Source organism: Paenibacillus sp. Y930 (assembly GCF_056786375.1).
Window position 1 is genome coordinate 1 of the sequence record NZ_JBXCIX010000009.1, and the last position, 56,901, is coordinate 56,901.

Genomic DNA, 56,901 nt, shown 5'->3' on the forward strand with positions numbered 1-56,901 from the left:
TTCACGGGGTGAAATTGTTAATGGCAGTTCTTACTCGTTGTTCAGTTTTCAAAGATCAATGTGAAAATATCAAAGCGTTTCTCATTTACATATGTAAGTTTGATTCGCATTTTGTTTTCTTCGTGTGTCTCGCAATCTCTCGCGGCGACAAGAAATAATATATCATAGGGGCTGACTATAATGCAACCCCTTTTTAAAACTTTTTTCATTTTTCTTTTTTTTTTTTTTAGAAACCCTTATATATCAAGGGATTTCGGCTACCTTTGTGAACGGACATTAAGTACGTATTTCGATAATTGCTTAGGCGATGCTATTCTGGCATACATTCTAAAGATAATTTTATATCTGTTTGTAATTGATTTTCTTACTTCACCGTCTAATCTGGAGTCTCCAAGATCAAATAACATCTCATCTAACTCCTTACGCAATACATAATCGAATTCTTTACACTCTCTCTCGTTAAATAACATTCCAAGCATTCTGTTAGCTCCTTCTTCATTCTATACCGAAAAAACATACAAAAAAGACGATGATAATCATCGTCTTACAGTTATGCTCATATTTAACTTTTTTTATTACCTCTATGCCACCATCATTTTACAAAGTTAATAACCACAGCGTTAATGTACTTTCAATAATCGCAGCTATAAATAGAACAATCGTTATATAGACTGCCATTACACCACTACGCTTCAACGTTTCTTTATAAGTAGCTCCAATACTATCTAATTTACTATGATCCGTTATTAGCGCACCCATTGTACTAAATAATAATCGACCAAGTCTTAATCCATACGCACCCGCTACGATCAATGCTGGTATTTCCAATATTCCATGTGGCAATAACCCTTTGAATATAAGATCCCACACACTAACATCCATAGTCCCGTCCAATGAAAGCTGAATAACAAATCCAAGAATCATCCCATTAACAACTAAGAAGAAGATCGGAAACAGTCCAAAGAATGCTCCTAGAAAGATAACCAATATGGATTTAATCGCATTATTGAAGAAAATTACCGTCATAAACGTTAATGTCGGATTACTACTTCCATTCATCTGATCCGCTAATTCACCTATAGCATCCATTTGCATCATAAGAAATTCTCGAAAAGCATCATTGGTCGCACCAATATACATACTTACCCCAAATAATATTGAAGCGACGATGATATGCGGAACTGTGATGCGCAAATCCTGCCATACTTGTTTCAATCGAAACATTTTTCCACCTCTTTATTAAAAACTCAGAATATCTTTCTGGTACGAGCATAGATTGTACTAATTAGGTATTAGCCAAGCCTACTTCCATTAGGTAAGACAGCCACGGCCGAATAGAGAGGAGAATTATCAATTATGAATTCATTTTTTGTATTTACAGCCAGCAAAATAAAAAAGTACTTTTTTCTAACGATCGCACTTGTATTTGCTGTAGGTGTCATCTACTCCGAACGTGATAACATTACCGTTTTTGCTCCACAGCAGCCCATTGCCATTTACAATGTACCCACTGACAAAAATGTTGTTGCTCTTACATTCGATATTAGCTGGGGGGACAAGCGACTTGAGCCTATATTGGAAGTTCTAAAAGAAAAAGATGTGAAGTCTGCTACATTCTTTGTCTCTTCCGTATGGGGCCAATCACATCCAGAGCTCGTCAAGAAAATTCAAGATGCTGGATATGAAATAGGAAGTCATGGTCATAAGCATGATAATTACTCTACACTAACGGACGACGAAATACGTAGCCAAATTACAACGGCTCATAGCATTATAGCAGATGTAACGGGCAAAGCACCTAATTTGATCCGCTTACCTAATGGTGATTTCGATAAACGTGTATTAAAAATTGCTAGCGAATTACAATATCAAGTCATCCAATGGGATACAGATTCTATGGACTGGCTAAGCCTTGGTACCGATAAAATTGCTGATCGTGTCATCAGTAGAGCGCATCCTGGTGATATTATTTTACTTCATGCTAGCGATTCAGCTACGCAAACTCATCTCGCACTGCCCATTATTGTCGATGAACTTCGCAATAAAGGCTTTGATTTCGTATCGGTGACTGATCTCATTACACAAACAGAATCGCAAGGTGATGCTGTTACAAGCTCATCAGTTTCATCAAGCAAACTTTTAAGCGCGCAATAGATCAACTTGCGATTCATATTAAATGATTATGATACTGCTGAGCCTGGTGGAATAACTACAGGTTCGGCAGTTTCTTTTTTCGTTAATGTCGTCATTAAGTAATTTTGATAGAAATTACATACAAACAACGGCAGCACCATAAAGATAACAGTCGTTACATTCGTTTCACCTTGCAAAGCTGGATAAGCTTCAATCGATGTTACAACATACATAAGAAACAATGTAGGAATAAATGCTGCTCGCTTCGTCTGCTTCACTTTGAAATACGCTACCACCAGTGCCATAATCATCAACACTAAAGGCATTACCCAGAAGAACCAATCATTCGTTCTATCTTGATACAATACATAACCAAGCAGAAAAGCGCCAAATAGTGTGGTGTATCCTTGTAATGCGTTCCATAAATATTTCTGACGGAACATACTTAGCGCAATAAAGTTTAGCGTTAAATAAGCGAAAAAGCCCATTTGACTAAAAGCACCAATCATAATTCCCGCAAGAAACATCATCAATAAGTTAAAACCCGTTCCTTTGAGACCAATGATACCGATATCTTGATCTGTAAAAAGCATAATTGCCCCTTGAATCATGCAAACAACCGCTCCAATAGCCATTGTGCTCCAAAATAAGAAAAACCATTTTTTCAGTGTCACTACCGATATTCCTCCTGAACGTTAGTCAATATAACCTTTTCACTGTATTTTACCACGTATCCAGAAAAATGCTAACTAACTGCATGATAAAAGCGTGAACTTTGTACATGCTATAGTTATAAGACACTGTGCAAGGGAGTTATTACTATGAGATACTTTATAAAATTACTATCGATATGTACCGTATGCTCGTTTCTGACAACAAGTTGTAGTTCTGGCGGTGGCGAATCCCAACAAATGAATTATAAAGATATGAAATCAATGGTCATCGATATTTTGAAAACAGAAGACGCGCAAAAGGCTTTACAAGAATCCGCCTCAGCCCAATCGGGATATACTGCGCAAAGCTCAACAATGCTTAATGTGCAGGATCAAGAAAAAATCAAAACAGCAGTCAAAGATGTCATTAGCTCTCCCGATTACGATAAAGTTATTAAATCATTAATGACTGACACCCGCTTCGCAGGTGAATTCGCTAAAGCTGTTAATGAAATGAACAAGGATCTACATGAGCAATTAGTGAAGGACCCGCAATATCAGGAAGGACTTATTGCCGCATTTGAAAGCGAAGAGATGCAAAAGGTAATTTTGAAAGTACTTAAGGGTAGTGAATACCGCAAGGAATTAATGAGCCTTATGCAAGATTCCCTGCAAAATCCGATCTTCCGCCTTGAACTATTAGAGCTCATGAAAAAAGCGGTTGCTGAGGAATTATCTGCTGAACCAAAATCAGGAGGAGACTCTTCTGGTGGAGATTCTTCAAGCACCTCCAACTCTTCATCAGGTGATTCGAGCAAGAAGGAATCCAGTTCCTAGTCTGATTAGATCAATCGTAGCAATCAACTATATATACGGTTAAAAATTATTCAAACAAAAAATCGCTACCTTCTACAATGGGCGTCATGCCGAACCATTGCTACAGTAGCGATTTTTTTGTTTATTCAATAGAATATAGATCAATTATAAATGCACGTTCAAAAAACGGACTTTCGAAGCCGAGAAGAAAAAAATATTACTTTGCCTCACAATGTGTAACCACTTTTCCGGCAAGTTCATCATATAACTGTCCAATCATCGTCTCTGCCGCATAGACACTTGGAGAGAAGTTAGGATCGAGCGGATGATTATCAGGCACTCCAAGCGGGATTTGCGCAAGCAAATCGCAATGTAGCGTTTCTGCTAGCTTACCGCCTCCACCTCTACCGAATACATACTCCTTCTCGCCTGTTAACGCTGATTCAAAGTAAGACATATTCTCAACAACGCCAATAATTTCATGCTCCGTCTTAATCGCCATTGCACCCGCTCTAGCTGCAACAAATGATGCCGTAGCATGTGGTGTTGTAACGATGATTTCCTTACTATGCGGTATCATCTGATGAACATCTAATGCGATATCTCCTGTACCTGGTGGAAGATCTAGCAGCACGTAATCAAGCTCGCCCCACTCAATTTCCGAGAAGAAGTTACGTAGCATTTTCCCAAGCATAGGCCCTCTCCATACGATCGGACTATTATCTTCAACAAAAAATCCCATTGATATTACTTTCACGCCGAAACGTTCAACCGGAATGACCCGCTCATTAATCACTTCTGGACGTTCTTCTATTCCCATCATATCTGGAACGCTAAAGCCATATATATCAGCATCGATGATGCCTACTCTTTTCCCTTGTCTAGCTAATGCCGTTGCTAAATTTACCGTTACAGTAGACTTTCCAACTCCACCTTTACCTGAAGCAATCGCAATAAATTGAACATTAGGCTGCTCTGTTAATAATGTACTCCCCATATTAGCAGCATGACCTTGAACAGGCTGTCTTGCCCCATTGCCCGCTTCTACCGTTTTTTCAGGCGCTGATCCCGCTGGTGCAGCTCCCTCACGAAAACGACAGTATACTGCTGTAGCACCGCTTGTTTGTAGTATATCGAATAAAGCAGCTTCAATCGCAGGCTGCTGTTCTTTCACAGCTCCGATTACCGTAACGGAAACTTGATTGTTTTTGACCATAACATCTCTAAAGCTTATAGAATGTGCACCGTATTGTGTAGCGAGTACATTTTCAATGATTTCAATCGCTTGCTCTCGTAATAATGTCATGACTATTCCCACCTTTATAGTTATACGCTAACAGATTACTCTCTATAGCATAGGCGGTTTACAACAAGAAGTGAAGTACTCCGTGCAAACTTTTCTACATTCATTCAATCTTTTTTGCCTTCTGTCTCATACTGCAATATCCCTTTATAAATGGATGCCGCTACCGTGCGTTGGTACTCGGCATCTACCAGCAAGTTAGATTCTCGCGGATTAGAAAGGAAACCCACCTCAACTAATGCCGAAGGTAATTCCTTCATCGCCTTCAAAATATAGATCGTTTCTACAGTAGCAGCGGATCGCTCCGTATTTTCAAGATTATACTTCAATTGTTGTTGAATACTGATCGCTAGTTGCTCACTTTCTTTCGTCCCTGTCTTATGATAGAACGTTTGCGCCCCATACCACTTCGCTGATGGAATACTGTTCATATGTATACTAATTAGCATCTCAGGCTTAGCATCCTGCAGCATCGCTACCCGCTTCATCAAATCTTCCGTTTTACGCCGACTATACGATCTTGTCTCATCCTGCGCTAGATCATAATCCCCCTCTCTAGTCATAACAACGATAGCTCCTGCTTCTTGTAAATAATCACGCAAATATAATGCAATTGATAAATTCAAATCTTTTTCAATCGCTCCTTGCTTACTCACTGCCCCGCCATCCGCTCCACCATGACCAGCATCAATAGCAATCGTCATACCTGATAAGGGCATATTCCATGTCGTCCAAGTACTACTTTCAGGAATTACTCTCGTTAGAAAAAAGATTAAAGCTACAACTAACAACGCCCCCATACCTAAGCGAAGCTTCCCTTTAGGCGTAAGCCACACAATTAGCCTTCGACGAAATATAGACATAGAAAAACCACCTCATAGCGATATTCATAGTATTGTACAAGCTACTGCTAAGTATGTACTTCTATGTATATGGGACGAGGTGGTCATTTATTCTTGTATAGGTAGTTCAAATAATGGACTTTGATAACGATGTGTTGCTAACGTAGATTATTCGACGTCGAATATGAAGCGAACTTGGAAAGTACGGTTCGCGTGTACGTAACCATGTACACTTGCGCTTCCGCCTTTCTCAAGTAGCGCTCCATCTTCTCTGCTTTCGAAAGTCCATTTTTTGAACCTTTATTATAAGCTTCGATCGTTGACCGCTTGTGTACTCGTACCGTACACGTTGCTGGGTTTTGCTTCGTAATAGAAGCGAACTTATGTTGTTACACTCATGCCTTCGATCAAAATTTTAGCAACTTCTGGTCTAGAAAATTCTGGTGGTGGGCATACGCCATCACGTAGCATTGCTCTTACTTTAGTTCCTGATAACGCCAAATGAACTGAACTGTCATGCGGACATGTCTTAGTCGTCGCCATATTGCCGCAACTCTTACAGAAGAAGCTATGTTCAAAGTATAGCGGCGTAATGTCTAGATCCTCTGCTGGAACAGAACGTAGTAACTCTTGCGCTTCATATGTACCGTAGTAATCGCCTACACCTGCATGATCACGACCAACGATAAAATGTGTACAACCATAGTTTTTACGGACAATCGCATGGAAAATCGCTTCACGAGGCCCTGCATAACGCATCGCTGCTGGGAACACGCCTAAGAATACACGATTTTCTGGATAATAATTTTCAAGCAGTGCTACATAACTCTTCATACGTACATTGGCAGGAACATCATCAGACTTTGTCTCACCGACAAGTGGATTCAAAAATAACCCGTCAACAATTTCCATTGCTGTTTTTTGAATATATTCATGCGCACGGTGAACTGGATTTCTCGTTTGGAATCCTACAACGGTTTTCCAGCCCTTATCAGCAAATATTTTTCTTGTGTCTGCTGGGTCATAATAATACTCGTCGAACTTCTCAGGTACTGGGCGATTCAATACCGTAATGTCACCGCCGACATACGTGCTACTACGTTCATACAGCTTTTGCACACCTGGATGCTCCAGATCGGCTGTCTTGAACACTTGCACCGCTTCTTGCTGTTGATCAGCTGTATAGATGCTAGCCACATCGATAATACCGTAGATCACAGCATCTTCGCCTACAAGTGCGGCTTGCTGACCAACAGAAATAGCAGCTGCCTCCTGCTCATTGATCGATAATGTAATTGGAATACTCCATAGCGTACCATTAGCCAAACGCATCGTAGTAACAACCGATTGATAATCCGCTTCATTCATAAAGCCTTTTAGTGGAGAGAAAGCACCTACTCCGATAAGATCCATATCTGAAATTGCCCAAGTGCTAACAGATATTCTCGGTAATTGAGCAGCAGCAGCAAGTAATTGCTCACGTTCTTCTCCTTCAATTACCCGATTAACAAGCTCTCCACCATGTGGTTTAATTTGCTTCATTATTATTTCCTCCTAAAACTTTTTGTAACTTCCTGAACTGCTTCTTAGTAACAAAAAGTGGCATCGAAAGCATTAGCTTAACTTTTCATTTGTTTATTTATGAAGACCACACTCAGTTTTTTCTTGGCCAGACCATCTACCTGCTCTAGGATCTTCACCAGGCAATACTTGACGAGTGCAATACTCGCAACCAATGCTCGGATAATAATTATCATGCAGTGGATTATAAATTACATTGTTATTACGAATGTATTCCCATACATCTTCATTCGTCCAATCAGCGATCGGATTAAATTTTACTAAACCGAATTTAGTATCATATTCAATTTTCTTTGCATTTGCACGAGTAGGAGCTTGATCACGACGAATTCCAGTAATCCAAGCCTCATACTGTGTTAAAATGCGCGTCAATGGCTCAACTTTACGAATATTGCAGCATCCCGTTGCATCCGTCTTCCAAAGCTCAGCTCCATGTTGTTCCGCTTGCTCCTCAGGAGTTATCTTCGGACTTACTTTAACAAATGGAATACCAGGATAACGTTCCGTCAAACGGTCTTTCGTCTCATAAGTTTCTTTGAAGTGAAAGTCTGTGTCCAAGTAGAAAATATCTGTCTTTGGACTTACCCTTTGTAGCATGTCAACTAGGACAACATCTTCCGCGCCAAAACTACATGCAAATGTAATATTCGGAAACGTTTCTACAGCGTATTTAATGATTTCCTCTGGAGTAGCACTTTCCAATTCAACAGCCTTCAATGCAATTAATTGTTCCTTCTCAATTAAATTCATAGTATTCCCCTCGCTTATGTTGTATTAAATTACAGCACGATATATAAAGTATAACTTTTTCTATAATTGACTTCAATAACTATTGATAACAAATTTTAACTTTGCGCAATAAAATACTTTTATCAGTAATGAAATGAGCCACCGAGCGCTGTTATAATGATATAAGTTGATAATAGAGAGGACTATTGGAACATGTTGAAATATACCATTTGTTTTATAAGAAGAGGCAACGAACTTTTATTATTGAATCGTGTGAAAGCCCCCAACATGGGCTTATGGAACGGTGTAGGAGGGAAAATAGAGCCCTCTGAGCAGCCTATAGATGGCATTATAAGAGAGATCTATGAAGAGACTGGATTACGCACTGAACAGGTGCAAGTAGCAGGAATTGTAAAGTGGATTAGCGCTGAAGGTGAATCTGGAATGTATTTATACTATTGCGAACTACCCATTGACACAGTATATGCAACACCAATCGAAAAAGATGAAGGGATATTAGCCTGGAAATCCATTGATTGGGTACTCGACCAGCGCAATTATGGCGTAGTCGATAATATGAAGCACTTCTTACCACATCTACTGGCGGGAAATTTCGAATGCGAGCACAGATTCACCTATGATCAGAATGACATTGTTCAATATGAATGTCGTGAATTAACGCCGCAAAAATAGTAGATTACAAAAAAGACATCAAGTTATTACACCTGATGTCTTTAAGTCCGTCATTCAATACCATTCTCGATAAAGCAATCTTCCGCTATGCCTACTTCTAGATCGATAAATAAGTATAGGCCACTGAATATTGTTAAAAATAAAAGCTCCCAACCACGAATGGCTGAGAGCTTCTTTTCCTTGATATACAAGGGATATTAACGTTTTGAGAACTGAGGCGCACGACGAGCTCCACGAAGACCGTATTTTTTACGTTCTTTCATACGAGGGTCACGTGTTAAGAAGCCTGCACGTTTCAAAGATGGACGTAGTTCAGCATCTACTTTAAGTAGAGCACGAGAGATACCATGACGGATTGCTCCCGCTTGACCAGACATACCACCACCATGAGTTAATACTAGTACATCGTATTTTTCCAATGTATCAGTTAAGTTCAATGGTTGTTTAACGATCAGCTTAAGAGTTTCCAAGCCGAAATATTCGTTGATGTCGCGTTTGTTAATAATGATTCGTCCTTCACCCGGCACAAGACGTACGCGTGCAACAGAGTGCTTACGACGACCAGTTCCATAGTATTGCACTTGAGCCATGAAACATGTCCTCCTCTTTATTACCCGCGAAGTTCGTAAACTTCAGGGTTTTGTGCTTGATGTGGATGTTCCGCACCTGCGTATACTTTAAGTTTTAATTTCATTTTGTTACCAAGACGGTTCTTAGGTAACATACCGTGTACTGCTAGTTCCATCATACGTTCTGGTTTTTTAGAAAGCATTTCACCAGCTGATGTTACTTTAAGTCCACCAGTGTATCCAGAGTGACGGTAGTATTTCTTGTCAGCCAATTTATTACCAGTTAAAACGATTTTGTCAGCATTAATAATGATAACGAAATCTCCAGTGTCAAGATGTGGCGTGAACTGAGGCTTATGTTTACCGCGAATTAGCGCTGCTGCTTCGCTGGCTAGACGTCCAAGAGTTTTTCCCTCAGCGTCAATTAGAAGCCATTTACGTTCAACTTCATTAGCCTTAGCCATATAAGTGGTACGCATCGATGTTCCTCCTTGATTCAAATACATTCTTCTTTTTTATAACAACGGAATCGTGTGATTCTTCATTCACTATTGAAAATTCAGTCGTACTTCTCAGTCGGGGCTGTGGGATAGCCACTAAGAAAGCACAAGATATATTATACTACAAGCCCATTGAATAATCAAGTGTTTTTCCTTTGGCAATCGCAATAATATCGCAATTTCCTCACTACATTAGACAGAAAGTATTTCCAGTAAAAGTTAGACTCTAGGTAAATACTATCGTGTAATAGTCATTTAATTAAAGCCAACCTATCTGGAAAGTAAGCGTCTAGTCGACTGATTGTAAGAGATTTTTCAAGAACGAAGAATAATGCGGTCCTTTTGTCAGTGGGGCTGGGTGAACACTAGTTAATATAATCTAGCATATTAGAAGTTACACATAACTAGTTAACGTTATTGTACACGTAACGAGCTAATCTGTATAGCTTACATCTTTGAGCACAAGTCCAATGGATAAAGCCGTTGGTCCTGCGAGACTTCGCTCACAGCCATCTAATATAGCTAGCATATCTTCTGGTTTACGTTTGCCATGGCCGATTTTCAGGAGAGTTCCTACAATAATTCGAACCATATTATACGTAAATCCATTTCCAGTTAGTTCTATATCAATAAATGGTCCATCTACCAATAGCTTTGCTTCATAAATGATACGAACATGATGTGGCTTAACCGATCTTGTTGACGTAAATGAAGTAAAGTCATGTGTACCAACAATATAGGATAATGCTTGTCTCATCCAGTCACTATGAAGTGGCAGAGGGACATGCAATCGATATTGTCGTCCGAATAAGTCGGGAAACTTTCCATTGTCGATGCTATATCGATATGTTTTACGCTTCGCACAATGCCTAGCATGAAAATCAAGCGGCATTTCTTTAGCTTCTAGTATAATAATATCATCTGGAAGCTTCGTGTTCATCGCAATCGCAAATCGATCAATTGGAATTTGCGATTCCGTAAGGAAATGAAAAACTTGTCCGCGAGCATGTACGCCTGCATCAGTTCGACCAGAAGCATGAATATCGATATCTTCCCTCGTTAGAATATTCAGTACTCGCTCAATCTCGCCTTGCACTGTTCTACCTTTGGGTTGATTCTGAAATCCATTAAAAGCTGTTCCATCATAACTAACCTTCATACAAATATTTCGCATCTTATGTCTCATCTACTTCCTGAATCTGCTTACCATTCTTGATCTAACTTAAAATGAAGGTTCAAAAAGCGGGCTTTCAGAACCGAGCAGGTGAAACGCTACTTGAGAAAGGCGGAAGCGCAAGTGTACGTACTTGGTACATGCGAACCGTACTTTCCAAGTTCGTTTCAGATGCGATGCCGAATATACAACAACGCATAAACATCGTTATCAAAGTCCGCTTTTTGAACTACCTCAACCTCGCAAAAAAAGGTGGCCTCGTAAGGTCCACCCTCTTATCTACTAGCCACGGTCAACTAATTCTAAGTAAACCATAGGTGCAGCGTCACCACGACGAGGTCCTAATTTAAGAATACGTGTGTATCCACCGTTACGCTCTGTATAACGAGGTGCTATTTCAGAGAAAAGCTTTTGAATAGCATCCTTCTCACCGTCAACAGTTTCACGACGAACATAAGCAGCTACTTGACGACGCGCATGAAGGTCGCCCTTCTTCGCTTTCGTAATTAGTTTTTCAGCGATTGAACGAACTTCTTTCGCTTTAGCCTCAGTTGTTTGGATACGCTCATATAGGAACAAGTCAGTTACAAGATCACGGAAAAGAGCTTTACGTGCACTTGCATCACGACCTAATTTTTGATATGCCATTTTGATTTCCCCTCCCTTGCTGTTTTCTTCACTCTAATGGCTAAGGTTCAACTATTCATCCATGCGCAAGCCAAGACCAAGTTCTTCAAGCTTCTCTTGAACTTCTTCTAAAGATTTACGACCAAGGTTACGTACCTTCATCATATCTTCTTCCGATTTCGTAATAAGCTCTTGAACGGTATTGATACCTGCACGTTTCAAACAGTTGTAAGAACGAACAGAAAGATCAAGCTCTTCGATAGTCATCTCAAGCACTTTCTCTTTCTTATCTTCTTCTTTCTCAACCATGATTTCCGCATCTTTAGCTTCATCCGTTAATCCAACGAACAAGTCCAAATGCTCTGTCAATATTTTAGCTCCAAGGCTTACAGCCTCTTCTGGACGAATACTACCGTCTGTCCAAACTTCAAGCGTTAGCTTGTCATAGTTTGTAACTTGACCTACGCGAGTATTCTCTACGCTATAATTAACACGAGTAATGGGCGTGTAGATTGAATCTACAGGAATGACGCCTATCGGTTGATCATCGCTCTTGTTCCGATCCGCTTGCACATAACCACGTCCGCGGTTAGCGAAAATTCTCATATGCAAACGAGCACCGGATGCCAAAGTCGCAATGTGAAGATCAGGGCTCAAAATCTCGACATCGCTATCAGCACGAATATCACCAGCTGTTACGATACCTTCACCGTCAGCATCAATTTCTAATACCTTTTCTTCATCCGAGTGGATTTTTAGCGAGAGTCCTTTCAAATTCAGGATGATTTCAGTTACATCTTCAATCACTCCTGGAACTGTAGAAAACTCATGCAGAACACCGTCGATTTGAACAGATGTTACTGCCGCGCCAGGCAAAGAAGATAATAAAATTCGACGAAGCGAATTTCCCAGCGTAGTGCCGTATCCGCGTTCTAGCGGCTCAACAACGAACTTACCATAAGTACCTCCGTCGCTTACTTCTACGGTTTCGATTTTCGGCTTTTCGATCTCAATCACTAATAGTACCCTCCTTCAAACGTCGCTCCGTTACCTAAGTCGTTATTATGTCAAACCTCGTAGTATGCCAAACCTTCACAACCATTATTCACAGATTGTTTCCATTTGATACCACCAAGTCTACAAATTATACGCGACGACGTTTTGGTGGACGGCATCCGTTATGCGGAACTGGTGTAACGTCCTTGATCAAGTTAACTTCCAAGCCAGCAGCTTGAAGCGAGCGAATAGCCGCTTCACGTCCTGCGCCAGGACCTTTAACACTAACCTCAACCGTTCTCATACCATGCTCCATTGCAGCTTTAGCAGCAGATTCAGCAGCCATTTGAGCTGCGAAAGGTGTACTCTTACGAGAACCTTTGAAACCCATACCGCCAGCACTTGCCCAAGAGATCGCATTACCATGTGGATCTGTGATCGTCACAATAGTATTGTTAAATGTGGAACGGATATGTGCAACGCCAGTATCGATATTTTTCCGATCGCGACGCTTAGTACGAACGACTTTTTTTGCTTTAGCCATTATCGTTTATCCTCCCTTCTTATTTCTTCTTGTTAGCTACAGTACGACGAGGACCTTTACGTGTACGAGCATTTGTTTTAGTACGTTGACCGCGAACTGGAAGACCACGACGGTGACGAAGACCACGGTAGCAACCAATTTCAGTTAGACGTTTAATGTTAAGAGAAATTTCACGACGTAAGTCGCCTTCTACTTTAACTACTTTGTCGATTTCATCACGAATACGACCAAGCTCATCTTCTGTCAAATCGCGAACACGAGTGTCCGGACTAACACCAGTAGATGCTAGAACTTTTTTAGAAGTCGTGTTGCCGATACCAAAAATGTACGTTAAAGAGATTACAACGCGTTTATCACGCGGAATATCTACACCAGCTATACGTGCCATTGATTAGTTTCCTCCTCCTTTTATCCTTGTTTTTGTTTGTGTCTCGGATTTTCACAAATGACCATTACATTGCCCTTACGACGAATGACTTTGCATTTCTCGCAAATCGGCTTTACAGAAGGTCTTACCTTCATTGTGATTACCTCCCGAATCTTTCGTCTCATAGACTATTGCTAATCTATTTACGATAGGTGATGCGCCCTCTTGATAAATCATAAGGCGATAACTGAATAACAACTTTGTCTCCAGTTAGAATGCGAATAAAGTGCATTCTTAATTTTCCAGATACATGAGCAAGAATTTGATGCCCATTCTCAAGCTCAACTTTAAACATAGCATTAGGCAATGGTTCGATTACCGTACCCTCAACTTCAATTACATCTTCTTTAGCCATATTAACTCTCCTTTCCATGTGCATACTTCTCTATAAAATAACGTAACTTTGCATTAGTAACTTTACCTGATTCCTGCAAGCTGATTGCGACCTCCTGACAAATGACGGGTAGCAGCTCGAGATGCAGAACGTTTTTTTTCTTTGGTTGATCGAATTTGCGTTTTCTGCCATCAGCAATTTTGACAAAGCGCTCATCAAGCACTTCAATTACGATCGCATATCGCTCTTCATCTTTACCTCTGAGTACTTTGATTAACTGTCCGATTTGTACTGGCTTCATTGTCGTTACCTCTAATTCTGCCCAGGCAATTTGGTCAATATCTCAAATCCGTCCTCCGTTACAGCTACTGTATGCTCAAAATGAGCACACCAGGAACCGTCCCGAGTTACAACTGTCCACTTGTCTTCGAGTGTCCGAACGTATCGTTCACCCATAATAACCATAGGTTCAATAGCTAGCACCATACCCGGCTTTAGCCGCGGACCACGATCAGGAATACCGTAGTTTGGTATTTTTGGATCTTCATGAAGTTCCTTACCAACACCGTGTCCTACATATTCTCTAACGACGGAATATCCCGCTGCTTCGATTACCCTCTGGATGGCGTGTGATATCGTATAAAGTCTAATATCAGGCTCGATTAGTGAGATTCCCGCATAAAGCGATTGTTCACCTATCGTCAGTAATTGTTGTACTTCAGATGTAACTGTTCCGACCGGGTAGGTCCAAGCAGAATCACCATGATACCCTTCATACTGAGCGCCAATATCAAGACTAATTATATCACCCTCGTTCAACTTACGTGAACCTGGGAAACCATGCACTAGTTCGTCATTTACTGAAGCACATACGCTGGATGGGAAACCATTATAACCTTTAAATGATGGAATTGCACCTTGACTTCGAATGTACGTCTCCGCAATTGCATCGAGTTCACCCGTCGTAATTCCTGGCTCAATCGCTTGAACCATGAATTGATGAGTCATGGCAACAATCCTCCCTGCTTCTCTCATTAATTGCAGTTCCGAGTCGGATTTGCAAATGATCATTACAAGGAACCTCTTAAAGTTGAAATGATCTCAGCTGTAACAAGATTGATATCTTGTTCACCGTCAACCTCGCGCAGCGTACCTTGTTCAGCATAGAAGTTCAACAAAGGAGCTGTTTTGGATGTATACTCATCCAGACGAGTTCCCACTTTTTCTTCTGTATCATCAGAACGTTGATACAGCTCTCCAGCGTCTTTATCGCATACGCCATCGACTTTTGGAGGGTTGAACATTACGTGATAAGTAGCTCCACAAGATTTGCAGATGCGACGTCCAGTTAGACGAGCTAATAGTAAGTTGCGATCTACACTCAAGTTAACAACATGATCAATTGTACGGCTAAGCTCTTGCAACATGCCGTCAAGTGCTTCAGCTTGTTGCAATGTACGAGGAAAGCCATCAAGCAAGAAGCCGTTTTGACAGTCAGCTTGCGCCAGTCTTTCTTTCACAATGCCGTTAGTAATCTCGTCAGGAACGAGTAACCCTTGATCGATAAATTCTTTCGCTTTCAGACCAATTGGCGTGCTTTGTTTCATCGCTAGACGAAAAGCATCCCCAGTGGAAATATGCGGAATATTAAATTCCTCAACGATTCTCTCCGCTTGCGTTCCTTTGCCGGCTCCCGGAGGACCCATAAATAGAATATTCATCATTAAGTTCCTCGCTTTTAAGCACAATAGGTCCGTTAGGGCACCGCCTAGCTTAATTGCCGGTGCGGCAACCCGTTGTCGAACCTGTTGTTATTTATTGATAAACCCCTTGTAGTGGCGTTTGATCAATTGGCTTTCAATTTGCTTCATCGTATCAAGTGCAACACCGACAACGATTAGCAGTGAAGTACCACCAAGCTGTACGGAAGTCGGCAATCCTGCAAGTGATCCGAAAAGCACTGGGAAGATTGAGATAACCGCTAAGAAAGTTGCTCCTGCCAAAGTAATTCTAGTTAGAACACGAGTCAAGTAAGATGATGTTGGTTTACCAGGACGAATACCTGGGATGTAGCCACCATTTTTCTTCATTTGATCCGCCATTTGAACTGGATTAATTTGTACAAATGTGTAGAAGAATGTGAAACCGACGATTAGAAGAACATATAATACCATCCCAAGTGGTTGGTCATAGTTCAAGTTCTCGATAGTCCAGTTAGCCCAAGCTTTTCCTGCCCAGAAGTTCGCAATTGTAACTGGGAACATAAGCAAAGAAATTGCAAAGATTACTGGAATAACGCCAGCGCCGTTCACTTTCATAGGAATATGAGTGGATTGACCACCATACATCTTACGACCTACTACGCGTTTCGCATATTGAACAGGAATTTTACGAATACCTTGCTGAATAAAGATAACTCCAACAATCATAAGTATTACTACTAATGCTATTAGAACTACATTAATATAATTCATGAAACCTGCATTAGATGCAAGTTGATCTTCATAAATTGTACGAATATGACCTGGTAAACCAGCTACAATCGCAGCAAAGATAATAATAGAGATACCGTTACCGATACCCTTCTCTGTAATTTGCTCACCTAGCCACATTAAGAAAGCAGTACCTGCAGTCAAAATAATAGCTATAACTAAGTAATCTACAAAGTTTGCATTTTCAATGATCGTGATCCCATACATACGATTGAAACCAATCGCTGTAGCTAGACCCTGTACTAGACCTAAAATAACTGTACCGTAACGAGTGATTTGAGCAAGTTTTTTCTTGCCATCTTCACCTTGTTTTGACCACTCTGCAAATTTTGGAATAACATCCATAGATAACAACTGTACGATAATCGAAGCTGTAATATATGGTGTAATACCAATTGCAAAGATAGAGAAGTTGAACAAGGCTCCACCTGAGAACGTATTAAGAAGGCCGAACAAGTTATCACCTGAAGAACCTGCTGCTTTTAACGTCTCAGTATCCACGCCTGGTACTGGAATAAAGGCACCAATACGATAAATCAATAGTACAAATAGTGTGAACAGAATTCTTCTACGAAGATCCTGAACCTTCCATATATTGGACACGGTCGTAAACATTTAGATCACCTCGGTTTTACCGCCGGCAGCCTGGATTTTCTCCACCGCAGATTGAGAGAACTTGTTAGCTTTCACTGTAAGCCCTACGTTCAATTCACCATTACCCAAGACTTTAATTCCTGCTAGCGTATTTTTAATAACGCCTTTTTCAAGAAGAACTTCTGGAGTGATTTCTGTACCTGCGTCAAAGCTGTTCAAGTCTTGAATGTTCACAATCGCATATTCTTTACGGAACGGGTTGTTAAATCCACGTTTCGGTAAACGGCGATAAAGTGGGTTTTGACCACCCTCGAAACCAGGACGAACACCGCCGCCGGAACGAGCGTTTTGACCTTTATGGCCTTTACCTGCTGTTTTACCAGTGCCTGAACCGATCCCACGCCCTTTACGCTTAGGCGTAAACGTGGAACCAGCAGCTGGTGCTAATTCATGTAATTTCATCGTTCGTGCACCTCCTTATATATTTCGTAACATTATCTCTACCTAGCTATTAGTTAAAATTAAACTTCTTCAACTTTAACCAAATGACTAACATGATGTACCATGCCGCGAATAGCTGGGCTGTCGTTAAGAACGACCGATTGACGAATTTTGCGAAGGCCGAGTGTTTGAACTGTTGCACGTTGTTTCTCGTTGCGGCCAATCAAACTGCGAACGAGGGTGATTTGCAATTTTGCCATCGATTTTCCCCCCTTAACCTAGTAGCTCTTCAACAGTTTTACCACGAAGTTTAGCAACGTCTTCAGCACGTTTTAGACGAGAAAGACCTTCTAACGTCGCGTTCACCATATTCATGGAGTTTGAAGAACCAAGTGATTTAGTTAAAATATTACCAACGCCTGCTAGTTCAAGTACTGCACGTACTGGACCACCAGCGATAACTCCTGTACCTTCAGATGCCGGTTTCAAAAGAACTTTACCAGCTCCGAAACGACCTTCAATTAGGTGAGGAATTGTTGTTCCTACAAGTGGTACAAGGATCAGGTTTTTCTTAGCATCTTCAATACCTTTGCGAATTGCATCAGGTACTTCGCCTGCTTTACCGATCCCTGCGCCAACGTAGCCTTTTCCGTCGCCTACTACTACAAGCGCACTAAAGCTGAAACGGCGTCCGCCCTTTACAACTTTGGAAACGCGGTTAATTTGAACTACTTTTTCAGATAGTTCTAACGTATTAGGATCTACACGCAAGTCGTTTACCTCCTTATTGATTGATTAGAATTTCAAGCCTGCTTCACGAGCTGCTGCAGCTAGTGCTTGAACTCTTCCGTGATATAAGTAACCGCCACGGTCAAATACTACTTCTTGAACACCTTTATCTAGAGCACGTTTTGCAATCAAATCGCCAACTTTAGTTGCAGATTCAACATTACCACCGTTACCGATAGCAGCTGTTAACTCTTTATCTTTTGTAGAAGCGGACGCGATTGTCACACCTGCTACATCATCGATTAGTTGAGCATAAATGTGTTTAGAAGAACGGAACACAGACAAACGAGGACGAGCTGCTGTTCCATTGATTTTTTTACGAACGCGGAAACGTCTTTTCAGACGAGCCTTGTTTTTATCAGTTTTTGTAATCATGCATGTACCCTCCTTTCCTTTGCCTTAAGACGCAAGTATAAGCGAGCTATAAAGCTGCTTATTTCTTCTTACCGGCTTTACCTTCTTTACGGATGATACGCTCACCTTCGTACTTAATACCTTTACCTTTATATGGCTCAGGAAGACGTACAGCACGAATTTGCGCAGCGATTTGACCTACACGCTCTTTATCAATTCCGTTAACAGTAATTTTTGTAGTACCTACAACTTCGAAATCAATACCTGCTTCAGGAGTGATTTCAACCGGATGAGAGTAACCTACGTTTAGCGTGATTTTTTCACCGTTTTTCAATACACGGTAGCCGACACCAACAAGTTCAAGATTTTTCTTAAAACCTTCAGTAACGCCGCTAACCATGTTAGCAACAACAGAACGAGTAGTTCCGTGTAGCGAACGATGAAGTTTGTTATCGGAAGGACGCTCAATCACGATTTCTGTTTCAGAAACGTTCACGATCATATCGCTATGAAGTGTACGAGAAAGAGTTCCTTTAGGTCCTTTAACTGTAATAAAAGAGTTATCAAAAGTAACAGCAACACCTGCTGGTACTGGAATGGATTTACGACCAATACGGGACATTGTAACACCTCCTGCCTTCGTTACTTATATTACCATACGTAGCAGACTACTTCGCCGCCAGCTTTCGCTTGACGAGCTTCTTTGTCTGTCATTACACCTTTAGACGTTGAAATAATTGCAATTCCAAGTCCACCAAGTACGCGTGGGATTTCAGTAGATTTTGTGTAAACACGTAGACCTGGCTTAGAAATACGTTTAAGACCAGTAATTACGCGCTCTTGGCTTTGACCGTATTTCAAGAAAATACGAATCATACCTTGTTTATTATCCTCGATGTATTCTGCATCGCGGATAAATCCTTCACGCTTCAGTATTTCAGCGATATCTTTCTTCACTTTTGAAGCGGGCATTTCTACAGTTTCGTGACGAACCACGTTCGCATTACGAATGCGTGTCAACATATCTGCAATCGGATCAGACATAACCATTAGTGTGAACCTCCTTCCCGAACTAGGCTGATTACCAGCTTGCTTTTTTAACGCCAGGAATCTGGCCCATATGTGCTAACTCGCGGAAACAAATCCGGCAAATTTTGAATTTTTGTAAAACTGAGTGCGGACGACCACAACGTTCACAACGTGTATAAGCACGTACTTTGAACTTGGGAGCGCGTTGTTGTTTCACTTTCATCGAAGTTTTTGCCACTGGGTATTACACCTCCTAGTAGTGGATTACTTCGCGAATGGCATACCCATTTGGGCTAGCAATTCACGAGATTCTTCGTCTGTATTAGCTGTTGTAACGATGACGACATCCATACCACGTGTTTTATCAACTTTATCATACTCAATCTCCGGGAAGATAAGTTGTTCTTTCAAACCTAGTGTGTAGTTACCACGACCGTCGAAAGCTTTAGTTGATACACCTTGGAAGTCACGTACACGCGGCAACGAGATGTTGAACAATTTATCAAGGAAATGGTACATACGCTCACCACGTAGTGTAACTTTAACCCCGATTGGCATGTCTTCACGAAGTTTAAATCCAGCGATGGATTTCTTAGCTCGTGTTACAACCGGTTTTTGACCGGAAATGATTTGTAGCTCTTCAAGAGCAACATCAAGAATTTTGGAGTTGGAAACTGCTTCGCCAACACCGATATTAATTACGACCTTCTCAACTTTCGGTACTTGCATTACTGAAGTATAGTTGAACTTCTGCATTAATGCAGGAGTGATTTCATTAAGAAAGCGACTTTTCAGTCTTGCTGTCATTAGTCATGGACCTCCTTTCCTACATAACGATTAGTCAATCACTGCTCCGGATTTTTTAGCAATCCGAACCTTTTTACCGTTATCAAGCACTTTATATCCGATACGCGTCACTTGTCCGCTCTTAGGATCTACATGCATAACATTGGAAACGTGAATTGCTGCTTCTTGCTCAATAATTCCACCTTGTGGATTAGACTGTGATGGACGAGCATGTTTTTTAACAATACTGACACCTTCAACAAGAACACGGTTTTGACGAGGATAAGCTGCAATTACGCGACCTTTTTTACCTTTGTCTTTTCCAGAAATAACGATGACAATGTCATCCTTTTTCACATGTAGCTTATTGTTGTGTGATTCTAATAACTTTTTCACTTTTGGCATTTATTACACCTCCTGCGCTTTTCGCTTTCAGGGTTATATAAACTAAAGCATTAAATTAGATAACTTCTGGAGCTAGAGAAACGATCTTCATGAAATCTTTATCACGAAGTTCGCGAGCAACTGGTCCAAAGATACGAGTACCACGTGGGCTCTTGTCATCTTTAACTACCACTGCAGCATTTTCATCAAATGCGATGTATGAACCATCTTTACGACGCACAGAACGCTTCGTACGAACGACAACAGCTCTAACTACATCACCTTTTTTGACAACGCCGCCTGGTGTTGCTTGTTTAACAGAACAGACGATTAAATCGCCAATTGCAGCAACGCGGCGTCCAGTACCACCAAGTACACGAATACACATAACTTCTTTTGCACCAGAGTTGTCAGCAACTCTAAGTCGCGTAAACGGTTGAATCATTTCAACGTCCTCCTTTCAAGAAAAGTGCTTTTCTTACACACGTTCATTAAAGAATGACAGCTGCTTCAACAATTTCGACCAGTCTGAAGCGCTTGTCTTTAGATAGTGGACGAGTCTCCATGATTCTTACAACATCGCCGATTTTAGCAGTGTTGGTATCATCATGTGCTTTAAATTTGTTCGTAGATTTAATACGTTTATGGTACAAGTTGTGTGTCTTGTATGTTTCAACAGCAACAACAATTGTTTTGTCCATTTTGTCACTTACCACTTTGCCGATTTTAATTTTACGGGCATTGCGATCGCTCATAGTTGGCCTCCTTCCTGACAGTGATTATGATGCCACTGTGCAAGTTAATTAGCTGCTTATTCCAAGTTCTCTTTGACGAAGAACTGTTTTTGCGCGAGCAATTTCTTTACGCACGTCACGAATACGAGTCGGGTTATCCAGTTGACCTGTTGCCAATTGGAAACGAAGGTTGAACAGCTCTTCTTTGAAACCAGCGACTTGCTGCTCAATTTCAGTAGATGTTAGGTTGCGAAATTCACTAGCCTTCATTTGCTTCACCACCCACTTCTTCTCGTTTCACGAACTTAGTTTTAACTGGCAACTTGTGAGCTGCAAGACGCATAGCTTCACGAGCCACTTCTTCTGGAACACCAGCAAGCTCAAACATAATTTTGCCTGGCTTAACTACTGCTACCCATTTCTCAACGTTACCTTTACCACTACCCATACGAACCTCAAGAGGCTTTTGCGTAATAGGCTTATCCGGGAAAATTTTGATCCAGACTTTACCACCACGTTTGATGTAGCGAGTCATAGCGATACGAGCTGCTTCAATCTGGCGGTTAGTGATCCATGATGGTTCAACTGCTTGAAGACCGTATTCACCAAAAGCTATTGTAGTACCGCCTTTAGCACGACCCTTCATGTGACCACGTTGTTGTTTACGATGTTTGACGCGTTTAGGTACCAACATGATTAGTTGCCTCCTTCCTGTGGAGCTTTCTTCTTAGTCGGAAGGACTTCACCACGATAGATCCATACTTTAACACCTAGACGACCATAAGTCGTAGCTGCTTCAGCTGTACCATAATCGATATCAGCACGAAGAGTATGAAGTGGAACAGTGCCTTCGCTATATCCTTCTGAACGAGCAATCTCAGCGCCGCCTAGACGACCAGAAACTGCAGTTTTAATTCCTTTTGCACCCGAACGCATAGAACGTTGGATAGCTTGTTTTAGAGCACGACGGAATGATACACGACGCTCTAATTGTTGAGCAATACTTTCAGCAACAAGGATAGCGTCTAGATCAGCATACTTGATTTCTGAAATATTGATATGAACCTTTTTACCTTTTGCGATTTTACCTAGTTGAACACGAAGATTGTCTACTTCTGTTCCGCCTTTACCGATAACCATACCTGGTTTAGCGGTGTGAATCGTTACGTTTACGCGATTAGCGGCACGTTCGATTTCAAAACGAGAAACAGCTGCATCTTTCAGCTTGCCTTTAAGGTATTCGCGAATTTTAACGTCTTCTAGTAGAAGATCGCCGAAGTCTTTTTCTGCGTACCATCTGGATTCCCAATCACGGATGATCCCGACACGCATACCATTAGGATTTACCTTTTGACCCACTCGTTATCCCTCCTTATTTTTCAGATACGACCAAAGTGATGTGGCTGGTTCTCTTATTAATTCTACTTGCACGACCCATTGCACGTGGGCGGAAACGTTTCATCGTTGGTCCTTGGTTCGCAAATACTTGCGATACAACCAAATTGTTAACATCAAGCTGATTATTATGCTCAGCGTTAGCAATTGCAGAGTTCAGCAACTTCTCCAAAATTGGTGAAGCAGCTTTAGGCGTGTGACGCAGAATTGCGATTGCTTCGCCAACTTGCTTGCCACGGATTAAATCCGCAACCAATTGAGCTTTACGAGGAGCAATACGTATATTACGTGCGTGTGCTATAGCTTCTGCCATGTAGGAACCTCCTCTCATTCATTAGAAAGTGATCAAGGGCAAATTAACGTCTGCCCGTTTTTTTGTCATCAGACGCATGACCTTTGTACATACGTGTTGGTGCGAATTCGCCTAGTTTGTGACCAACCATGTCTTCTGTCACATAAACCGGCACATGTTTACGACCATCATATACCCCGAAAGTATGTCCGATGAATTGTGGGAAAATTGTAGAGCGACGAGACCAAGTTTTAACAATAGTCTTTTTCTCTGCTTCATTCAAAACTTCAACTTTTTTAAAAAGGTGACCATCAACAAATGGACCTTTTTTCAAACTGCGACCCATATGAGTTCCTCCCTTCACGTAAGAGCTTCAGCATAACCGTAATTATGCGACTTGTATCAAGCAATTATTACTTCGTGCGACCACGAACGATATATTGGCTTGATGCTTTATTCTTCTTGCGTGTTTTGTAACCAAGTGTCGGTTTACCCCAAGGAGATAATGGAGATTTACGACCGATAGGAGAACGACCTTCACCACCACCGTGAGGGTGATCATTAGGGTTCATTACCGATCCACGAACTGAAGGACGATTACCTAACCAACGAGAACGACCAGCTTTACCAATTTTGATAAGCTCGTGATCACCGTTACCTACAGCACCGATAGTAGCACGGCAAGTGTTAAGAATGTGACGAACTTCGCCAGAGTTAAGACGAACTGTTACATAGTTACCTTCTTTACCAAGCAATTGAGCTTCTGTACCAGCAGCACGAACTAGTTGTCCGCCTTTACCAGGTCTTAACTCAATATTGTGGATAACTGTACCCACTGGAATGTTTGCAAGTGGTAATGAGTTACCGATTTTAATATCAGAACCAAGACCAGATTGAACTTGATCACCAACTTTAAGACCTTTAGGTGCGATGATGTAAGCTTTCGCTCCATCAACATAATGGATCAATGCAATGTTTGAAGTACGGTTTGGATCGTACTCGATCGTTGCAACTTTACCAATAATACCATCTTTAACACGTTTGAAGTCAATAATACGGTATTTACGTTTGTGTCCACCACCATGGTGACGGATTGTAATTTTACCTTGATTGTTACGACCAGCTTTTTTGAAAAGCGGCGCAAGCAATGATTTCTCCGGAGTACTTGTCGTAATTTCTTCGAATGTAGAAACGGACATGTTACGACGAGCAGGAGAGGTCGGTTTGTACTTTTTAATTGGCACTTGTGTTCCCTCCTTTTCTATACAGACGTTTCAAAGAACTCAAGTTCTTTGCTATCTTGGCTTAATTGAACAATAGCTTTTTTCCAATTTGGTCTGTAACCACTGTATTTACCATAACGTTTCGGTTTACCCGCAACGCGCATAGTGTTAACACTAGTAACTTTTACATTGAAAATTTGTTCAATAGCAAGTTTAATTTCGGTTTTGTTAGCGCGTAAGTCAACTTCAAAAACATAACGTTTTACAGCCATGTAATCGCTAGTACGTTCGGTAATAACCGGGCGCTTAATGATATCGCGAGGATTCTTCATTATGCAAACACCTCCTGTACTTTCTCTACCGCTTCTTTAGTGATGATCAATTTGTCATAGACAAGAACATCACGAACATTGATGCCATCAGCAGCGACGAATTTAACTCCAGGGATGTTACGAGCAGATAATGCTACGTTATCCTCGTAGTTAGCAGTAACAACCAAAGCTTTACGTTCTACTTTAAGGTTGTTAAGAATGTTTGCGAACTCTTTCGTTTTTGGAGCTGCAAATGCAAGCTGATCCAATACGATAATATTCTCTGCAATTACTTTAGAAGAAAGAGCAGATTTGATCGCAAGACGACGAACTTTTTTAGGAAGTTTGAAGCCATATGAGCGAGGTGTAGGACCGAATACAGTACCACCACCAACCCACTGTGGAGAGCGGATACTACCTTGACGAGCACGTCCTGTACCCTTTTGCTTCCAAGGTTTACGTCCGCCACCGCGTACTTCAGAGCGTCCTTTAGTTTTGTGCGTTCCTTGACGTTCTGCAGCTTGTTGCAGAACAACAGCACTATGCATAACATGAGTATGAGGTTGGATACCGAACACGCTATCAGCAAGTTCTATTTCGCCAACTTGTGCACCACTCACGTTGAATACTGTTACTTTAGGCATTTCTTGTTCCTCCTTTCTTCAACAACGATTAGTGTTTAACCGTTTGTTTAATATTTACAAATCCATTTTTAGGACCTGGGATAGAACCTTTGATAAGAAGTACGTTACGCTCAGCGTCTACACGAATAACTTCTAATCTTTGAATAGTAACTGTTTCTGTACCCATATGTCCTGGTAGGCGTTTACCTTTCGGCACGCGGTTCGCTTGGATAGAACCCATTGAACCTGGACCACGGTGATAACGAGAACCATGTGACATTGGACCAGTACTTTGACCCCAACGTTTGATTACACCCGCGAATCCTTTACCTTTAGAAATACCTGTTACGTCAACAAATTCGCCTTGTGCGAATAAGTCAGCTGACACGGTTTGGCCAACTTCATACTCTCCAAGATTAATTCCACGAATTTCGCGAACGTAGCGCTTAGGAGTTGTATTAGCTTTTTTAGCGTGACCAGCTTCTGGTTTAGTGGATCTGCTTTCTTTCTTATCAGCAAAACCAAGTTGAACAGCTTCATAGCCATCGTTTTCCAAGTCTTTCTTCTGTAAGACTACGCAAGGACCAGCTTCAATTACTGTTACTGGAATTACGTTACCTTCAGGAGTAAATACTTGAGTCATACCAAGTTTTTTACCTAAGATACCTTTCATGTTGACACCTCATTCCTCTCTATACTTACATTAATTCAACTTACAGTTTGATTTCGATATCTACACCGGATGGTAGATCCAGACGCATCAATGCATCAACAGTCTGCGGCGTAGGATTCACGATATCGATCAAGCGCTTATGAGTGCGTTGTTCGAATTGCTCGCGAGAATCCTTGTACTTATGCACAGCACGTAGAACAGTGATGATTTGCTTTTCCGTTGGTAACGGAATCGGACCGGATACACCTGCACCGGAACGTTTTGCAGTTTCAACAATTTTCTCTGCGGACTGGTCAAGAATTCTATGATCGTATGCTTTCAAACGAATACGAATCTTTTGCTTTGCCATTTTAAGTCCCTCCTTCTATCGCCCAATTTTATTATCGGACATACTCCGTAAGAAAACCCTACACATACCCCATGGCAAAGGGGCCTGGTGTGTCGGCAACCTCTCACATCAACGCAACGTCAGACCAACAGTCAATATTATACACGAGTAGGCATATGATTGCAACTAATTTTATACATAGTAAAACTTTTCTTTTTGTCGACGTTATATTCCCGTTTTCATCACTTTTTACATTATATATTTATTTTCACCAAATGTCATGTTCCAAATAAAAACAACGGCATTTTTTCGCCGTTGTTTCACGTAGTTCTTCTATATATAATTTTCACACTATATTCGATGCCGATTAAGCTACCTACAGCACTTCGTTATCAAAGCCTGTTTTTTGAACTTCCATGTTACCCTAATATTACTCGATCATCAGCCATAGCTTTACCACTAATCTGCTCAAACTCTTTAAGCAAGCTAGCAACCGTTAACTCCTTCTTACGCTCTGGATCAACCTGTAAAATAATTCGCCCTTTATCCATCATAATAAGACGATTTCCAAGTTTAATTGCTTGCTCCATATTGTGCGTGACCATAATCGTAGTTAGATTAAGATCTTTTACGATTTTTTCGGTTAAGTTCGTAATGAGTTCAGCACGAGCTGGATCAAGTGCAGCGGTATGTTCATCAAGTAGCAATATTTGTGGACGAGTAAAGGTTGCCATTAATAAGCTTAGCGCTTGACGCTCCCCACCAGATAACATGCCAACTTTAGCACCCATACGATTCTCAAGACCAATACCAAGCTTAGAAAGTTCATCCTTGAATATAACCTTCGTCTTACTCGTCACGCCGAAGGAAAAACCTCTCCGTTGACCGCGCTTGTAAGCTAAGGCTAAGTTTTCTTCGATAGACATATGCGGTGCAGTGCCTGCCATAGGGTCTTGGAAGACTCGTCCGATCCACCTACTTCGACTATGCTCAGGTAAATTACTTACATCTGTTCCGTCAATTTCAATCGTTCCGACATCAGGTTTCAACACTCCAGATACTACATTCATTAAAGTAGACTTCCCTGCTCCATTACTTCCTATAATAGTTATAAAGTCTCCAGTGTTTAAATGTAAGTCAGCATTTAATAATGCTATCTTTTCATCTATTGTACCTGGGTTAAACAACTTGGATACTTCATTAATGTGTAACATCTAGCGCACCCTCCCCTTTCGAGGCTGAATTCACTTGTTGGATGACTTCTTCTGCTCGCTTACGTGATATTTTCTTTTCTTGTATTGCGTTTTTAATAGTAGGAATAATTAGTGCGAAAATAATAATAAGTGCTGTAATCAGCTTCATATCTTGCGCATCCATTCCTGGGATTCTTAAAGCTAATGCATAAATAATCCGATATATAATAGCTCCAAGTACAACAGCAATCGTTGCACGGAATATTGTTTTCCTACCAAATATAGCTTCACCAATAATGACAGATGCTAAACCAATAACAATCATACCTACACCCATATTGATGTTTGTTTGATTCGTTGAAAATGCGATTAATCCCCCCGAAGTTGCAACTAATGCATTGGACAATGAGACGCCAAGAATTGTCGTCATATGTGTATTAGCCCCGAAGCTTTTGATCATTCGTTGATTATCACCTGTTGCACGTAAGCTTAGACCAATATTTGTTTTGAAAAACAGATCTAAAAGTAATTTCATACTTACAGCCACAATTAATCCAATTAACCATACTGGAGCCAAATCAAATAAGCTCGCAGCATCACGTAAAGAAAGACTAGGCTTGCCCATTATACGTAGGTTGATCGTATAGAGGGCAATCATCATAATAATACCTGATAGCAGTCCATTGATTTTCCCTTTCGTATGTAGCAGCCCTGTCATTAAACCCGCAAGCGCTCCGCCACAAAAAGCGAATATTAAAGAAACAATAGGTGGGTATCCATTAATCGTCATAATAGTAGCTATTGCTGCTCCTGTCGTAAAACTACCGTCCACTGTAAGATCCGGAAAATCTAATACACGATAAGTAATAAATACACCTAATGCCATTAACGCATACAGCAAACCACTTTCTAAAGCTCCTACTAATGAATAAAGCATTATACTCCTCCTTGCTTTCTAACGTACCGAGGGGATCAGTCTCCTGACCCCCTGCTTTATCGTAAAACTTATCAAGCTTTTTATATTATATTATATTATATTATTCAATAATGTTATTAGCTGGATCATTCACATAAGCTTTCATTGCATCTGTCACTTCAATACCCATCTCAGCTGCAACTTTTGTATTAATAATGAAATCAAGATTTTGCGGTTTAGTCACAGTCATCTCACCTGGTTTTTTACCATTTTTCAAAATATCTACAATCATCTGTCCAACTTGATAACCATGATCATAATATTTGAAACCAACCGTTGCAAATGCACCTGCTTCAACTGTATCACGATCAGAAGAGAAGAATGGAATATCATTTTTGTAAGCAATATCGATAATCGTACCAACTGCTTCTACTACTGTGTTATCAAGCGTGATATAGATCGCATCAACTTTGCCTATTAAAGATTGAGTTGCTATTTGAATATCAGAAGCATTAACGATTGGCGCTTCAACTAATTCAATATTATGTGTAGCTAGACGAGCTTCAGCCGTTGCAGCCATAACTACAGAGTTAGGCTCACTTTTATTAATAACAATACCTACTTTTTTTACACCAGGAAATTCTTTAGCAATAAAATCCATAAGTGACTCAACAGCTTCAGGATTAGAATCTGAAGCACCTGTAACGTTGCCACCTGGCGATTCTAATGTAGGAACAAGCTTGTCACCGATCGGATCAGTAACTGCTGCAAACACTACTGGAGTTTCGGTAATTTCATCAATTAAAGCTAATGCGCTTGGTGTAGCAATCGCTACGGCAACATCCGGTTTGCCTTCTTTAATTTTTTGCGAAATCGGTTGCAGATTACTAAAGTCCGCTTGAGCATTTTGGAAATCAATAACTAAGTTATCACCCTCTTTAATCTCCGCATCAGCTAGCGCATCAATAATACCATCATATACTGCATTTAAAGAAGGATGTTCAACAAACTGCGATATCCCTACTTTGTATGAACCTGAATCTTTTCCACCAGAACAAGCTGCTAATGCCAAAACCATAAGCGATAAAGCAATACCTGACCATAATTTCTTCTTCAATGAAATGACCCCTCTCAAATTGCAAAAATTTTATGAATGCTTGTATATTCTTTTCACCATATTAAATGCATGAAGGTAATACGTCAATACTTCTAAGCTATAAAGGGGTGTCGTAGCAAAATTTAAAAGATAATGCACCTTATAAACACAAAAAAAAGCCCCCATTTGCATGGGAGCTTTTTTATAAGCAGCTTATGCTGCAGAAATATTAAGCTTGGATAGATGCAACCGCACCAGCACCAACTGTACGACCACCTTCACGGATTGAGAAGCGAGTACCTTCTTCAACCGCAATTGGAGAGATCAATTCAACAGTTACTTCGATGTTGTCACCAGGCATAACCATTTCAGAACCTTCTGGAAGGTTAACAATACCAGTTACGTCAGTTGTACGGAAGTAGAACTGTGGACGGTAACCAGTGAAGAATGGCTTATGACGGCCACCCTCTTCTTTAGTTAGAACGTAGATTTGAGCTGTGAAGTTAGTATGTTGCTTAACAGAACCTGGTTTAGCAAGTACTTGACCGCGCTCGATATCTTTACGATCTACACCACGAAGTAGTGCACCAACGTTGTCTCCTGCTTGAGCATAGTCAAGCAATTTACGGAACATCTCAACGCCTGTTACTACAGACTTGCGAACTTCTTCTTGAAGACCAACGATTTCGATCTCGTCACCAATTTTGATTTCTCCACGCTCAACACGGCCAGTAGCAACAGTACCACGACCAGTGATTGTGAATACATCCTCAACAGGCATAAGGAAAGGCTTGTCAGTAGCACGTTCTGGAGTTGGGATATAAGTATCGACTTGATCGAACAATTCGATAATTTTATCAGCCCATGGACCAGTTGGATCTTGTAAAGCTTCACGAGCAGAACCACGGATGATTGGAGTATCATCACCAGGGAAGTCGTATTCGCTAAGAAGGTCACGAACTTCCATTTCTACTAGTTCAAGAAGCTCTTCATCTTCAACCATATCACATTTGTTCAAGAATACTACGATGTAAGGAACACCTACTTGACGAGAAAGAAGGATGTGCTCACGAGTTTGTGGCATTGGACCGTCAGCAGCAGAAACTACAAGAATACCGCCGTCCATTTGTGCAGCACCAGTGATCATGTTTTTAACATAGTCCGCGTGACCTGGGCAGTCAACGTGTGCATAGTGACGAGCAGGAGTTTCATACTCTACGTGAGAAGTAGAGATTGTGATACCGCGCTCGCGCTCTTCTGGAGCTTTGTCGATTTGATCATAGTCCATTGCTGCTCCACCATAACGAGTAGATAGAACTTTAGTGATTGCCGCTGTTAATGTTGTTTTACCATGATCGACGTGACCAATTGTACCGATATTAACGTGCGGTTTATTACGTTCAAATTTTGCCTTTGCCATTGAACTTAATCCTCCTCAATATATCTTTATATTTTTATGTGTAAGCCGATATTAGATTATTTTATATCTAATTTCGGCTAAAATCAAACTTTACAAGTGTGAAATTACTCACCTTTGTTTTTTGCAATAATCGCTTCAGCGATAGTCTTCGGAACTTCTTCATAATGAGAAAGCTCCATCGAGAATACGCCACGACCTTGAGTACCAGAACGTAGAGTTGTTGAGTAACCAAACATCTCGGACAAAGGTACCTTAGAACGAATGATTTGTGCACCACTACGAACATCAGAACCTTCAATACGTCCACGACGAGAGCTGATCATACCCATAACATCACCGAAGTATTCTTCAGGAACTGTTACTTCTACTTTCATGATTGGCTCAAGAATAATCGGCATACATTTTTCTTTAGCAGCTTTAAGCGCCAAAGAACCTGCAATTTTGAACGCCATCTCAGAGGAATCGACATCATGGTAAGAACCGTCTACGACAGTTGCTTTAATATCAACTAGTGGGTAACCAGCGACAACACCATTTTTCATTGATTCTTCAATACCAGCTTGGATTGGAGCGATATATTCACGAGGAATAGAACCACCCACAACTTTGCTTTCGAAGACAAAGCCCGAACCAGCTTCAAGCGGTTCGAATTCAACCCAACAATGACCGAATTGACCTTTACCACCTGATTGACGAACAAATTTACCTTCAACTTTCGCGCTAGCTTTGAAAGTTTCACGGTATGCTACTTGAGGAGCACCAACTGTTGTCTCAACTTTGAATTCACGACGCATACGATCAACTAGTACTTCAAGGTGAAGCTCACCCATACCAGCGATAATCGTTTGATTCGTTTCTTCGTCAGTGTAAGCACGGAACGTTGGATCTTCTTCAGCAAGCTTAGAGATTGCAATACCAAGTTTATCTTGGTCAGCTTTCGTCTTAGGCTCGATAGCGATTTGAATAACTGGATCAGGGAAATTCATGGATTCAAGGATAATTGGTGACTTTTCATCACATAATGTATCACCAGTCGTAGTATCTTTCAAGCCTACTGCAGCTGCGATATCACCAGAGAATACTTCTTGAATCTCTTGACGACTGTTCGCATGCATTTGTAGAATACGACCAACACGCTCACGTTTGCCTTTTGTAGAGTTCAACACGTAAGAACCTGATGCAAGAACACCAGAATATACGCGGAAGAACGTCAAACGACCAACGTAAGGATCCGTCATAATTTTGAAAGCAAGTGCGGAGAATGGCTCAGAGTCGTCAGAATGACGAACATCTTCAGTACCATCTTCCAATGTTCCTTTAATGGATTCAATGTCAGTTGGCGCAGGTAGGTAATCTATTACTGCGTCAAGAACCGATTGAACACCTTTGTTACGGTAAGAAGAACCTGCTACTACAGGATAGATCTTAGTTTCACAAACGCCTTTACGAAGTGCAGCTTTGATTTCTGGAATTGAAATTTCTTCGCCTTCCAAATATTTCATCATCAAGTCTTCGTCAAGCTCTGAAACTTTTTCTACTAATTCTGCACGTAGCTCTTCAACTTGATCCGCATATTCTGCAGGAACTTCACCAACAACTGGATCTTTACCAAGATCATCAACATAAGTATAAGACTTACGTTCGATAATATCGATAACACCGATGAAGTCATTCTCAGCACCCATAGGTACTTGAATAGCTACAGCATTAGCATTTAGACGTTCACGCATGTCCTTAATTACGTTTAAGTAATCAGCACCGATGATGTCCATTTTGTTAATGTAAGCGATACGAGGAACCCCGTATTTATCCGCTTGACGCCATACAGTTTCGGATTGTGGCTCAACGCCTTCTTTGGCACTGAATACGCCTACAGCCCCGTCCAATACACGCAGGGAACGTTCGACTTCAACTGTAAAGTCTACGTGACCCGGTGTATCAATGATATTAACACGGTGACCTTTCCAAGCAGCTGTTGTTGCAGCAGATGTGATTGTGATACCACGCTCTTGCTCTTGCTCCATCCAGTCCATTGTAGCAGATCCTTCATGAGTCTCACCAATTTTGTGAGTACGGCCAGTGAAGAATAAGATACGCTCAGTCGTTGTAGTTTTACCCGCATCAATATGTGCCATGATACCGATATTACGTGTATTTTCCAAGGAGAACTCTCTTTTTGCCATTGAATTTTCCTACTTTCGTTGTTTATCCTACCAACGGTAGTGTGCGAATGCTTTATTAGCTTCCGCCATCTTGTGTGTATCTTCGCGTTTCTTCACAGCTGCACCAGTGTTGTTCGATGCATCCATGATTTCAGCCGCCAAACGTTCTTCCATCGTTTTCTCACCGCGGTTACGGGAGTAGTTAACCAACCAACGTAATGCTAATGCAGTACGACGTTCAGGTTTAACTTCGATAGGCACTTGATAGTTAGTTCCACCTACACGGCGTGCTTTAACCTCAAGTACAGGCATGATGTTCTTCATTGCTGCTTCAAAAACTTCCATTGGATCATTTCCAGAACGTTCTTGTACCAATTTGAATGCATCATAAAGAATCGTTGCAGCCGTGCCTCTTTTACCGTCCAACATGATACGATTAATTAGACGAGTTACCAATTTCGAATTATACATCGGATCTGGTAGTACATCGCGTTTTGTTACAGGACCTTTGCGTGGCATTAGAAGTCCCCCTTTCTTCAATAAATAATTTGTGTTGGTCTAACATTACTCCGAGTTGGAGTTGCCATTATTTTTTAACTTTAGGACGTTTAGCACCGTATTTAGAACGAGCTTGCATACGGTTGTTTACACCTGCAGTATCAAGCGCACCACGAACGATGTGATAACGAACCCCTGCTAAGTCTTTTACTTTACCACCGCGGATAAGTACCACGCTATGCTCTTGAAGGTTATGTCCGATACCTGGAATGTACGCTGTAACCTCTAGACGGTTAGTAAGACGTACACGCGCATATTTACGAAGCGCGGAGTTTGGCTTCCTTGGAGTCATAGTACCTACACGAGTACATACACCACGTTTTTGTGGAGATCTAGTTTCCGTAATCTCACGTTTAAGAGCGTTAAACCCTCTTTGTAGTGCTGGTGATTTTGATTTATAAACTTTAGCTTGGCGTCCTTTACGAACTAGCTGGTTAATTGTTGGCATGTTGCCACCCCCTTCCCATAATTATGTCATTTATATTGGTAGACATCTCACCTAAATTCAAGCCCACAGATCCAGGCGGTTCATAATGAAGTTGCATATACCCATACCCGACCATTAGGCGCACTCCGATATATTATCATTAAATAGTAGGTTATGTCAAGCACTGGGTGATTACACTATCAATTATTTTTGTTAACTATGGTCATCTTATCTTATATAAAAAAGCGGTAAATTCTCAGTCACGAAAATATGACGAGAATTTACCGCTTTATGTCATAGCAATTAAGCTTTTTCTACAGTTACTGCTTCACTTTTTCCACTTGAAAGAACTGCTGTTTCCGCATTCTCTTCCATTCCTTTGAAGCGAATATTACGGTAACGCTGCATACCTGTACCGGCAGGGATTAGCTTACCGATAATAACATTCTCTTTAAGACCAAGTAATTGGTCCACTTTACCTTTAATTGCTGCATCAGTAAGAACACGCGTTGTTTCTTGGAATGACGCTGCAGACAAGAAGGAATCCGTTTCAAGAGATGCTTTCGTAATACCAAGTAATACAGGTTTAGCAATAGCTGGATCTTTACCTGTAAGAATGGCATCAAGGTTAGCCGCTTCATATTCATGCATATCGACGAATGAACCAGGTAATAGCTTAGTGTCACCCGCAATAACGATACGGATTTTACGTAGCATTTGCTTAATCATAACCTCGATATGTTTATCATTGATTTCTACACCTTGGTTACGATATACGCGTTGTACTTCTTGTAAAATATAGTTTTGCACGCCACGAATACCTTTAATACGCAACATATCTTTAGGATCAATAGAACCATCAGTAAGTTCATCCCCTGCTTCAACATGCTGACCTTCTGTTACGCGAATACGAGATCCGTAGGTAACAGGGTATTCTTTGGATTCTGCTTCACCTTGAATTTCAATAACACGACGATCTTTTGTTTCGTGAATTTTCTTCACAACACCATCAAGCTCGGAAATAAGTGCTTGACCTTTAGGATTACGTGCTTCGAATAACTCTTGGATACGTGGAAGACCTTGTGTAATATCATCTCCGGCTACACCGCCCGTATGGAACGTACGCATCGTCAACTGTGTTCCTGGCTCACCGATAGATTGAGCTGCGATAATACCAACCGCTTCACCAATCTCAACATGCTTACCAGTCGCAAGGTTACGACCATAACATACTTTACATACACCGTGACGAGCACGACAGCTTAGTACAGAACGAATTTGAAGTTTTTCAACACCAGCTTCAACGATTCCTTCAGCTTTATCTGCATCGATTAACTCATTACGATTAACTAGAACTTCACCTGTTTGCGGATGTCGAACAGTTTCGAATGAATAACGACCTTCAATACGGTCAAATAGGTCTTCAATAACCTCTTTACCGTCTTGAATTTTGCTAACGATAAAGCCTTTATCTGTACCACAATCTTCTTCACGTACGATAACGTCTTGTGCAACGTCAACTAGACGACGAGTTAGGTAACCTGAATCGGCTGTACGTAACGCTGTATCGGCAAGACCTTTACGCGCTCCGTGAGTAGAGATAAAGTACTCAAGGACAGTAAGACCTTCACGGAAGTTAGATTTGATTGGTAACTCGATAATACGACCAGATGGATTGGCCATTAGACCACGCATACCACCTAGTTGTGTAATTTGAGATTTATTACCACGGGCTTTAGAGTCAACCATAAGCATGATGTTATTATAGCGATCCATAGATTTCATTAGGACTTCTGTAATCTCATCCTTACACGTACTCCAAATGCGAATGATACGGTCATAACGTTCTTCATTCGTAATAAGACCACGACGATATTGGTTCATAACTGTTGCTACTTTATCTTCAGAAATCTTCATAATGCCAGCTTTTTCTACTGGAATAATGATATCTGACACGCCGATAGTAATACCAGCTTTAGTAGAGTAAGTGAAACCAAGCTCTTTGATCAAATCAAGAATAACAGACGTTTTCGTTGTATGATATTTACGGAAACATTCCGCGATAATTGTTCCAAGGTAGTCTTTGCCTACCGCAGGAGCTATCGGGAAATCATTCATAATTTTTTGAAGGTCAGCACCTTTTTCATAGACGAAATAGTTATCAGGGATACCATTAATCAAGTTAGCTTTAGTCGCTTCATTGATATAAGGGAATTCCGCTGGGAATATTTCATTGAAAATAACTTTACCTACTGTTGTACAAAGAAGTGCTGCGTTTTGTTTTTCTGTAAAGCTTGTTTTGTTCAAAGCTTTAGCAGGAATAACAATACGAGCATGAAGAGCTGCGGCACCACGTTGATAAGAAGATACAACTTCATTCACCGTAGCATAGATACCGCCACTACCTTTAGCTTCATTGTTATCCATTGTAAGGTAATAAGTACCTAGAACCATATCTTGAGACGGAGTAACGACTGGCTTACCATCTTTCGGGTTCAAGATATTACCAGAAGCAAGCATAAGCATACGCGCTTCAGCTTGAGCTTCAGCAGACAATGGAACGTGAACCGCCATTTGGTCACCATCAAAGTCAGCATTATAAGCTGTACATACTAATGGATGCAATTTAATTGCACGACCTTCAACAAGAATCGGTTCAAAAGCTTGAATACCAAGTCTATGCAATGTTGGAGCACGGTTTAACAGAACTGGATGCTCTCTAATTACTTCTTCAAGTACATCCCATACTTCTGCACTTACGCGTTCAACTTTACGCTTAGCACTCTTAATGTTATGTGCTAGACCTTTGTTAACAAGTTCTTTCATAACGAAAGGCTTGAACAATTCTAGCGCCATCTCTTTTGGTAGACCACATTGGTACATTTTCAAGTCAGGACCTACAACGATAACCGAACGACCAGAATAGTCAACACGTTTACCTAGTAAGTTCTGACGGAAACGACCTTGTTTACCTTTAAGCATATGAGATAGTGATTTCAATGGACGGTTACCAGGACCCGTTACAGGGCGGCCACGACGACCATTATCGATCAACGCATCAACAGCTTCTTGAAGCATACGTTTCTCATTTTGCACAATAATATCAGGAGCACCAAGATCAAGAAGACGTTTCAGACGGTTATTACGGTTAATAACACGACGATATAGATCATTCAAGTCAGATGTAGCAAAACGACCACCATCTAATTGAACCATCGGACGAAGTTCCGGAGGAATAACAGGAAGTACATCCATAACCATCCACTCAGGCATATTACCGGAATTACGGAATGCTTCAATAACTTCAAGACGTTTGATCGCACGATTACGACGTTGGCCTTGAGCAGTACGCAATTCTTCCTTCAACGATTCCAGATCACGCTCAATGTCGATATCTTGTAGCAATTTTTTCACAGCTTCTGCACCCATGCCCGCATGGAAACCATAACCGTATTTTTCACGGTAGCTACGATATTCCTTCTCGGACAATAGTTGTTTTTTCTCCAATGGAGTTTCACCAGGATCAGTTACAACATATGATGCAAAATAGATAATCTCTTCAAGCGAACGAGGAGACATATCAAGCGCAAGACCCATACGACTTGGAATACCTTTAAAGTACCAAATATGAGTGACAGGCGCTGCTAATTCAATGTGTGCCATACGTTCACGACGTACTTTCGCACGAGTGACTTCAACGCCACAGCGATCACAAACTACGCCTTTATAACGTACACGTTTGTATTTACCGCAATGACATTCCCAGTCCTTTGTTGGTCCGAAAATCTTTTCACAGAAAAGACCTTCTTTCTCCGGTTTCAACGTTCTATAATTGATGGTTTCCGGCTTTTTAACCTCTCCGCGGGACCATGAGCGAATCTTGTCTGGCGATGCCAAACCAATTTTCATATACTCGAAGTTGTTCACGTCCAACAAGGAGCAACCCTCCTTCGTCATGTATGACTATGTCTTATTAAGCACCAAACTTCAATCAGTGAGAATACTCTCTACACTGACTGAAGCTTAGGTTGTGCTTTGTGAAATTATGCTAAATCAACATTTTCTTCGTCTTCTTCAGCAGGTTGTTCCTCTTGCAATGCTACTTTACTAGAAGCTACAGGAGCCGTCTCGAATGCTTCAACTTCGACATCGTCAAGGTTAAGCTTTTCGCTTGTACCATCGTCGTCGTCATCCATCTCTTTCATTTCGATCTCTTCTTCGTTTTCCGATAGGATCTTAACGTCCATACCTAAGCTTTGAAGTTCCTTAATTAATACTTTGAATGACTCTGGAACACCTGGTTCTGGAATATTTTCACCTTTAACAATCGATTCGTATGTTTTCACACGACCAACCACGTCATCGGATTTAACCGTAAGAATTTCTTGCAGTGTATATGCAGCACCGTATGCTTCCAGTGCCCATACTTCCATCTCACCGAAACGCTGTCCACCAAATTGAGCTTTACCTCCAAGTGGCTGTTGTGTAACAAGTGAGTAAGGACCAGTAGAACGAGCATGGATTTTATCTTCAACCATATGTGCCAGTTTGATCATATACATGACGCCAACTGTAACTTCACGTTCAAACTCATCACCAGTACGTCCATCATAAAGAATAGTTTTACCACTACGGTTCATACCGGCTTCTTCCATAGCGTCAAACACATCTTCTTCATTCGCTCCATCGAATACTGGAGTTGCAGCATGAATACCAAGCAATTTACAAGCCATACCTAAGTGAACCTCAAGCGCTTGACCGATGTTCATACGTGACGGTACACCTAGTGGGTTAAGAACAACCTCTACTGGCGTGCCATCTGGTAAGAACGGCATATCTTCTTCTGCCATAATACGTGCGATGACACCTTTGTTACCGTGTCGTCCCGCCATTTTATCGCCTTCAGAGATTTTACGTTTTTGCGCAATGTACACACGTACTAGATGATTAACTCCCGGTGGAAGCTCATCGCCATTTTCACGAGTAAATACTTTGACATCAACAACGATACCAGTCGTACCATGCGGTACACGTAGAGAAGTATCACGAACTTCACGAGCTTTTTCACCAAAGATCGCATGTAGCAGACGTTCTTCAGCAGTAAGTTCCGTCACACCTTTAGGCGTAACTTTACCAACTAGAATGTCACCAGAATTGATCTCAGCACCAATACGGATAATACCGCGCTCATCAAGATTGCGAAGTGCATCTTCACCAACGTTAGGAATATCGCGAGTAATTTCCTCTGGTCCAAGCTTCGTATCACGTGCTTCAGATTCATACTCTTCAATATGAATAGATGTGAACACATCTTCTTTAACTAGTTTTTCACTAAGTAGAATAGCATCCTCATAGTTATAACCTTCCCAAGTCATAAACGCGACAACCACGTTACGACCTAGAGCCAATTCACCCTTCTCAGTAGAAGGACCATCCGCAAGAATATCACCTTTTTTGATGATATCACCTTTACGAATTAGTGGACGTTGGTTAATACAAGTACCTTGGTTAGAACGCATAAATTTATGAATCTTATGTCTAACTAGATCACCTTGTACTTCCTTACCGTCTACGATTTCTACACGACGAAGCAGAATCTCATTCGCTGTTGCACGTTCAATAACACCATCGAATTGGGCTACAACACATACACCGGAATCTTTCGCTGCCTTATGCTCCATACCCGTACCAACAAGTGGTGATCTCGGGATAAGCAAAGGTACAGCTTGACGTTGCATGTTCGATCCCATTAACGCACGGTTGGAGTCATCATTCTCTAGGAATGGAATCAACGCTGTTGCAACGGAAACGACTTGCTTAGGCGATACGTCCATATAGTCAACACGGCTACTTGGCATCGTTAAGATGTTATCCGCTTGTTTATTGAAACGTACAATCGTTTCTTTATCAGCAAATCTACTATCATCAGTAAGCGGTGCATTCGCTTGTGCAACAATATAGTTATATTCCTCATCGGCAGTCATGTAAGTGATACGCTCAGTTACAATGCCTGTTTCTGGGTCAACCCAACGATATGGCGCTTCAATGAAACCATATTCATTGATCCGTGCATATGTTGATAAGGAGTTGATCAAACCGATGTTCGGTCCCTCTGGCGTTTCAATCGGACACATACGACCATAGTGAGAGTTATGAACGTCACGCACTTCAAAGCCTGCGCGTTCACGCGTCAAACCACCGGGTCCTAGTGCAGATAGACGACGCTTATGCGTCAATTCCGCTAGTGGGTTTGTTTGGTCCATAAATTGAGACAATTGAGAAGATCCAAAGAACTCCTTAATCGATGCAATAACAGGACGAATATTAATTAACGCTTGAGGCGTAATCGCATTCGCGTCCTGAATCGACATTCTCTCACGAACAACACGTTCCATACGAGAAAGACCGATACGGAATTGGTTTTGTAGTAATTCACCAACTGAACGCAAACGACGGTTACCTAGATGGTCAATATCGTCTACATCGCCTACCCCTTGTAATAAGTTAAGGAAGTAGTTGATAGAAGAGATAATATCTGCTGGCGTAACATGCTTCACAGATTTATCAATAATACCGTTAGCGATAATTTTAATAATTTTGCTTTCATCATTAGGAGCATACACACTAATCGTTTGAAGCGGAATATCATGAGATTCTAACACACCGTTACCAACGGAATATGTTTTGAAGCCGATATCTGATTCAAGACGTTCAAGAATTTGGTCAAGCAAACGACGGTCAATCACTTGTCCCTTTTCAGCAACAATTTCACCAGTCGAAGCATCAATCAAATCTTCTGCAAGGCGTTGATTGAATAGACGATTCTTAATGTGAAGTTTCTTATTAATCTTATAACGACCAACATTTGCTAAATCATAGCGTTTTGGATCAAAGAAACGTGCAACAAGCAAGCTTCTAGCATTATCCAATGTTGGCGGTTCGCCTGGACGAAGACGCTCGTAGATTTCAATCAGAGCTTTCTCTGTTGAATCTGTGCTATCTTTATCGAGTGTGTTACTGATGTATTCATCGTGACCAAGAAGATCAAGAATTTCCGCATCCGTACCAAAACCAAGCGCACGAAGAAGTACTGTTACTGGGATTTTACGAGTACGGTCAATACGAACGTAGACGATATCCTTAGCATCAGTTTCAAGTTCAAGCCAAGCACCACGGTTAGGAATTACAGTAGCCGTGAATACCCTTTTACCATTTTTATCAACTTTAGCGCTGAAATACACACTCGGGGATCGAACCAATTGGCTAACGATAACGCGTTCCGCCCCGTTAATAATAAACGTGCCGGTTTCCGTCATTAGTGGGAAATCACCCATAAAGACTTCTTGTTCCTTAACCTCGCCTGTCTCCTTGTTAATTAAACGCACTTTCACACGTAAAGGAGCTGCAAATGTAACATCCCGTTCTTTCGATTCATCGACTGAATATTTCGGTTCACCCAAGCTGTAATCAATAAATTCAAGCGATAGATTGCCCGTAAAGTCCGAAATCGGAGAGATATCCTGGAATAACTCAATCAAGTCATTGTCCAAAAATTTCCCGTACGATTTTTGTTGGATTTCAATCAGGTTCGGGACTTCCAGCACCTCTTTGATTCGACTGTAGCTCCTACGAGTACGTCGACCATACTGAACAAGTTGTCCTGCCAACTTAACCTCACCCCTCATGTCTGTCTAACAGCAACGAAATTTTCACAGCTGTTGCGATAACTACAACTTAGCACTGTAGGTATCATAAAAATAAAGAAAAGCCCTTATCGAATACGTTCGAAAAAAGAGCATGTTTCTGGCAGTTAACCATCCGTTACGCGATAACGAAGGTCATATCAAGTAATTTTGCCCAAATTCTTACTGTTTACACCAAAAATACCAAATTATTTAATTTCCGCGTGTAATTCGGCACTTGACACTTTAGTTAACTAAAGAGATTATAAGCAATTTTATGCTGACATTCCATAATACTAACATATTAGAAATGTCAAGTCAAATGTTTTCGAGTCTTTTCAGTATAATTTTCATAAAAATGTTATTTAGCTTTTATTGCCCTGAAAATGCGGTATCCTTTATCCTTGGTCACTTCTTCAACTTCTCCAAATAATCGCTCTAATTTTTCAAATGCTGAAGGAGCACCTTGTTTCTTCTGAATAACAATCCACATACTTCCACCAGCATTAAGTAGGTCATAACCTTCTTCAAAAACTCGGTGTACAACTACTTTACCTGCACGAATAGGCGGATTACTTATAATACAATCGAAGCGTTGATCTTTCACCGCTTCATAGAGATCACTTTGTAACACCGTTACATTATTCACTCCATTTTGTTTTGCATTAGCTTTGCTAAGTTGTACCGCTCGCTCATTAATGTCAATCATCGTAATATGACCTTCCGGCGCGAGTTTAGCTGCAGTAATTCCAATCGGGCCATAGCCACAACCTACATCTAATACGGTAGCATTCTCAGCAAATTGCATCACTTCTATTAACACTTGACTACCGTAATCAACACCAGATTTTGAAAATACTCCTGCGTCAGTAGCCAGCTTAATCTTAAACCCTCTTAAATCCCATTCATGTTGCCGCTTTGAACTTGCTACTGTTGGTTGCTTTGAATAATAATGATTGGACAACCAGTTCACCAACCTTCAATCGTTCATATAAGAAGCCCCTTGAAACCTAGGCTTCAAGGGGCTCTGTTATACTCGCCATTAGTTAGCAAGTAGGATTGTAAAAGTTAATTACTTAACTTCTACAGATGCGCCAGCTTCTTCAAGCTTAGCTTTAACAGCGTCTGCATCTTCTTGGCTAACGCCTTCTTTAACTGCTTTAGGAGCGCCATCAACAAGTTCTTTAGCTTCTTTCAAGCCAAGACCAGTGATTTCACGAACAGCTTTGATTACGTTGATTTTAGAAGGACCAGCGCCGTTAAGGATAACATCGAATTCAGTTTGAACAGCAGCAGCGGCATCAGCGCCACCAGCAACTGCTGCAACTGGAGCTGCAGCAGTAACGCCGAATTCTTCTTCAATAGCTTTAACAAGATCGTTTAATTCTAGAACAGTCATACCTTTAATTGATTCTAAGATTTGTTCGTTAGACATGATATTACCTCCGGTAATTTTATTATTTTTTTTGGTTTGCGATGCATATTGCATCAATTGAATCTATGAAACAAAATTAAGCTTGTGCTTCTTGTTTCTCTCCAACAGCTTTAACTGCAAGCGCGAAGTTGCGAACTGGTGCTTGTAGTACGCTGAGTAGCATAGAAAGAAGACCTTCGCGAGAAGGAAGTTCTGCAAGAGCTTTAACTTGATCTCCATTAACAACTTTACCTTCAACTAGACCGCCTTTAAGTTTCAAAGCGTCATTTTTCTTAGCGAAATCGTTAAGAATCTTAGCTGGAGCAATAGCATCTTCTGCGCTGAATGCTACTGCTGTAGGTCCAGAAAGAATATCTTTAAGCGCTGAGTAATCAGTACCATCAGTCGCACGACGAACGATTGAGTTTTTCAAGACGTGAAATTCAACACCAGCTTCGCGAAGCTGTTTACGAAGTTCAGTTACTTGAGCAACGTTCAATCCGCGATAATCAGCAACGATCGTACTTGGGCTGGAAGCAAGCTTCGCAGCTACTACGTCAACTGCCTCTTGTTTCTTTTGGATAATATTAGCGTTAGCCAAACTGTACACCTCCCGTTATTGGTTTACATCCCGTGTAATTTAGAGAGATCCTATCCTCGATGCATGAGAAAGGCCCTCGCAGATTAAGCAAGGGCCATGATTCCGTCCGCTATTCAATATTCTTGAATGCTATAAACGCTTTATCATAACACCTCGGTAGGATATTTAAGCCACTTGGGCACCTACTGTCTACGGTATGCATATTCAAATTTAGTTCTTTGTTTCTTATCTATCAATTAGCGGTAGTTAGCGCTATTAACGCGAGCACCTGGACCCATTGTAGAGGAAACAGAGATATTTTTCAAGTAAACTCCTTTAGCTGAAGCTGGTTTTGCACGAAGAAGTGCATCTAGCAATGCTTGCAAGTTTTCATTCAATTTTTCTGCATCGAATGATACTTTACCGATAGGAGCATGGATTTGACCTGCCTTATCAAGACGGTATTCAATTTTACCCGCTTTGATTTCTTGAACAGCTTTAGTAACATCAAATGTTACTGTACCTGCTTTAGGATTCGGCATAAGGCCTTTACCACCAAGGATACGACCAAGTTTACCAACTTCAGCCATCATGTCTGGAGTTGCTACGCAAACATCGAAATCGAACCAACCTTGTTGGATTTTGTTAATCATTTCTGTGTCGCCAACATAGTCAGCGCCAGCAGCTTCTGCTTCTTTAATTTTTTCGCCTTTAGCGAAAACTAGAACTTTTTTAGTTTTACCAGTACCGTGTGGTAGTACTACTACACCACGAACAGCTTGGTCCTGCTTACGAGGGTCTACACCCAGACGTACAGCAACTTCGACAGATTCGTCAAACTTAGCTGTTGCAGTTTTTTTCACAAGTTCAATTGCTTCTTGTGGCTCATAGCTAGCTTCGCTATCAATTAGCTTAGCAGCTTCAACATATTTTTTACCGTGTTTAGCCATTGTAAATTCCTCCTAGTGTGGTTTTAGCGGAGTAACATTCAAGATGTACTCCTCCCACCTGTGAAGCAAAGCTTCACAAAGCGAGATGTCGTCCGACATCAGCGTTACAACTTCATCGACTAGTCGACGATTGTAATACCCATAGAACGAGCAGTACCTTCAACCATAAGCATTGCTGATTCTACAGTAGCAGCGTTAAGGTCAGGCATTTTAGTTTCAGCGATTTCGCGAACTTTATCACGTTTAACCGTTGCAACTTTTTTCTTATTCGGCTCACCAGATCCTTTTTCGATTCCAGCCGCTACACGAAGCAATACTGCTGCCGGTGGCGTTTTAGTTTCGAATGTAAAGGAGCGATCCTCGAATACTGTAATAACAACTGGAATAATCAATCCAGCTTGGTCTGCTGTACGAGCGTTAAACTCCTTACAGAATGCCATGATGTTCACACCAGCTTGTCCTAGAGCAGGACCAATTGGTGGCGCCGGATTAGCTTTACCAGCAGGAACTTGAAGCTTGACCAATTTAATGACTTTCTTTGCCATGATGTACACCTCCTTGACTAGATATACAGATGCTCTCGCGAACATCCGTTTGAGAACCCATCTAATAAATTAGATTTTTTCCACCTGAGTATAATCCAGCTCAACTGGGGTTTCTCTACCAAACATGTTGACGTGTACCTTGAGCTTCGCTTTGTCGAGCAGAATTTCTTCCACTGATCCAACAAAATCTGCAAAAGGACCTACTTTGACGCGAACAGTTTCTTTTAGCTCGAACTCAATCTTCTGCTTCGGCTCATCCATTCCCATGTGCTTAAGAATTTGTTCCACTTCTTCAGGCAACAATGCGGTAGGTTTCGAACCTGAACCCGTAGACCCTACAAAACCCGTAACTCCAGGTGTATTACGAACGACATACCATGAATCATCAGTTTGAACCATCTCGACTAGAACGTATCCAGGATAAACCTTGCGTTGGACGATTTTTTTCTTGCCGTCCTTCTCCACGATCTCTTCTTCCATTGGCACAAGAACACGGAAAATCTTATCTTCCATATTCATTGATTCAACGCGACGTTCCAAATTGGCTTTCACTTTGTTCTCATAACCGGAATACGTATGCACGACGTACCATCTTTTTTCCATCACTAATCCACCTTTGGGCCTTCTCAGACAATTAGATTTACGAGAGCTGAAATCCCGATGTCTAGAAGCCAGAAGTAAATCGTCACAGCCACAACCGTCACCAAGACAACGATAGAATAGCTAGTTAATTCCTTGCGATTAGGCCAACGAACTTTCTTCAACTCTGCCCAACTGTCAGCAAAAAAACTAAACGTCGTACTAAAGCTCTGTTTCACTTTTGCTAAAAATGTCACGGTCACACCTCCCATTGACTATCTCGTCTCGCGATGAGGAGTCTGCTCGTTACAAAACTTGCAAAACTTCTTCAACTCGATGCGGTCGGGGTGATTGCGTTTGTTCTTAGTTGTCGCATAGTTTCTCTGTTTGCAGTTTGTGCATGCCAGCGTGATAATAACCCGCATTGAATAACACCTCCCGAACTGCTTAAAAATAAGAAGCAAAAAAGCTCAATTTCTATGCCCTGTGTCGATTTCGCCATAACGAAAAAACCTTTTCCAAGGCCTACCTTAATATTTTAGCATAAGGCATCCGTCATGTCAATGCAAAACAACTCTCTCGGGCGTGCAATATACTTTTTTTTCAAAGTTGTTTCGCTATACTTTACTTCTAGCTTTATCAACCCTCGTCCATCTAGTATATTCCAATTACTGTCTCATTAAACCAACGGACTGTCTTCGGTGTCTGAAACTTTCAGACACCAAAGACAGTCCGTTGTTTCTTAATTTATAGAAACTACGTATGATTCAATATGATAGCTGTCATAGTTGGTCCGATGTGTCGCGTAATTCTAAATACTTTTCAAGTTTACGTTTCACCCGCTGCAAAGCATTATCAATCGATTTTACATGACGCTTCAAATCAACAGCAATTTCTTGATATGAACGACCATCTAGATAAAGCATAAGTACTTTGCGTTCTAAATCACTAAGTATTTCTGCCATCTTATCTTCAAGCCCTGAAAATTCTTCTTGATTAATAATTAACGCTTCCGGGTCCGATACTCTAGTACCGCATATGACATCTAATAGCGTACGGTCGGAATCTTCATCGTATATCGGTTTGTCCAAAGAAACATAGGAATTAAGAGGAATATGCTTTTGGCGAGTAGCAGTTTTGATTGCGGTAATAATCTGACGTGTAATACAAAGTTCTGCGAACGCTTTAAAGCTAGACAACTTGTCTCCCTTATAGTCACGAATCGCTTTGTATAACCCGATCATACCTTCTTGAACAATATCCTCTCGGTCGGCACCTATTAAAAAGTACGACCTAGCCTTCGCTCTCACGAAGTTTTTATACTTATTGATCAAGTATTCCAAAGCTAGACTTTCACCATTACGGACAGCTTCGATATTTTCTTCATCCGTATTATTATCATATTCGAGCGTACTCCATTCTTTGAGGTCGATACTCATACCCCATCCCTCCGGCCTGCAAGGCGTACACCGCAAGTATTATGTGTCCAAAACATAGAGTCAGTATACATGAAAATAGGCTTTTCAGTCAACCGAGATGGGCCTATTTCCTGTATATTCTATAACATAAATTGAATTTAATGGTTAAATTTCGACAAGATGCAATATTATGCTCATTCTGGCTTGTTACCGCGTCTTATTTTTTCAAGTTTTAACCATACTTCATCGTTCACTCGATTATCTATAGAATGACGCCGCTTCGCTGCAGGTTCAGTAATCGTCTGCTTAATTTCTACGTTGTTTTGCTTAATCTCGATTAGCAATTCACGAGCTGACATCCTCAGTGCACCTTGTCCAAAAATTACATGCTGCTCCGTCATATCAGATGTAGCAACATACACATTACGTCTGCGACTTGTCCATTCCTTGCAAATCCGTTCGATGCATTCATCCGCTGTTTCTTTTTCTTTCGTATAGACGACGGTTAATCTGTGCTGGTTGTATGTCGCTCCAATACCTGGCATTAAATAGGCGTCGAATATGACATATACCTGCAAGCCAGTAAACCCTTGATAATCAGCCAACATATGTAGAAGTTCATCACGAGCCTCTTCCAAGCTAATGTTTTTCAAGCGAGTCAGCTCAGGCCATGCTCCGATCATATTGTAGCCATCAACAAGTAGCACATCATTACGTCTATGTAACATAGCTATAAGCCTCTACGTTGTCTTAGCACCTCATACATTAGCACACCTGCTGCGACTGATGCGTTTAACGAATTCAATCGACCAGCCATCGGCAGCTTCACTAGGAAATCACATTTCTCTTTGATCAAACGACCCAATCCATTACTTTCATTACCGATGACAAGTGCAAGCGGCATATCGAATTTATTAGCATATACATCAGCAGCTGCACCTACATCTGCACCCGCAATCCATACGCCCGCTTCTTTCATCACTTCAATCGTTTGTGCCAAATTCGTTACGCGTGCAACCGGTATATGCTCTGCAGCACCTGCTGATATTTTCAAAACAGTAGCTGTTAAGCCTGCTGAACGACGCTTCGGAATAATAACACCGTGCACCCCTGTACATTCCGCAGTTCTAATAATGGAGCCCAAGTTATGCGGATCTTCAATTTCATCAAGAATAATAAAGAGTGGAACTTCACCCTTTTGCGCTGGAATTGCCAGCAAATCTTCTAGCTCGATATAATCAACCGCCGCGGCCTGTGCCACAACACCTTGATGGGTTACTCCTGGGACAAGTTGATCTAGTTTGCGCTTATCAACAAACTGAATGATGATCCCATTTTTTTTCGCTTCTCCAAGAATGGAACTCGTTACGCTTTTTTGAGCACCTTCCGCAATCCATATCTTATTAATTTCACGGCCTGAGCGCAATGCTTCCAGTACAGGATGCTTTCCAGCAATCAAGCCTTCTGTATTATGAGTCTCTGACATGTTGTTCACCCTTTCTTACTACTTCGATGTTGAGTAATCTTCCTGTGTTACATCGTTATCAAAGTCCATTTTTTGAACTTCCTTCGATGCCAATAAAAGTTCAAAAAGTGGGCTTTCAGAACCGAGCAGATGGAGTTAATTTTAGGAAGGAGGACGCTCCAGTGTACGTAGTTGGTACACGAGTCCCGGACTTCCCAAATTCACTTCATATTCGACGTCGACTAAGCTGCATTAGCCTAATCATCGTTATCAAAGTCCACTTTTTGAACTACCCTCTATGCCGATTTCTAGTAATTGTCCTAGCCGCTCGACACGCCCTTCAAAATACAAATAACCAACTAACGCTTCCAATGCTGTAGCATGGCGATAATCTAACATATCGGCATTTTTCGGAGGATTGCCTGACTTACTGTTACGACCGCGTCGAACAATATCTGCTTCTTCCTCTGTAAGATGTGGCTGCCATTTTTCCAGCATACTGCGTTGTGCCTTGGCAGACACAAATTGCGTAGCCTCTTTGTGCATATGATGTGACTTATGATTGGGTAAGGAAATCAAATATTGTCGTACCATCATCTCATATACGGCATCGCCCATATAGGCTAATACTACAGGTGAGACGAGGTTCGGTGATTTGCTTGGCTGATGAAATGCAAATGGATTATCCATAATTCACGCTCACTTACGGCGCCAGCGAATACCTTGTGGAGTATCCTCTAGTACGATATTTAGTTCATTAAGCAAATCGCGAATTTCATCTGCTCTGGCCCAATTTTTCGTGGCTCTTGCTTCTGTACGTTCTACAATAAGCTGTTCTACCTGTTCATCTAAATTATCCGCTTCAGCTTGCTCAGGCAATAAACCAAGAACATTATTGAATGTCAGGAATAACTCCCTAATAGCTTCAATAGATGAGTAACTAAGGGTTGAATCCTGTAGCTTCGTATTTGCAAGTGCCACTAAATCAAATAATGCGGTAATGGCATCAGACGTATTGAAGTCATCATCCATTTTACTATTGAAATTCTGTTTCACTCGCTCTAATTCAGTCTGTAAATGCGTTTCTACAGTCCCTTGCTCTTGATCCTTGGCAATTTCCAGACGGTGAAGCACATTATTATAACCATTGGTAATCCGCTCAACGCTATTAAGCGCTTGTGCAATCGTATCATCACTAAAGTTCAATGGGCTGCGATAATGAGTAGCAAGCATGAAGTAACGGATCACTTGCGGTTTAACCTTTTTCACAATTTCACGAACAGTAATGCCATTACCAAGTGACTTCGACATTTTCTCATTGTTAATATGAATGTAACCATTGTGCATCCAATAACGAGCAAGCGGCTCTCCTGTTAAGCACTCTGATTGCGCAACCTCACACTCATGATGCGGAAATTGTAGATCAAGTCCACCACCATGAATATCGAGTGTATCTCCCAAATATTTGCGAGCCATCGCTGAACATTCAATATGCCAGCCTGGACGCCCCTTACCCCATGGACTATCCCAACTAATTTCGCCTGGCTTAGCTGATTTCCATAGTGCAAAATCTTGTTCGCTCGCCTTGCGCTCATCAAGCTCCACACGAATACCATGCTGTAGCTCATCAAGGTTTTGATGCGATAGCTTACCATAGTCAGGGAATGTTGACGTACTGAAATAGACATCTCCTGCACTTTCATAAGCATGGCCCTTTTCCACTAACTGAGCAATAAATTCAACTACCTCATCAATATGATCCATCACACGCGGGTTCATCGTCGCTCGGCGGATACCAATCGCTTCAGTATCTTCATGGAATGCAGCAATAAACTTATCTGCGACTTCATTGACTGTTGTTCCAAGTTCATTGGCTTTACGAATAAGCTTATCGTCTACATCTGTAAAATTAGAAATGTAATTCACTTCAAGTCCTGTATGCTCCAAATAACGTCGAACGACATCAAAGAAAATCGCAGGACGTGCGTTTCCGATATGAATATAATCATATACCGTCGGACCACACACATACATTCGCACTTTGCCCGCTTCAATCGGTATAAATTGCTCCTTTTGACGTGTGATGGAATTATATATTGTAACTGACATTAAAGTAACCCTCCGCCCTTATTAACTACTTAGATCATTATCATTATTTTTTTCTTTTTTAAATTTCTTCAGTAAATCAATTTCTTGCTGCATTTCTCTCAGCATTTCAATAATCGGATCCGGTAGCTGTGTATGATCAAGTCGATCGCGAACCTTTTCACCGTTTCGTTTTACTATACGACCTGGATTACCGACCACAGTACAATTGTCTGGCACTTCCCGAAGAACAACCGCATTCGAACCAATACTAGAATTATTCCCTACAGAGAAGGAACCTAACACCTTAGAACCAGAGCCTATAACAACGTTATTTCCAATCGTTGGGTGACGTTTACCTTTTTCTTTCCCTGTACCACCTAATGTTACACCCTGATAGATAACAACATCATCGCCAATAATACAAGTTTCACCGATTACGACTCCCATGCCATGATCAATAAATAAGCGATCACCAATTTGTGCACCAGGGTGAATTTCAATGCCTGTGAAAAATCTACTTACTTGAGAAATAACTCTAGCTAATGTATACCATCTTCCATTATAGCAAGTATGAGCAATACGATGTGCCCATATTGCGTGTAAACCAGAATAAGTGAAAATAACTTCAAACCGACTTCTTGCTGCTGGATCATTCTCTATTACTGCTTGGATGTCGGATCGGAAATGCCGAAACATACACGTTTCCCCCTTTTCACTTGTCAGTACGGTGCCTGCCTTCGCAGTTTATTCGACTTCGTATTTGCCATTCATCGCTTGCTGAGCTTATGCTTCCGCAATATGTTTCTTTCAGAAACATTGTAGATACTCGTGTACCAACCATGTACACTCCGTTTCTCACTTCACTAGCTTCATGTCAACTACTCTGTCCTGACAAGCGAAATATTCGATGATGCCCTCTGGCGAGTATTCCCGTGATGTACTTCTTTGGTCCGCTTCGATGATTCAACGCCGGATCTTTGATCCTGGTTGAATAGTTTCTCAATCGCGAATGCGATTGAGAAACTTCCTTGTACCCCTCCGAAGGCTAAGCATCTACCTTCAGTCGAATTAGCCCCCTTGTGATACTTCGTGATCACAGTCGTGTATATTGAACTTCCTCTTCCAATCAAGTTCAATATACTCGGCTGTCAGCACCAAGAAGATGCACTCCAGCGGAAACGAGTAGCACAGCGTACGTTATTGGTACGCGAGCACACACAGGCTTTCGATGGAGGGCATATTCGATGCCGACTAAGCTACGATAGCATAATCCGCGTGATCACAGTCGTGTATATTAAACATCCCCTATAAGAACAAAAAAGCCCCTGTAGCACATAGCGCTACAGAGGCGTCAAAGATCGCGGTTCCACTCTGTTTAATAAGAGAAATGACTACATTGATGAGCCTTCTCCTATTATCTCAACATCTTTAACGCAGATGATACGTTGTGACCTACCCTGTTCCTGCAAGAACAGATCGGGACAAAGCTCACAGGTGCAATTTCAATTATTGCGATGAAGTAATTTTCAGCCTACGTTATTCTTTTGCGATAAAAGAAAACGATGATTACCTTCTCTGAACATCGACATCTAATTTACTAATCCTGATCAGTGCTTTATGTTATTCAATAGTACATAGTATAACGAATCCCCCACATACTGACAAGCACCAGTTGTTCGCTTGTGATCACGATGAATACGCTACGTTAGCATACACTTCGTTATCAAAGTTCGCTTTTTGAACTACAATCGTGCTTGCAGGCGGGCAACTACTTTATCGTGTCCAAGTAGTACAAGCGATTGGTTCAAGTCAGGTCCGTGTGTTTGACCCGTGATGGCAGCACGAATTGGCATGAATAGCGCTTTACCTTTGCATCCTGTTGATTTCTGTACAGATTTTATCATTGCTTTAATTCCGTCCACTGTAAACTCTGCTCCATCTGCTTGTAATTCCGCTAGGAAAGCAGATAATACAGTTGGTACTGTTTCTTCTGCCAATACTTCAATAGCTTCTGCTTCGTCTTCAACTGCTTCACGGAAGAATAAAGCTGTATGCTCAATAATTTCCGATGCGCAGCGCAGTTTATCTTGATGTAAAGCAACAAGATCTGTTACCCAGGACATTACTTCATCACTAGGTTGCTCCGCTATCAATCCAGCATTTTGCAGATGAGGTAGACATAACGCAACGATACGCTCAATATCTGCTTTCTTAATATATTCATTATTCATCCACGCCAGTTTTTGTGAATCAAACACAGCTGGACTTTTGCTTAGACGACCCGCATCGAACACTTCAATTAGCTGCTTGCGACTATACATCTCTTGCTCACCCTCAGGTGACCAGCCTAGCAATGCGATAAAGTTAATTAATGTTTCCGGCAAATAACCTAATTTATCATATTGCTCAATAAATTGAATAATCGATTCATCTCGTTTACTTAGCTTCTTCTTGTTCTCATTCACGATTAATGTCATATGAGCAAATTGTGGCGGCTCCCAACCAAATGCTTCATAAATCATTAATTGACGAGGTGTATTAGAAATATGATCCTCACCACGTAGTACATGACTGATTTTCATTAGATAATCATCAAGTGCTACTGCAAAATTATACGTAGGTATACCATCTTTTTTCACAATTACGAAATCGCCCATTTCATTCGTGTCAAAGGAAATCGTTCCTTTAACCATATCATCGAATGTATAAGTACGCTCTGCAGGTACTCTAAAGCGAATGCTTGGAATACGACCTTCCGCTTCAAAGGCAGTTCTTTGCTCGTCAGTTAGATCACGGTGCTTACCAGAATAACGAGGCGTCTCATTGCGAGCTGTCTGTTCTTCGCGCTCTTGCTCTAATTCTTCCTCTGTACAATAGCAGCGATAAGCTAAACCACGATCAATCAGATCCTGCCAATACTTATTATAAATATCTAATCGTTCAGTTTGACGGTATGGACCATATTCCCCGCCCACATCAATGCTTTCATCCCAATCGATACCTAACCATTTCAAATATTTCAACTGGCTTTCTTCTCCACCAGCTACATTCCGCTTCACATCCGTGTCTTCAATACGGATAATAAACTTCCCACCCAAATGGCGCGCGTATAAATAATTGAATAATGCCGTTCTTGCGTTACCAATATGTAGATGACCTGTCGGTGATGGTGCATATCTAACTCTAATTTCTGCTGACATATATCATTGCCTCCTAAAACTTTTTGTTAACTTCTTATAGTTACTTCTATGCAATCAAAAAGTAACTTCGTAAGCATAGTCTAAAACTTTTTGTTAACTTCAACTTCCAATAAAAGTTCAAAATATTCACTTACCAACACCTAACAATGAAAGATCACCCAGCAACGTGTACCGTACAAGTACACAAGCGGGCAAGTGCCCGAAACTTCCCAAGTTCGCTTCATATTCGATGTCGACTACGCTACAACGCATCACTTCGTTATCAAAGCCTACTTTTTAACCAACAACACGACGGCTTGTGAGGCTATGCCTTCGCCGCGTCCCACAAAACCTAGTTGCTCTGTCGTTGTCGCTTTAACATTCACTTGAGCATGATCAGCATGTAATACATTGGCAATCACTTCAACCATTGCCGGAATATAAGGAAGCATTTTGGGCTTTTGTGCCATAATTGTAGCATCTACATTGCCAAGCTGATAGCCTTTATGCTCTACCATCTCCCATACTTTACGTAATAATTCTACACTATCCGCGTCTTTATACGCAGCATCTGTATCAGGAAAATGTTTGCCAATATCCCCTAACGCAAGTGCACCTAGAATAGCATCCGTAATGGTATGCAACAATACATCGGCATCGGAATGTCCGAGCAGTCCTTTTTCATAAGGAATCGTCACTCCACCAATAATTAACGGACGATTTTCCACTAATTGATGTACATCAAATCCTTGTCCAATTCTAATCATCGTATATTTCCCCCTAAAACTTTTTGTACCTCTTGATTGACTTCTAAGTAACAAAAAGTCACTTCGGAAGCATATACTTTACTTTTTGTACCTCTTGATTGACTTCTAAGTAACAAAAAGTCACTTCGGAAGCATATACTTTACTTTTGTTCGCTTCCTGGATTGCTTCAATTGAAACAAAAAGTATCATCGAAAGCATAAACCCTTTAATTAAGTTATCTCATTCTCCATTTTAGCAAGTAATTGCTCAGCCCAAGGCAAATCTTCCGGAGTCGTTATTTTAATATTAGTATACTCACCTTCAGATACTACTACCGGCAACCCCGCCCACTCTACGACCATTGCATCATCTGTTCCAAGTAACCCTTGCGCTAATGCCGCCTCGTGAGCTTGCAGTAGCAAGTCATGACGAAAAGCTTGCGGGGTTTGAATGGCCCACAAGCTTTTACGATCTGGGGTAGCTGTAATTACACCGTCACTGCTGACTTGCTTGATCGTATCTTTCACAGGAACGGCAAGAACTGCAGCTCCATAATCAATAGCCTTTGCACAGCACGCTTTCACAGCATGCTCAGAGACGAAAGGCCTAACACCATCATGTACCATAACCCATGGTGACTCTATATACTGCAAACCTGCGTACACGGACTGCTGACGCTCTGTACCGCCTGGTATAATAACTGTTAATTTCATTATGTTATATTGATCACGCCATTGCTCGCAACGCTCTACATCCTCAGCACCAACAACGAGCACCATTTCACTAACGTCTTCCATCATCTGAAATCGTTGTAGTGTATGTACAAGTATCGGTCTGTCACCAAGTTGTAAATATTGTTTGCTTTCATGCGAGCCCATACGTGTTCCACGTCCTGCAGCTACAATTACGACACCCCAACGTTCATTCATCAAAGATACCTACCTTAAACCATACTATAATACTATAGTATTATCATACCTTGTTATTGCGCTTTTTCCAATAACTTCGGCTTAGCAAATATCATTCTTCCTGCAGATGTTTGTAATACGCTCGTTACAAGTACTTCCATCGTATGCCCAATATACTCTCTGCCGCCTTCAACTACAATCATCGTACCATCATCTAAATAGGCAACACCTTGTCCATTTTCCTTGCCATCTTTAATGACTTGCACCACAATTTCTTCTCCTGGCAGCACCACTGGCTTCACCGCATTAGCAAGATCATTAATATTAAGAACAGACACACCTTGTAGTTCACATACTTTATTCAAATTAAAGTCGTTCGTAACTACTTTGCCCGATAACACTTTAGCTAGCTTCACAAGCTTACTGTCCACTTCGCTAATTTCTTCAAAGTCTCCTTCGTAGATGAGAACGTGAACATCTAGCTCTTTCTGAATTTTGTTCAGTATATCTAAGCCACGACGACCGCGATTACGCTTTAACAAATCAGAAGAATCTGCGATATGCTGTAATTCTTCTAGCACAAATTCGGGAATAACCAATGTCCCTTCAATAAACCCAGTCTTACAAATGTCTGCAATACGCCCATCGATAATAACGCTTGTATCAAGGATTTTATGTTCTTCATATCCTTTTACTTCACCTTGAGAAGTAACCACTTTCTGCTTTTCTAGTAACTGCCCCACGACAACCGCCAATTCATCCTGCTTACGAATACCAATCATCACACCAATATAACCACATACTAGCGCAAGCGCCACAGGTACAAGCTTCCACATTCCACCGAGCAAGGCAATAGCAGGATAGACCAGTGCAGCAATAAATAGTCCCACACATAATCCACCCATCGCAGCCAATAATTGACGAAGTGGCATTCCTTCGGTTTTACTTACGCCACTGTTCAGCAATTGCACAAGTGGCTTGGCAAATATGCTCGTTACCATCCACCCTAGAAATGCCCCAATTGCTACATTCAAGTAATAAGTGCCTGAGTGCTGTAAGAAAGGATACGCTGAATTAGACCATGCCATACTAGAATTGAACCAACTAGACATTTCGGCTCCTATCATCGCACCAATACAAATCCCTATAATAATAATCAATTTTTTCATAGGTTACCTTTCACCTCCATTACAATTATTAGCCAT

At 41.1% G+C, this 56,901-nt stretch carries 71 protein-coding genes and 1 other annotated feature; of the genes, 3 read left to right on the top strand and 68 right to left on the bottom strand.

Going from position 1 to position 56,901, the window contains the following annotated elements; all coding sequences use genetic code 11:
* Positions 1-257 precede the first annotated feature (257 nt).
* Positions 258-479: a hypothetical protein gene (locus tag AC1TO5_RS19010; protein ID WP_482064425.1), complete on the bottom strand. Its 222-nt coding sequence runs from the start codon at positions 477-479 to the stop codon at positions 258-260.
* Between the two features lie 118 nt (positions 480-597).
* Entirely contained in the window at positions 598-1,224 is a 627-nt protein-coding gene (locus AC1TO5_RS19015; RefSeq protein WP_482064426.1) for a stage II sporulation protein M, read from the bottom strand.
* 132 nt (positions 1,225-1,356) lie between these two features.
* On the opposite strand from AC1TO5_RS19015, the gene pdaB reads away from it, so the two are divergent.
* Complete coding sequence (gene pdaB / locus AC1TO5_RS19020) at positions 1,357-2,154, top strand: polysaccharide deacetylase family sporulation protein PdaB (RefSeq protein ID WP_482064427.1); 798 nt, start codon at positions 1,357-1,359, stop codon at positions 2,152-2,154.
* A 26-nt stretch (positions 2,155-2,180) separates the two neighbouring features.
* Here the strand turns inward: pdaB and AC1TO5_RS19025 are convergent, their stop codons facing one another.
* Entirely contained in the window at positions 2,181-2,807 is a 627-nt protein-coding gene (locus AC1TO5_RS19025; protein ID WP_482064428.1) for a KinB-signaling pathway activation protein, read from the bottom strand.
* Between the two features lie 147 nt (positions 2,808-2,954).
* On the opposite strand from AC1TO5_RS19025, the gene gerD reads away from it, so the two are divergent.
* Positions 2,955-3,623: a spore germination lipoprotein GerD gene (gerD, locus tag AC1TO5_RS19030; RefSeq protein ID WP_482064429.1), complete on the top strand. Its 669-nt coding sequence runs from the start codon at positions 2,955-2,957 to the stop codon at positions 3,621-3,623.
* A 196-nt stretch (positions 3,624-3,819) separates the two neighbouring features.
* Here the strand turns inward: gerD and AC1TO5_RS19035 are convergent, their stop codons facing one another.
* From AC1TO5_RS19035 to AC1TO5_RS19050, 4 genes are all read right to left on the bottom strand, one after another.
* Positions 3,820-4,908 (bottom strand): Mrp/NBP35 family ATP-binding protein, encoded by a 1,089-nt coding sequence (locus AC1TO5_RS19035; protein WP_482064430.1) that lies wholly within the window; start codon positions 4,906-4,908, stop codon positions 3,820-3,822.
* Between the two features lie 104 nt (positions 4,909-5,012).
* Positions 5,013-5,768, bottom strand: a complete 756-nt coding sequence (gene cwlD / locus AC1TO5_RS19040) for an N-acetylmuramoyl-L-alanine amidase CwlD (protein ID WP_482064431.1) — start codon at positions 5,766-5,768, stop codon at positions 5,013-5,015.
* A 360-nt stretch (positions 5,769-6,128) separates the two neighbouring features.
* Positions 6,129-7,289 (bottom strand): sulfate adenylyltransferase, encoded by a 1,161-nt coding sequence (gene sat, locus AC1TO5_RS19045; RefSeq protein WP_482064432.1) that lies wholly within the window; start codon positions 7,287-7,289, stop codon positions 6,129-6,131.
* A 93-nt stretch (positions 7,290-7,382) separates the two neighbouring features.
* Positions 7,383-8,078 (bottom strand): phosphoadenylyl-sulfate reductase, encoded by a 696-nt coding sequence (locus AC1TO5_RS19050; RefSeq protein ID WP_482064433.1) that lies wholly within the window; start codon positions 8,076-8,078, stop codon positions 7,383-7,385.
* A 192-nt stretch (positions 8,079-8,270) separates the two neighbouring features.
* Between AC1TO5_RS19050 and AC1TO5_RS19055 the strand changes: the two genes are divergently transcribed.
* Positions 8,271-8,750, top strand: a complete 480-nt coding sequence (locus tag AC1TO5_RS19055) for an NUDIX hydrolase (protein ID WP_482064434.1) — start codon at positions 8,271-8,273, stop codon at positions 8,748-8,750.
* Positions 8,751-8,947: 197 nt separating this feature from the next.
* Here AC1TO5_RS19055 and rpsI read toward each other — a convergent pair whose 3' ends face one another.
* The 61 genes from rpsI to AC1TO5_RS19360 form a co-directional block, all read right to left on the bottom strand.
* Positions 8,948-9,340: a 30S ribosomal protein S9 gene (gene rpsI / locus AC1TO5_RS19060; RefSeq protein WP_482064435.1), complete on the bottom strand. Its 393-nt coding sequence runs from the start codon at positions 9,338-9,340 to the stop codon at positions 8,948-8,950.
* Positions 9,341-9,360: 20 nt separating this feature from the next.
* Positions 9,361-9,798 (bottom strand): 50S ribosomal protein L13, encoded by a 438-nt coding sequence (gene rplM / locus AC1TO5_RS19065; protein WP_482064436.1) that lies wholly within the window; start codon positions 9,796-9,798, stop codon positions 9,361-9,363.
* 454 nt (positions 9,799-10,252) lie between these two features.
* The gene (gene truA, locus AC1TO5_RS19070) at positions 10,253-11,005 is read right to left on the bottom strand and encodes a tRNA pseudouridine(38-40) synthase TruA (RefSeq protein ID WP_482064437.1); all 753 of its coding nucleotides are present in this window, start codon (positions 11,003-11,005) and stop codon (positions 10,253-10,255) included.
* Positions 11,006-11,275: 270 nt separating this feature from the next.
* On the bottom strand, positions 11,276-11,641 hold the full coding sequence (gene rplQ / locus AC1TO5_RS19075; RefSeq protein WP_258203642.1) for a 50S ribosomal protein L17: 366 nt from the start codon (positions 11,639-11,641) through the stop codon (positions 11,276-11,278).
* A 51-nt stretch (positions 11,642-11,692) separates the two neighbouring features.
* The gene (locus AC1TO5_RS19080) at positions 11,693-12,637 is read right to left on the bottom strand and encodes a DNA-directed RNA polymerase subunit alpha (protein ID WP_258203643.1); all 945 of its coding nucleotides are present in this window, start codon (positions 12,635-12,637) and stop codon (positions 11,693-11,695) included.
* Positions 12,638-12,764: 127 nt separating this feature from the next.
* A complete protein-coding gene (gene rpsK / locus AC1TO5_RS19085; protein WP_482064438.1) occupies positions 12,765-13,160 on the bottom strand; it encodes a 30S ribosomal protein S11 in 396 nt (131 codons plus the stop codon).
* Between the two features lie 19 nt (positions 13,161-13,179).
* A complete protein-coding gene (rpsM, locus tag AC1TO5_RS19090) occupies positions 13,180-13,548 on the bottom strand; it encodes a 30S ribosomal protein S13 (RefSeq protein WP_482064439.1) in 369 nt (122 codons plus the stop codon).
* A 20-nt stretch (positions 13,549-13,568) separates the two neighbouring features.
* Positions 13,569-13,682: a 50S ribosomal protein L36 gene (rpmJ, locus tag AC1TO5_RS19095; RefSeq protein WP_015253313.1), complete on the bottom strand. Its 114-nt coding sequence runs from the start codon at positions 13,680-13,682 to the stop codon at positions 13,569-13,571.
* Between the two features lie 44 nt (positions 13,683-13,726).
* Positions 13,727-13,942: a translation initiation factor IF-1 gene (gene infA / locus AC1TO5_RS19100; protein ID WP_015847200.1), complete on the bottom strand. Its 216-nt coding sequence runs from the start codon at positions 13,940-13,942 to the stop codon at positions 13,727-13,729.
* Position 13,943: 1 nt separating this feature from the next.
* Entirely contained in the window at positions 13,944-14,222 is a 279-nt protein-coding gene (locus AC1TO5_RS19105) for a hypothetical protein (RefSeq protein WP_482064440.1), read from the bottom strand.
* Between the two features lie 11 nt (positions 14,223-14,233).
* Positions 14,234-14,992 carry a type I methionyl aminopeptidase gene (gene map, locus AC1TO5_RS19110; RefSeq protein ID WP_482064441.1) on the bottom strand — a complete coding sequence of 253 codons (759 nt, stop codon included), beginning with the start codon at positions 14,990-14,992 and terminating at the stop codon, positions 14,234-14,236.
* A complete protein-coding gene (locus AC1TO5_RS19115) occupies positions 14,992-15,642 on the bottom strand; it encodes an adenylate kinase (protein WP_482064493.1) in 651 nt (216 codons plus the stop codon). The genes map and AC1TO5_RS19115 overlap by 1 nt, the downstream gene beginning before the upstream one ends.
* A 90-nt stretch (positions 15,643-15,732) precedes the next feature.
* Positions 15,733-17,028 carry a preprotein translocase subunit SecY gene (gene secY, locus AC1TO5_RS19120; RefSeq protein WP_482064442.1) on the bottom strand — a complete coding sequence of 432 codons (1,296 nt, stop codon included), beginning with the start codon at positions 17,026-17,028 and terminating at the stop codon, positions 15,733-15,735.
* Complete coding sequence (rplO, locus tag AC1TO5_RS19125; protein WP_482064443.1) at positions 17,029-17,469, bottom strand: 50S ribosomal protein L15; 441 nt, start codon at positions 17,467-17,469, stop codon at positions 17,029-17,031. It abuts the gene before it with no gap.
* Between the two features lie 59 nt (positions 17,470-17,528).
* Positions 17,529-17,708: a 50S ribosomal protein L30 gene (rpmD, locus tag AC1TO5_RS19130; protein WP_482064444.1), complete on the bottom strand. Its 180-nt coding sequence runs from the start codon at positions 17,706-17,708 to the stop codon at positions 17,529-17,531.
* A gap of 13 nt (positions 17,709-17,721) precedes the next feature.
* Positions 17,722-18,219 (bottom strand): 30S ribosomal protein S5, encoded by a 498-nt coding sequence (gene rpsE / locus AC1TO5_RS19135; RefSeq protein ID WP_482064445.1) that lies wholly within the window; start codon positions 18,217-18,219, stop codon positions 17,722-17,724.
* A 24-nt stretch (positions 18,220-18,243) separates the two neighbouring features.
* Complete coding sequence (rplR, locus tag AC1TO5_RS19140; RefSeq protein ID WP_482064446.1) at positions 18,244-18,612, bottom strand: 50S ribosomal protein L18; 369 nt, start codon at positions 18,610-18,612, stop codon at positions 18,244-18,246.
* Positions 18,613-18,670: 58 nt separating this feature from the next.
* Positions 18,671-19,213 (bottom strand): 50S ribosomal protein L6, encoded by a 543-nt coding sequence (gene rplF / locus AC1TO5_RS19145; RefSeq protein WP_482064447.1) that lies wholly within the window; start codon positions 19,211-19,213, stop codon positions 18,671-18,673.
* A 29-nt stretch (positions 19,214-19,242) separates the two neighbouring features.
* A complete protein-coding gene (rpsH, locus tag AC1TO5_RS19150) occupies positions 19,243-19,641 on the bottom strand; it encodes a 30S ribosomal protein S8 (protein ID WP_258203655.1) in 399 nt (132 codons plus the stop codon).
* Between the two features lie 31 nt (positions 19,642-19,672).
* Complete coding sequence (locus AC1TO5_RS19155) at positions 19,673-19,858, bottom strand: type Z 30S ribosomal protein S14 (protein WP_258203656.1); 186 nt, start codon at positions 19,856-19,858, stop codon at positions 19,673-19,675.
* Between the two features lie 26 nt (positions 19,859-19,884).
* Positions 19,885-20,427: a 50S ribosomal protein L5 gene (rplE, locus tag AC1TO5_RS19160; protein WP_482064448.1), complete on the bottom strand. Its 543-nt coding sequence runs from the start codon at positions 20,425-20,427 to the stop codon at positions 19,885-19,887.
* Positions 20,428-20,457: 30 nt separating this feature from the next.
* Positions 20,458-20,811, bottom strand: coding sequence for a 50S ribosomal protein L24 (rplX, locus tag AC1TO5_RS19165; RefSeq protein ID WP_482064449.1), 354 nt, complete (start codon positions 20,809-20,811; stop codon positions 20,458-20,460).
* Positions 20,812-20,866: 55 nt separating this feature from the next.
* A complete protein-coding gene (gene rplN / locus AC1TO5_RS19170) occupies positions 20,867-21,235 on the bottom strand; it encodes a 50S ribosomal protein L14 (protein WP_482064450.1) in 369 nt (122 codons plus the stop codon).
* Between the two features lie 46 nt (positions 21,236-21,281).
* Positions 21,282-21,545, bottom strand: a complete 264-nt coding sequence (gene rpsQ, locus AC1TO5_RS19175) for a 30S ribosomal protein S17 (protein WP_482064451.1) — start codon at positions 21,543-21,545, stop codon at positions 21,282-21,284.
* A 48-nt stretch (positions 21,546-21,593) separates the two neighbouring features.
* Positions 21,594-21,794 carry a 50S ribosomal protein L29 gene (rpmC, locus tag AC1TO5_RS19180; RefSeq protein WP_482064452.1) on the bottom strand — a complete coding sequence of 67 codons (201 nt, stop codon included), beginning with the start codon at positions 21,792-21,794 and terminating at the stop codon, positions 21,594-21,596.
* Positions 21,784-22,218, bottom strand: coding sequence for a 50S ribosomal protein L16 (gene rplP / locus AC1TO5_RS19185; RefSeq protein WP_482064453.1), 435 nt, complete (start codon positions 22,216-22,218; stop codon positions 21,784-21,786). The genes rpmC and rplP overlap by 11 nt, the downstream gene beginning before the upstream one ends.
* A 2-nt stretch (positions 22,219-22,220) precedes the next feature.
* Positions 22,221-22,883: a 30S ribosomal protein S3 gene (rpsC, locus tag AC1TO5_RS19190; RefSeq protein WP_482064454.1), complete on the bottom strand. Its 663-nt coding sequence runs from the start codon at positions 22,881-22,883 to the stop codon at positions 22,221-22,223.
* A 13-nt stretch (positions 22,884-22,896) separates the two neighbouring features.
* Positions 22,897-23,232, bottom strand: a complete 336-nt coding sequence (gene rplV, locus AC1TO5_RS19195) for a 50S ribosomal protein L22 (protein ID WP_482064455.1) — start codon at positions 23,230-23,232, stop codon at positions 22,897-22,899.
* 43 nt (positions 23,233-23,275) lie between these two features.
* A complete protein-coding gene (gene rpsS / locus AC1TO5_RS19200; protein WP_482064456.1) occupies positions 23,276-23,557 on the bottom strand; it encodes a 30S ribosomal protein S19 in 282 nt (93 codons plus the stop codon).
* 67 nt (positions 23,558-23,624) lie between these two features.
* A complete protein-coding gene (rplB, locus tag AC1TO5_RS19205) occupies positions 23,625-24,455 on the bottom strand; it encodes a 50S ribosomal protein L2 (RefSeq protein ID WP_482064457.1) in 831 nt (276 codons plus the stop codon).
* 17 nt (positions 24,456-24,472) lie between these two features.
* Positions 24,473-24,766: a 50S ribosomal protein L23 gene (gene rplW / locus AC1TO5_RS19210; RefSeq protein ID WP_482064458.1), complete on the bottom strand. Its 294-nt coding sequence runs from the start codon at positions 24,764-24,766 to the stop codon at positions 24,473-24,475.
* On the bottom strand, positions 24,766-25,389 hold the full coding sequence (rplD, locus tag AC1TO5_RS19215) for a 50S ribosomal protein L4 (RefSeq protein WP_482064459.1): 624 nt from the start codon (positions 25,387-25,389) through the stop codon (positions 24,766-24,768). The genes rplW and rplD overlap by 1 nt, the downstream gene beginning before the upstream one ends.
* A gap of 28 nt (positions 25,390-25,417) precedes the next feature.
* On the bottom strand, positions 25,418-26,041 hold the full coding sequence (rplC, locus tag AC1TO5_RS19220) for a 50S ribosomal protein L3 (RefSeq protein ID WP_482064460.1): 624 nt from the start codon (positions 26,039-26,041) through the stop codon (positions 25,418-25,420).
* A 40-nt stretch (positions 26,042-26,081) separates the two neighbouring features.
* Positions 26,082-26,390, bottom strand: a complete 309-nt coding sequence (gene rpsJ, locus AC1TO5_RS19225) for a 30S ribosomal protein S10 (RefSeq protein ID WP_028609655.1) — start codon at positions 26,388-26,390, stop codon at positions 26,082-26,084.
* Positions 26,391-26,788: 398 nt separating this feature from the next.
* The gene (locus AC1TO5_RS19230; protein WP_482064461.1) at positions 26,789-27,583 is read right to left on the bottom strand and encodes an ABC transporter ATP-binding protein; all 795 of its coding nucleotides are present in this window, start codon (positions 27,581-27,583) and stop codon (positions 26,789-26,791) included.
* A complete protein-coding gene (locus AC1TO5_RS19235) occupies positions 27,570-28,499 on the bottom strand; it encodes an ABC transporter permease (RefSeq protein ID WP_482064462.1) in 930 nt (309 codons plus the stop codon). Before AC1TO5_RS19235 ends, AC1TO5_RS19230 begins: the two co-directional genes overlap by 14 nt.
* Positions 28,500-28,599: 100 nt before the next feature.
* Positions 28,600-29,595 (bottom strand): ABC transporter substrate-binding protein, encoded by a 996-nt coding sequence (locus AC1TO5_RS19240; RefSeq protein ID WP_482064463.1) that lies wholly within the window; start codon positions 29,593-29,595, stop codon positions 28,600-28,602.
* A 208-nt stretch (positions 29,596-29,803) separates the two neighbouring features.
* A complete protein-coding gene (tuf, locus tag AC1TO5_RS19245; RefSeq protein ID WP_482064464.1) occupies positions 29,804-30,994 on the bottom strand; it encodes an elongation factor Tu in 1,191 nt (396 codons plus the stop codon).
* 104 nt (positions 30,995-31,098) lie between these two features.
* A complete protein-coding gene (gene fusA / locus AC1TO5_RS19250) occupies positions 31,099-33,177 on the bottom strand; it encodes an elongation factor G (protein WP_482064465.1) in 2,079 nt (692 codons plus the stop codon).
* A 27-nt stretch (positions 33,178-33,204) separates the two neighbouring features.
* Entirely contained in the window at positions 33,205-33,675 is a 471-nt protein-coding gene (gene rpsG / locus AC1TO5_RS19255; RefSeq protein WP_482064466.1) for a 30S ribosomal protein S7, read from the bottom strand.
* Between the two features lie 67 nt (positions 33,676-33,742).
* Entirely contained in the window at positions 33,743-34,162 is a 420-nt protein-coding gene (rpsL, locus tag AC1TO5_RS19260; protein WP_482064467.1) for a 30S ribosomal protein S12, read from the bottom strand.
* A gap of 282 nt (positions 34,163-34,444) precedes the next feature.
* Entirely contained in the window at positions 34,445-38,077 is a 3,633-nt protein-coding gene (gene rpoC / locus AC1TO5_RS19265) for a DNA-directed RNA polymerase subunit beta' (protein ID WP_482064468.1), read from the bottom strand.
* A 107-nt stretch (positions 38,078-38,184) separates the two neighbouring features.
* The gene (gene rpoB / locus AC1TO5_RS19270; protein ID WP_482064469.1) at positions 38,185-41,826 is read right to left on the bottom strand and encodes a DNA-directed RNA polymerase subunit beta; all 3,642 of its coding nucleotides are present in this window, start codon (positions 41,824-41,826) and stop codon (positions 38,185-38,187) included.
* Positions 41,827-42,184: 358 nt separating this feature from the next.
* Positions 42,185-42,787 (bottom strand): class I SAM-dependent methyltransferase, encoded by a 603-nt coding sequence (locus tag AC1TO5_RS19275; protein ID WP_482064470.1) that lies wholly within the window; start codon positions 42,785-42,787, stop codon positions 42,185-42,187.
* 108 nt (positions 42,788-42,895) lie between these two features.
* Entirely contained in the window at positions 42,896-43,258 is a 363-nt protein-coding gene (gene rplL, locus AC1TO5_RS19280; protein WP_482064471.1) for a 50S ribosomal protein L7/L12, read from the bottom strand.
* 76 nt (positions 43,259-43,334) lie between these two features.
* Positions 43,335-43,838 carry a 50S ribosomal protein L10 gene (rplJ, locus tag AC1TO5_RS19285; RefSeq protein ID WP_482064472.1) on the bottom strand — a complete coding sequence of 168 codons (504 nt, stop codon included), beginning with the start codon at positions 43,836-43,838 and terminating at the stop codon, positions 43,335-43,337.
* Between the two features lie 56 nt (positions 43,839-43,894).
* Positions 43,895-44,051, bottom strand: a sequence feature (ribosomal protein L10 leader region).
* A gap of 23 nt (positions 44,052-44,074) precedes the next feature.
* Positions 44,075-44,767, bottom strand: a complete 693-nt coding sequence (gene rplA, locus AC1TO5_RS19290) for a 50S ribosomal protein L1 (protein WP_482064473.1) — start codon at positions 44,765-44,767, stop codon at positions 44,075-44,077.
* A gap of 119 nt (positions 44,768-44,886) precedes the next feature.
* Entirely contained in the window at positions 44,887-45,312 is a 426-nt protein-coding gene (gene rplK, locus AC1TO5_RS19295) for a 50S ribosomal protein L11 (protein ID WP_482064474.1), read from the bottom strand.
* A 69-nt stretch (positions 45,313-45,381) separates the two neighbouring features.
* A complete protein-coding gene (nusG, locus tag AC1TO5_RS19300) occupies positions 45,382-45,915 on the bottom strand; it encodes a transcription termination/antitermination protein NusG (RefSeq protein ID WP_482064475.1) in 534 nt (177 codons plus the stop codon).
* A 23-nt stretch (positions 45,916-45,938) separates the two neighbouring features.
* A complete protein-coding gene (gene secE / locus AC1TO5_RS19305) occupies positions 45,939-46,148 on the bottom strand; it encodes a preprotein translocase subunit SecE (protein WP_258203686.1) in 210 nt (69 codons plus the stop codon).
* Between the two features lie 18 nt (positions 46,149-46,166).
* Positions 46,167-46,316 (bottom strand): 50S ribosomal protein L33, encoded by a 150-nt coding sequence (gene rpmG, locus AC1TO5_RS19310; protein WP_082967189.1) that lies wholly within the window; start codon positions 46,314-46,316, stop codon positions 46,167-46,169.
* A 357-nt stretch (positions 46,317-46,673) separates the two neighbouring features.
* Positions 46,674-47,330, bottom strand: coding sequence for an RNA polymerase sporulation sigma factor SigH (gene sigH / locus AC1TO5_RS19315; protein ID WP_482064476.1), 657 nt, complete (start codon positions 47,328-47,330; stop codon positions 46,674-46,676).
* Positions 47,331-47,503: 173 nt separating this feature from the next.
* Complete coding sequence (locus AC1TO5_RS19320; protein ID WP_482064477.1) at positions 47,504-48,037, bottom strand: NYN domain-containing protein; 534 nt, start codon at positions 48,035-48,037, stop codon at positions 47,504-47,506.
* Between the two features lie 2 nt (positions 48,038-48,039).
* The gene (gene rlmB, locus AC1TO5_RS19325) at positions 48,040-48,795 is read right to left on the bottom strand and encodes a 23S rRNA (guanosine(2251)-2'-O)-methyltransferase RlmB (protein WP_482064478.1); all 756 of its coding nucleotides are present in this window, start codon (positions 48,793-48,795) and stop codon (positions 48,040-48,042) included.
* Between the two features lie 249 nt (positions 48,796-49,044).
* Positions 49,045-49,464, bottom strand: coding sequence for a Mini-ribonuclease 3 (locus AC1TO5_RS19330; protein ID WP_482064479.1), 420 nt, complete (start codon positions 49,462-49,464; stop codon positions 49,045-49,047).
* A gap of 9 nt (positions 49,465-49,473) precedes the next feature.
* Positions 49,474-50,883, bottom strand: coding sequence for a cysteine--tRNA ligase (gene cysS, locus AC1TO5_RS19335; RefSeq protein WP_482064480.1), 1,410 nt, complete (start codon positions 50,881-50,883; stop codon positions 49,474-49,476).
* A 21-nt stretch (positions 50,884-50,904) separates the two neighbouring features.
* Complete coding sequence (cysE, locus tag AC1TO5_RS19340) at positions 50,905-51,558, bottom strand: serine O-acetyltransferase (protein WP_482064481.1); 654 nt, start codon at positions 51,556-51,558, stop codon at positions 50,905-50,907.
* 1,046 nt (positions 51,559-52,604) lie between these two features.
* Positions 52,605-54,062: a glutamate--tRNA ligase gene (gene gltX, locus AC1TO5_RS19345; protein ID WP_482064482.1), complete on the bottom strand. Its 1,458-nt coding sequence runs from the start codon at positions 54,060-54,062 to the stop codon at positions 52,605-52,607.
* A 269-nt stretch (positions 54,063-54,331) separates the two neighbouring features.
* The gene (gene ispF, locus AC1TO5_RS19350) at positions 54,332-54,808 is read right to left on the bottom strand and encodes a 2-C-methyl-D-erythritol 2,4-cyclodiphosphate synthase (protein ID WP_482064483.1); all 477 of its coding nucleotides are present in this window, start codon (positions 54,806-54,808) and stop codon (positions 54,332-54,334) included.
* Positions 54,809-55,018: 210 nt separating this feature from the next.
* Positions 55,019-55,717: a 2-C-methyl-D-erythritol 4-phosphate cytidylyltransferase gene (gene ispD, locus AC1TO5_RS19355; protein ID WP_482064484.1), complete on the bottom strand. Its 699-nt coding sequence runs from the start codon at positions 55,715-55,717 to the stop codon at positions 55,019-55,021.
* A gap of 53 nt (positions 55,718-55,770) precedes the next feature.
* Entirely contained in the window at positions 55,771-56,865 is a 1,095-nt protein-coding gene (locus tag AC1TO5_RS19360) for a PIN/TRAM domain-containing protein (protein WP_482064485.1), read from the bottom strand.
* Positions 56,866-56,901 lie beyond the last annotated feature (36 nt).

Excerpts from the sequence above, each read along its gene's own strand:
- AC1TO5_RS19010 (WP_482064425.1), bottom strand. The coding sequence starts at position 479 with ATGCTTGGAATGTTATTTAACGAGAGAGAGTGTAAAGAATTCGATTAT.
- AC1TO5_RS19015 (WP_482064426.1), bottom strand. The coding sequence starts at position 1,224 with ATGTTTCGATTGAAACAAGTATGGCAGGATTTGCGCATCACAGTTCCG.
- pdaB (WP_482064427.1), top strand. The coding sequence starts at position 1,357 with ATGAATTCATTTTTTGTATTTACAGCCAGCAAAATAAAAAAGTACTTT.
- gerD (WP_482064429.1), top strand. The coding sequence starts at position 2,955 with ATGAGATACTTTATAAAATTACTATCGATATGTACCGTATGCTCGTTT.
- AC1TO5_RS19035 (WP_482064430.1), bottom strand. The coding sequence starts at position 4,908 with ATGACATTATTACGAGAGCAAGCGATTGAAATCATTGAAAATGTACTC.
- cwlD (WP_482064431.1), bottom strand. The coding sequence starts at position 5,768 with ATGTCTATATTTCGTCGAAGGCTAATTGTGTGGCTTACGCCTAAAGGG.
- sat (WP_482064432.1), bottom strand. The coding sequence starts at position 7,289 with ATGAAGCAAATTAAACCACATGGTGGAGAGCTTGTTAATCGGGTAATT.
- AC1TO5_RS19050 (WP_482064433.1), bottom strand. The coding sequence starts at position 8,078 with ATGAATTTAATTGAGAAGGAACAATTAATTGCATTGAAGGCTGTTGAA.
- AC1TO5_RS19055 (WP_482064434.1), top strand. The coding sequence starts at position 8,271 with ATGTTGAAATATACCATTTGTTTTATAAGAAGAGGCAACGAACTTTTA.
- rpsI (WP_482064435.1), bottom strand. The coding sequence starts at position 9,340 with ATGGCTCAAGTGCAATACTATGGAACTGGTCGTCGTAAGCACTCTGTT.
- rplM (WP_482064436.1), bottom strand. The coding sequence starts at position 9,798 with ATGCGTACCACTTATATGGCTAAGGCTAATGAAGTTGAACGTAAATGG.
- truA (WP_482064437.1), bottom strand. The coding sequence starts at position 11,005 with ATGAGACATAAGATGCGAAATATTTGTATGAAGGTTAGTTATGATGGA.
- rplQ (WP_258203642.1), bottom strand. The coding sequence starts at position 11,641 with ATGGCATATCAAAAATTAGGTCGTGATGCAAGTGCACGTAAAGCTCTT.
- rpsK (WP_482064438.1), bottom strand. The coding sequence starts at position 13,160 with ATGGCTAAAGCAAAAAAAGTCGTTCGTACTAAGCGTCGCGATCGGAAA.
- rpsM (WP_482064439.1), bottom strand. The coding sequence starts at position 13,548 with ATGGCACGTATAGCTGGTGTAGATATTCCGCGTGATAAACGCGTTGTA.
- rpmJ (WP_015253313.1), bottom strand. The coding sequence starts at position 13,682 with ATGAAGGTAAGACCTTCTGTAAAGCCGATTTGCGAGAAATGCAAAGTC.
- infA (WP_015847200.1), bottom strand. The coding sequence starts at position 13,942 with ATGGCTAAAGAAGATGTAATTGAAGTTGAGGGTACGGTAATCGAACCA.
- AC1TO5_RS19105 (WP_482064440.1), bottom strand. The coding sequence starts at position 14,222 with ATGAAGCCAGTACAAATCGGACAGTTAATCAAAGTACTCAGAGGTAAA.
- map (WP_482064441.1), bottom strand. The coding sequence starts at position 14,992 with ATGATCATTTGCAAATCCGACTCGGAACTGCAATTAATGAGAGAAGCA.
- AC1TO5_RS19115 (WP_482064493.1), bottom strand. The coding sequence starts at position 15,642 with ATGAATATTCTATTTATGGGTCCTCCGGGAGCCGGCAAAGGAACGCAA.
- secY (WP_482064442.1), bottom strand. The coding sequence starts at position 17,028 with ATGTTTACGACCGTGTCCAATATATGGAAGGTTCAGGATCTTCGTAGA.
- rplO (WP_482064443.1), bottom strand. The coding sequence starts at position 17,469 with ATGAAATTACATGAATTAGCACCAGCTGCTGGTTCCACGTTTACGCCT.
- rpmD (WP_482064444.1), bottom strand. The coding sequence starts at position 17,708 with ATGGCAAAATTGCAAATCACCCTCGTTCGCAGTTTGATTGGCCGCAAC.
- rplR (WP_482064446.1), bottom strand. The coding sequence starts at position 18,612 with ATGATTACAAAAACTGATAAAAACAAGGCTCGTCTGAAAAGACGTTTC.
- rplF (WP_482064447.1), bottom strand. The coding sequence starts at position 19,213 with ATGTCCCGTATTGGTCGTAAATCCATTCCAGTACCAGCAGGTGTTGCT.
- rpsH (WP_258203655.1), bottom strand. The coding sequence starts at position 19,641 with ATGGTTATGTCTGATCCGATTGCAGATATGTTGACACGCATTCGTAAT.
- rplE (WP_482064448.1), bottom strand. The coding sequence starts at position 20,427 with ATGACAGCAAGACTGAAAAGTCGCTTTCTTAATGAAATCACTCCTGCA.
- rplX (WP_482064449.1), bottom strand. The coding sequence starts at position 20,811 with ATGCCAAAAGTGAAAAAGTTATTAGAATCACACAACAATAAGCTACAT.
- rplN (WP_482064450.1), bottom strand. The coding sequence starts at position 21,235 with ATGATTCAACCGTTTACGCGACTTAGAGTTGCTGACAACTCTGGTGCA.
- rpsQ (WP_482064451.1), bottom strand. The coding sequence starts at position 21,545 with ATGAGCGATCGCAATGCCCGTAAAATTAAAATCGGCAAAGTGGTAAGT.
- rpmC (WP_482064452.1), bottom strand. The coding sequence starts at position 21,794 with ATGAAGGCTAGTGAATTTCGCAACCTAACATCTACTGAAATTGAGCAG.
- rplP (WP_482064453.1), bottom strand. The coding sequence starts at position 22,218 with ATGTTGGTACCTAAACGCGTCAAACATCGTAAACAACAACGTGGTCAC.
- rplV (WP_482064455.1), bottom strand. The coding sequence starts at position 23,232 with ATGGCAGAAGCTATAGCACACGCACGTAATATACGTATTGCTCCTCGT.
- rpsS (WP_482064456.1), bottom strand. The coding sequence starts at position 23,557 with ATGGGTCGCAGTTTGAAAAAAGGTCCATTTGTTGATGGTCACCTTTTT.
- rplW (WP_482064458.1), bottom strand. The coding sequence starts at position 24,766 with ATGAAGAATCCTCGCGATATCATTAAGCGCCCGGTTATTACCGAACGT.
- rplD (WP_482064459.1), bottom strand. The coding sequence starts at position 25,389 with ATGCCTAAAGTAACAGTATTCAACGTGAGTGGTGCACAAGTTGGCGAA.
- rplC (WP_482064460.1), bottom strand. The coding sequence starts at position 26,041 with ATGAAAGGTATCTTAGGTAAAAAACTTGGTATGACTCAAGTATTTACT.
- rpsJ (WP_028609655.1), bottom strand. The coding sequence starts at position 26,390 with ATGGCAAAGCAAAAGATTCGTATTCGTTTGAAAGCATACGATCATAGA.
- AC1TO5_RS19230 (WP_482064461.1), bottom strand. The coding sequence starts at position 27,583 with ATGTTACACATTAATGAAGTATCCAAGTTGTTTAACCCAGGTACAATA.
- AC1TO5_RS19235 (WP_482064462.1), bottom strand. The coding sequence starts at position 28,499 with ATGCTTTATTCATTAGTAGGAGCTTTAGAAAGTGGTTTGCTGTATGCG.
- tuf (WP_482064464.1), bottom strand. The coding sequence starts at position 30,994 with ATGGCAAAGGCAAAATTTGAACGTAATAAACCGCACGTTAATATCGGT.
- fusA (WP_482064465.1), bottom strand. The coding sequence starts at position 33,177 with ATGGCAAAAAGAGAGTTCTCCTTGGAAAATACACGTAATATCGGTATC.
- rpsG (WP_482064466.1), bottom strand. The coding sequence starts at position 33,675 with ATGCCACGCAAAGGTCCTGTAACAAAACGCGATGTACTACCAGATCCG.
- rpsL (WP_482064467.1), bottom strand. The coding sequence starts at position 34,162 with ATGCCAACAATTAACCAGCTAGTTCGTAAAGGACGCCAAGCTAAAGTT.
- rpoB (WP_482064469.1), bottom strand. The coding sequence starts at position 41,826 with ATGAGGGGTGAGGTTAAGTTGGCAGGACAACTTGTTCAGTATGGTCGA.
- rplL (WP_482064471.1), bottom strand. The coding sequence starts at position 43,258 with ATGTCTAACGAACAAATCTTAGAATCAATTAAAGGTATGACTGTTCTA.
- rplA (WP_482064473.1), bottom strand. The coding sequence starts at position 44,767 with ATGGCTAAACACGGTAAAAAATATGTTGAAGCTGCTAAGCTAATTGAT.
- rplK (WP_482064474.1), bottom strand. The coding sequence starts at position 45,312 with ATGGCAAAGAAAGTCATTAAATTGGTCAAGCTTCAAGTTCCTGCTGGT.
- nusG (WP_482064475.1), bottom strand. The coding sequence starts at position 45,915 with ATGGAAAAAAGATGGTACGTCGTGCATACGTATTCCGGTTATGAGAAC.
- rpmG (WP_082967189.1), bottom strand. The coding sequence starts at position 46,316 with ATGCGGGTTATTATCACGCTGGCATGCACAAACTGCAAACAGAGAAAC.
- sigH (WP_482064476.1), bottom strand. The coding sequence starts at position 47,330 with ATGAGTATCGACCTCAAAGAATGGAGTACGCTCGAATATGATAATAAT.
- AC1TO5_RS19320 (WP_482064477.1), bottom strand. The coding sequence starts at position 48,037 with ATGTTACATAGACGTAATGATGTGCTACTTGTTGATGGCTACAATATG.
- rlmB (WP_482064478.1), bottom strand. The coding sequence starts at position 48,795 with ATGTCAGAGACTCATAATACAGAAGGCTTGATTGCTGGAAAGCATCCT.
- AC1TO5_RS19330 (WP_482064479.1), bottom strand. The coding sequence starts at position 49,464 with ATGGATAATCCATTTGCATTTCATCAGCCAAGCAAATCACCGAACCTC.
- cysS (WP_482064480.1), bottom strand. The coding sequence starts at position 50,883 with ATGTCAGTTACAATATATAATTCCATCACACGTCAAAAGGAGCAATTT.
- cysE (WP_482064481.1), bottom strand. The coding sequence starts at position 51,558 with ATGTTTCGGCATTTCCGATCCGACATCCAAGCAGTAATAGAGAATGAT.
- gltX (WP_482064482.1), bottom strand. The coding sequence starts at position 54,062 with ATGTCAGCAGAAATTAGAGTTAGATATGCACCATCACCGACAGGTCAT.
- ispF (WP_482064483.1), bottom strand. The coding sequence starts at position 54,808 with ATGATTAGAATTGGACAAGGATTTGATGTACATCAATTAGTGGAAAAT.
- ispD (WP_482064484.1), bottom strand. The coding sequence starts at position 55,717 with ATGAATGAACGTTGGGGTGTCGTAATTGTAGCTGCAGGACGTGGAACA.
- AC1TO5_RS19360 (WP_482064485.1), bottom strand. The coding sequence starts at position 56,865 with ATGAAAAAATTGATTATTATTATAGGGATTTGTATTGGTGCGATGATA.